Source organism: Salinibacterium sp. UTAS2018 (genome assembly GCF_004118935.1).
GTDB lineage: Bacteria > Actinomycetota > Actinomycetes > Actinomycetales > Microbacteriaceae > Rhodoglobus.
In genome coordinates, this window is sequence record NZ_CP035375.1 from 2,176,625 (window position 1) to 2,233,467 (window position 56,843).

At 62.7% G+C, this 56,843-nt stretch carries 56 protein-coding genes (1 of these 56 cut by a window edge); 25 read left to right on the top strand and 31 right to left on the bottom strand.

Annotated elements, in window-relative coordinates:
* The 4 genes from ESZ53_RS10360 to ESZ53_RS10375 are packed head-to-tail and all read right to left on the bottom strand — an operon-like array spanning position 1 to position 3,427.
* Entirely contained in the window at positions 1-831 is an 831-nt protein-coding gene (locus tag ESZ53_RS10360) for a transporter substrate-binding domain-containing protein (RefSeq protein WP_129072755.1), read from the bottom strand.
* 60 nt (positions 832-891) lie between these two features.
* Positions 892-1,665: an amino acid ABC transporter permease gene (locus ESZ53_RS10365; RefSeq protein WP_129072756.1), complete on the bottom strand. Its 774-nt coding sequence runs from the start codon at positions 1,663-1,665 to the stop codon at positions 892-894.
* Positions 1,665-2,453 carry an amino acid ABC transporter ATP-binding protein gene (locus ESZ53_RS10370; protein WP_129072757.1) on the bottom strand — a complete coding sequence of 263 codons (789 nt, stop codon included), beginning with the start codon at positions 2,451-2,453 and terminating at the stop codon, positions 1,665-1,667. The genes ESZ53_RS10365 and ESZ53_RS10370 overlap by 1 nt, the downstream gene beginning before the upstream one ends.
* A gap of 8 nt (positions 2,454-2,461) precedes the next feature.
* A complete protein-coding gene (locus ESZ53_RS10375; RefSeq protein ID WP_168187229.1) occupies positions 2,462-3,427 on the bottom strand; it encodes a VOC family protein in 966 nt (321 codons plus the stop codon).
* 311 nt (positions 3,428-3,738) lie between these two features.
* On the opposite strand from ESZ53_RS10375, the gene ESZ53_RS10380 reads away from it, so the two are divergent.
* The 3 genes from ESZ53_RS10380 to ESZ53_RS10390 are packed head-to-tail and all read left to right on the top strand — an operon-like array spanning position 3,739 to position 6,358.
* Entirely contained in the window at positions 3,739-4,521 is a 783-nt protein-coding gene (locus tag ESZ53_RS10380; protein ID WP_129072759.1) for an SDR family NAD(P)-dependent oxidoreductase, read from the top strand.
* Positions 4,522-5,301 carry an SDR family NAD(P)-dependent oxidoreductase gene (locus ESZ53_RS10385; RefSeq protein WP_129072760.1) on the top strand — a complete coding sequence of 260 codons (780 nt, stop codon included), beginning with the start codon at positions 4,522-4,524 and terminating at the stop codon, positions 5,299-5,301.
* Positions 5,302-5,356: 55 nt separating this feature from the next.
* Positions 5,357-6,358 carry a 3-hydroxyacyl-CoA dehydrogenase gene (locus ESZ53_RS10390; RefSeq protein WP_129072761.1) on the top strand — a complete coding sequence of 334 codons (1,002 nt, stop codon included), beginning with the start codon at positions 5,357-5,359 and terminating at the stop codon, positions 6,356-6,358.
* A 90-nt stretch (positions 6,359-6,448) separates the two neighbouring features.
* Here ESZ53_RS10390 and ESZ53_RS10395 read toward each other — a convergent pair whose 3' ends face one another.
* The gene (locus tag ESZ53_RS10395) at positions 6,449-9,463 is read right to left on the bottom strand and encodes a cell wall-binding repeat-containing protein (RefSeq protein ID WP_129072762.1); all 3,015 of its coding nucleotides are present in this window, start codon (positions 9,461-9,463) and stop codon (positions 6,449-6,451) included.
* Positions 9,464-10,211: 748 nt separating this feature from the next.
* Here ESZ53_RS10395 and ESZ53_RS10400 point away from each other — a divergent pair.
* From ESZ53_RS10400 to ESZ53_RS10415, 4 genes are all read left to right on the top strand, one after another.
* Entirely contained in the window at positions 10,212-10,412 is a 201-nt protein-coding gene (locus ESZ53_RS10400) for a hypothetical protein (RefSeq protein WP_129072763.1), read from the top strand.
* An 11-nt stretch (positions 10,413-10,423) separates the two neighbouring features.
* Entirely contained in the window at positions 10,424-10,879 is a 456-nt protein-coding gene (locus ESZ53_RS10405; protein WP_246837293.1) for a luciferase family protein, read from the top strand.
* A 193-nt stretch (positions 10,880-11,072) separates the two neighbouring features.
* A complete protein-coding gene (locus tag ESZ53_RS10410) occupies positions 11,073-11,534 on the top strand; it encodes a hypothetical protein (protein ID WP_129072764.1) in 462 nt (153 codons plus the stop codon).
* Between the two features lie 80 nt (positions 11,535-11,614).
* Positions 11,615-12,808 carry an MFS transporter gene (locus ESZ53_RS10415; protein WP_129072765.1) on the top strand — a complete coding sequence of 398 codons (1,194 nt, stop codon included), beginning with the start codon at positions 11,615-11,617 and terminating at the stop codon, positions 12,806-12,808.
* Positions 12,809-12,865: 57 nt separating this feature from the next.
* Here the strand turns inward: ESZ53_RS10415 and ESZ53_RS10420 are convergent, their stop codons facing one another.
* From ESZ53_RS10420 to ESZ53_RS10475, 12 genes are all read right to left on the bottom strand, one after another.
* Entirely contained in the window at positions 12,866-13,228 is a 363-nt protein-coding gene (locus tag ESZ53_RS10420; protein ID WP_129072766.1) for a hypothetical protein, read from the bottom strand.
* 54 nt (positions 13,229-13,282) lie between these two features.
* Entirely contained in the window at positions 13,283-13,639 is a 357-nt protein-coding gene (locus ESZ53_RS10425) for a cupin domain-containing protein (protein WP_129072767.1), read from the bottom strand.
* A gap of 4 nt (positions 13,640-13,643) precedes the next feature.
* The gene (locus tag ESZ53_RS10430; RefSeq protein ID WP_129072768.1) at positions 13,644-15,503 is read right to left on the bottom strand and encodes a YhgE/Pip domain-containing protein; all 1,860 of its coding nucleotides are present in this window, start codon (positions 15,501-15,503) and stop codon (positions 13,644-13,646) included.
* Complete coding sequence (locus ESZ53_RS10435) at positions 15,500-16,207, bottom strand: hypothetical protein (RefSeq protein ID WP_246837294.1); 708 nt, start codon at positions 16,205-16,207, stop codon at positions 15,500-15,502. Before ESZ53_RS10435 ends, ESZ53_RS10430 begins: the two co-directional genes overlap by 4 nt.
* Positions 16,207-16,845 (bottom strand): TetR/AcrR family transcriptional regulator, encoded by a 639-nt coding sequence (locus ESZ53_RS10440; protein WP_129072769.1) that lies wholly within the window; start codon positions 16,843-16,845, stop codon positions 16,207-16,209. Before ESZ53_RS10440 ends, ESZ53_RS10435 begins: the two co-directional genes overlap by 1 nt.
* Positions 16,846-16,935: 90 nt before the next feature.
* Complete coding sequence (locus tag ESZ53_RS10445) at positions 16,936-18,363, bottom strand: FAD-binding oxidoreductase (RefSeq protein WP_129072770.1); 1,428 nt, start codon at positions 18,361-18,363, stop codon at positions 16,936-16,938.
* A 33-nt stretch (positions 18,364-18,396) separates the two neighbouring features.
* Entirely contained in the window at positions 18,397-20,058 is a 1,662-nt protein-coding gene (locus ESZ53_RS10450) for an amidohydrolase (protein WP_129072771.1), read from the bottom strand.
* A 56-nt stretch (positions 20,059-20,114) separates the two neighbouring features.
* Positions 20,115-20,957: an ABC transporter permease gene (locus ESZ53_RS10455; RefSeq protein ID WP_129072772.1), complete on the bottom strand. Its 843-nt coding sequence runs from the start codon at positions 20,955-20,957 to the stop codon at positions 20,115-20,117.
* Positions 20,954-21,904 (bottom strand): ABC transporter permease, encoded by a 951-nt coding sequence (locus tag ESZ53_RS10460; RefSeq protein WP_371683533.1) that lies wholly within the window; start codon positions 21,902-21,904, stop codon positions 20,954-20,956. Before ESZ53_RS10460 ends, ESZ53_RS10455 begins: the two co-directional genes overlap by 4 nt.
* A 23-nt stretch (positions 21,905-21,927) precedes the next feature.
* Positions 21,928-23,109 carry a spermidine/putrescine ABC transporter substrate-binding protein gene (locus ESZ53_RS10465; protein WP_129072773.1) on the bottom strand — a complete coding sequence of 394 codons (1,182 nt, stop codon included), beginning with the start codon at positions 23,107-23,109 and terminating at the stop codon, positions 21,928-21,930.
* A gap of 12 nt (positions 23,110-23,121) precedes the next feature.
* On the bottom strand, positions 23,122-24,339 hold the full coding sequence (locus tag ESZ53_RS10470) for an ABC transporter ATP-binding protein (protein ID WP_129073588.1): 1,218 nt from the start codon (positions 24,337-24,339) through the stop codon (positions 23,122-23,124).
* Positions 24,340-24,544: 205 nt separating this feature from the next.
* Positions 24,545-24,982, bottom strand: coding sequence for an Lrp/AsnC family transcriptional regulator (locus ESZ53_RS10475; RefSeq protein ID WP_129072774.1), 438 nt, complete (start codon positions 24,980-24,982; stop codon positions 24,545-24,547).
* Positions 24,983-25,085: 103 nt separating this feature from the next.
* Here ESZ53_RS10475 and ddaH point away from each other — a divergent pair, with 103 nt between their 5' ends.
* Positions 25,086-25,922, top strand: coding sequence for a dimethylargininase (gene ddaH / locus ESZ53_RS10480; protein ID WP_129072775.1), 837 nt, complete (start codon positions 25,086-25,088; stop codon positions 25,920-25,922).
* Between the two features lie 206 nt (positions 25,923-26,128).
* Here ddaH and ESZ53_RS10485 read toward each other — a convergent pair whose 3' ends face one another.
* The gene (locus ESZ53_RS10485; RefSeq protein ID WP_129072776.1) at positions 26,129-26,569 is read right to left on the bottom strand and encodes a nitroreductase family deazaflavin-dependent oxidoreductase; all 441 of its coding nucleotides are present in this window, start codon (positions 26,567-26,569) and stop codon (positions 26,129-26,131) included.
* Positions 26,566-27,828: an MFS transporter gene (locus tag ESZ53_RS10490; protein WP_246837295.1), complete on the bottom strand. Its 1,263-nt coding sequence runs from the start codon at positions 27,826-27,828 to the stop codon at positions 26,566-26,568. Before ESZ53_RS10490 ends, ESZ53_RS10485 begins: the two co-directional genes overlap by 4 nt.
* A gap of 139 nt (positions 27,829-27,967) precedes the next feature.
* Here ESZ53_RS10490 and ESZ53_RS10495 point away from each other — a divergent pair, with 139 nt between their 5' ends.
* Together ESZ53_RS10495 and ESZ53_RS10500 are read left to right on the top strand one after the other, a co-directional pair.
* Positions 27,968-29,155 carry a low temperature requirement protein A gene (locus ESZ53_RS10495; protein ID WP_129072778.1) on the top strand — a complete coding sequence of 396 codons (1,188 nt, stop codon included), beginning with the start codon at positions 27,968-27,970 and terminating at the stop codon, positions 29,153-29,155.
* Positions 29,156-29,175: 20 nt separating this feature from the next.
* The gene (locus ESZ53_RS10500) at positions 29,176-29,565 is read left to right on the top strand and encodes a VOC family protein (RefSeq protein ID WP_129072779.1); all 390 of its coding nucleotides are present in this window, start codon (positions 29,176-29,178) and stop codon (positions 29,563-29,565) included.
* 6 nt (positions 29,566-29,571) lie between these two features.
* On the opposite strand, the gene ESZ53_RS10505 is transcribed toward ESZ53_RS10500, so the two are convergent.
* From ESZ53_RS10505 to ESZ53_RS14355, 4 genes are all read right to left on the bottom strand, one after another.
* Positions 29,572-30,096, bottom strand: coding sequence for a hypothetical protein (locus ESZ53_RS10505; RefSeq protein WP_129072780.1), 525 nt, complete (start codon positions 30,094-30,096; stop codon positions 29,572-29,574).
* Between the two features lie 120 nt (positions 30,097-30,216).
* Positions 30,217-31,272: a TM2 domain-containing protein gene (locus tag ESZ53_RS10510; protein ID WP_129072781.1), complete on the bottom strand. Its 1,056-nt coding sequence runs from the start codon at positions 31,270-31,272 to the stop codon at positions 30,217-30,219.
* Positions 31,273-31,320: 48 nt separating this feature from the next.
* Positions 31,321-31,845 (bottom strand): hypothetical protein, encoded by a 525-nt coding sequence (locus tag ESZ53_RS10515; protein WP_129072782.1) that lies wholly within the window; start codon positions 31,843-31,845, stop codon positions 31,321-31,323.
* A 24-nt stretch (positions 31,846-31,869) separates the two neighbouring features.
* A complete protein-coding gene (locus ESZ53_RS14355; RefSeq protein ID WP_168187230.1) occupies positions 31,870-32,157 on the bottom strand; it encodes a DUF3892 domain-containing protein in 288 nt (95 codons plus the stop codon).
* 181 nt (positions 32,158-32,338) lie between these two features.
* Between ESZ53_RS14355 and ESZ53_RS10525 the strand changes: the two genes are divergently transcribed.
* From ESZ53_RS10525 to ESZ53_RS10575, 11 genes are all read left to right on the top strand, one after another.
* Positions 32,339-34,441 carry a hypothetical protein gene (locus ESZ53_RS10525; protein ID WP_168187231.1) on the top strand — a complete coding sequence of 701 codons (2,103 nt, stop codon included), beginning with the start codon at positions 32,339-32,341 and terminating at the stop codon, positions 34,439-34,441.
* Positions 34,441-36,063: a class I SAM-dependent DNA methyltransferase gene (locus ESZ53_RS10530; protein WP_129072785.1), complete on the top strand. Its 1,623-nt coding sequence runs from the start codon at positions 34,441-34,443 to the stop codon at positions 36,061-36,063. Before ESZ53_RS10525 ends, ESZ53_RS10530 begins: the two co-directional genes overlap by 1 nt.
* Entirely contained in the window at positions 36,060-37,274 is a 1,215-nt protein-coding gene (locus ESZ53_RS10535) for a restriction endonuclease subunit S (RefSeq protein WP_129072786.1), read from the top strand. Before ESZ53_RS10530 ends, ESZ53_RS10535 begins: the two co-directional genes overlap by 4 nt.
* Positions 37,274-40,459: a type I restriction endonuclease subunit R gene (locus ESZ53_RS10540; protein WP_129072787.1), complete on the top strand. Its 3,186-nt coding sequence runs from the start codon at positions 37,274-37,276 to the stop codon at positions 40,457-40,459. The genes ESZ53_RS10535 and ESZ53_RS10540 overlap by 1 nt, the downstream gene beginning before the upstream one ends.
* Positions 40,460-40,580: 121 nt before the next feature.
* Entirely contained in the window at positions 40,581-40,907 is a 327-nt protein-coding gene (locus ESZ53_RS10545) for a hypothetical protein (RefSeq protein ID WP_129072788.1), read from the top strand.
* 173 nt (positions 40,908-41,080) lie between these two features.
* Complete coding sequence (locus ESZ53_RS10550; RefSeq protein ID WP_129072789.1) at positions 41,081-41,767, top strand: GAF domain-containing protein; 687 nt, start codon at positions 41,081-41,083, stop codon at positions 41,765-41,767.
* A 5-nt stretch (positions 41,768-41,772) separates the two neighbouring features.
* A complete protein-coding gene (locus ESZ53_RS10555; RefSeq protein WP_129072790.1) occupies positions 41,773-42,051 on the top strand; it encodes a HigA family addiction module antitoxin in 279 nt (92 codons plus the stop codon).
* A gap of 25 nt (positions 42,052-42,076) precedes the next feature.
* On the top strand, positions 42,077-42,274 hold the full coding sequence (locus ESZ53_RS10560) for a hypothetical protein (RefSeq protein WP_129072791.1): 198 nt from the start codon (positions 42,077-42,079) through the stop codon (positions 42,272-42,274).
* Between the two features lie 158 nt (positions 42,275-42,432).
* Positions 42,433-42,690: a type II toxin-antitoxin system Phd/YefM family antitoxin gene (locus ESZ53_RS10565; RefSeq protein WP_129072792.1), complete on the top strand. Its 258-nt coding sequence runs from the start codon at positions 42,433-42,435 to the stop codon at positions 42,688-42,690.
* Positions 42,687-43,091, top strand: coding sequence for a type II toxin-antitoxin system VapC family toxin (locus ESZ53_RS10570; RefSeq protein WP_168187232.1), 405 nt, complete (start codon positions 42,687-42,689; stop codon positions 43,089-43,091). The genes ESZ53_RS10565 and ESZ53_RS10570 overlap by 4 nt, the downstream gene beginning before the upstream one ends.
* Before the next feature lie 39 nt (positions 43,092-43,130).
* Positions 43,131-44,234: an acyl-CoA dehydrogenase family protein gene (locus ESZ53_RS10575; RefSeq protein WP_129072794.1), complete on the top strand. Its 1,104-nt coding sequence runs from the start codon at positions 43,131-43,133 to the stop codon at positions 44,232-44,234.
* Positions 44,235-44,498: 264 nt separating this feature from the next.
* Here ESZ53_RS10575 and ESZ53_RS10580 read toward each other — a convergent pair whose 3' ends face one another.
* The 7 genes from ESZ53_RS10580 to ESZ53_RS10610 form a co-directional block, all read right to left on the bottom strand.
* Positions 44,499-44,690: a hypothetical protein gene (locus tag ESZ53_RS10580; protein WP_129072795.1), complete on the bottom strand. Its 192-nt coding sequence runs from the start codon at positions 44,688-44,690 to the stop codon at positions 44,499-44,501.
* Between the two features lie 30 nt (positions 44,691-44,720).
* On the bottom strand, positions 44,721-45,692 hold the full coding sequence (locus ESZ53_RS10585; protein ID WP_129072796.1) for a hypothetical protein: 972 nt from the start codon (positions 45,690-45,692) through the stop codon (positions 44,721-44,723).
* A 272-nt stretch (positions 45,693-45,964) separates the two neighbouring features.
* Positions 45,965-46,312: a hypothetical protein gene (locus tag ESZ53_RS14600; protein ID WP_210403790.1), complete on the bottom strand. Its 348-nt coding sequence runs from the start codon at positions 46,310-46,312 to the stop codon at positions 45,965-45,967.
* A 102-nt stretch (positions 46,313-46,414) separates the two neighbouring features.
* The gene (locus ESZ53_RS10595; RefSeq protein WP_129072797.1) at positions 46,415-46,966 is read right to left on the bottom strand and encodes a hypothetical protein; all 552 of its coding nucleotides are present in this window, start codon (positions 46,964-46,966) and stop codon (positions 46,415-46,417) included.
* Positions 46,967-47,018: 52 nt separating this feature from the next.
* The gene (gene cydD, locus ESZ53_RS10600; RefSeq protein WP_129072798.1) at positions 47,019-50,366 is read right to left on the bottom strand and encodes a thiol reductant ABC exporter subunit CydD; all 3,348 of its coding nucleotides are present in this window, start codon (positions 50,364-50,366) and stop codon (positions 47,019-47,021) included.
* Between the two features lie 15 nt (positions 50,367-50,381).
* Positions 50,382-51,443: a cytochrome d ubiquinol oxidase subunit II gene (cydB, locus tag ESZ53_RS10605; protein WP_129072799.1), complete on the bottom strand. Its 1,062-nt coding sequence runs from the start codon at positions 51,441-51,443 to the stop codon at positions 50,382-50,384.
* Positions 51,444-51,461: 18 nt separating this feature from the next.
* Positions 51,462-53,051 carry a cytochrome ubiquinol oxidase subunit I gene (locus tag ESZ53_RS10610; protein ID WP_129072800.1) on the bottom strand — a complete coding sequence of 530 codons (1,590 nt, stop codon included), beginning with the start codon at positions 53,049-53,051 and terminating at the stop codon, positions 51,462-51,464.
* 113 nt (positions 53,052-53,164) lie between these two features.
* Between ESZ53_RS10610 and ESZ53_RS10615 the strand changes: the two genes are divergently transcribed.
* The 4 genes from ESZ53_RS10615 (at position 53,165) to ESZ53_RS10630 (ending at position 55,633) form a co-directional block, all read left to right on the top strand.
* The gene (locus ESZ53_RS10615; RefSeq protein ID WP_129072801.1) at positions 53,165-53,527 is read left to right on the top strand and encodes a BlaI/MecI/CopY family transcriptional regulator; all 363 of its coding nucleotides are present in this window, start codon (positions 53,165-53,167) and stop codon (positions 53,525-53,527) included.
* Between the two features lie 2 nt (positions 53,528-53,529).
* On the top strand, positions 53,530-54,366 hold the full coding sequence (locus tag ESZ53_RS10620; protein ID WP_129072802.1) for a M56 family metallopeptidase: 837 nt from the start codon (positions 53,530-53,532) through the stop codon (positions 54,364-54,366).
* A gap of 141 nt (positions 54,367-54,507) precedes the next feature.
* On the top strand, positions 54,508-54,765 hold the full coding sequence (locus tag ESZ53_RS10625; RefSeq protein ID WP_129072803.1) for a hypothetical protein: 258 nt from the start codon (positions 54,508-54,510) through the stop codon (positions 54,763-54,765).
* Positions 54,766-54,775: 10 nt separating this feature from the next.
* Positions 54,776-55,633, top strand: coding sequence for an endo alpha-1,4 polygalactosaminidase (locus ESZ53_RS10630; protein WP_129072804.1), 858 nt, complete (start codon positions 54,776-54,778; stop codon positions 55,631-55,633).
* Positions 55,634-55,700: 67 nt separating this feature from the next.
* Here ESZ53_RS10630 and ESZ53_RS10635 read toward each other — a convergent pair whose 3' ends face one another.
* On the bottom strand, positions 55,701-56,843 hold the 3' portion of the coding sequence (locus tag ESZ53_RS10635) for an MFS transporter (protein ID WP_246837296.1). 84 nt of this gene lie beyond the right edge of the window; the window shows 1,143 of its 1,227 coding nt (coding positions 85-1,227); its start codon lies beyond the right edge, outside the window; the stop codon is at positions 55,701-55,703.

Genomic DNA, 56,843 nt, shown 5'->3' on the forward strand with positions numbered 1-56,843 from the left:
TTAGCAGCCAGCTGGCATTTCGGGCATGGTCGGCGCCATGATCGACGTGTAGAGGTCGGCCATCGTTCCGTCGTTCTGTACGGTGCAGAGGAACTCGTCGAGCTGCTCTACGAGAGCGCTGTTGCCCTTCTGTACTCCCCAGGCGCCGTAGTAGAGGCTCAGCGGCCCATCGACCTCGGCCTGAGCAAGCTGGCCGGGGTTGGCGGTGTCGAACTGAGCGAGGATGTAGTCCTCGACGACGACTGCCGCGGCACGACCGGTAGCAACCTCAAGGAGCGCTGCGTTCTGGTCGGGGAATCCCTGCACCGTGGCGTTCGGGAAGTTGTCGCGGATCAGCTGTTCGTTACTCGACCCCTGAAGGGCAGTGATGATCACGCCCTCCTGGTTGAGTTCGTCGATCGTGAGGCTCGTGCTTTCCCCCTCTGGAACAGCAAGGATGCTGCTGTAAGGAACGTAGCCACGCGAGAAGTCGATGACTTCCTTGCGCTCATCCGTTGCACTCAGGCCAACGGAGACCATGTCGAACTGCTGTGCTTGCAGTCCAGGAATGAGGCCGGCGAAGTCAAGGTTCTTGATCTCCAACTCGACGCCCATGTCGTCGGCGAGCGCATTGAGTAGCTCGACGTCGTACCCGGTCGGCTCATCGCCCTCGAGGTACATTTGGGGCTTGTACTGCAAGTTCATGCCGACGACGAGTACGCCGGGGGTCATGAGCGCGCTGTCTTCTTCGGTCATGGTCTCTTCAGTAGTGCTGCCACTGGCGCAGGCGGACAGCACCATCGCTGCCGCTGCCATTGCCGCGACGAGCGGCATACGGAGTGATTTCTTCATTGCATTCTCCTTCTAGTGTCAATCGTTGGGTGCGAACTAGGTACCGGGTCGGTCGGGGAGTTACTTCACAAACAGTTGTGCGGTCGCGAGTGAGTTGGCTTTCGTACTCGCGACAATTTTTTCTATTGTGCGGCGCTGGCGTGCCCGAATAGCACGACCGATCAAGGCCTTGGGCGGGCGCACGTACACCCCTTCGATGAGGCGGAAGATGAGGTCGATTGCGAATGCCGCGATCACGTAGATGATGGCTGCGGCGGTGTAGAGAACGAACGGTTGGAAGGTTGTCGCGACCAGGTTCTGGGTTACGCGAACTACCTCAAGCAGCCCGATCACGGTGAAGGTCGACGTGTCCTTGACCATGCCGATGTACATGCTGCCGATGTTGGGCAACGCAATTTTGATGGCCTGGGGGAGCGTTACCGAGAAGAAGATCTGACTGGTGCGCATTCCGAGTGCCCAGCCGGCTTCGGTGTGGCCGTGCGGCACGGCAGCCAGTGCTGAGCGAAAGATTTCCGCCAAGAACGCGCTGTAGAGCATCGAGAGCGCAATGACGCCGGCTTGGAAGACGCTAAAGCTAATGCCGAGTACCAGAGAGAGCCCGAAGTACACCCAAATAACACTGACTAGTGCGGGTACACCTCGAAAGACGTTGATGTACACGACGGCGATCCAGCTCACCGATTTGGGGCCGTTTCGTAGGACTGCCAACAGCAGCCCGACGACCGTGGAGATGAGCAGTGCCACTGTCGAGACGGAAAGGGCCGTCCACATCCCGTTGATGAGTGCTTCCCGGTTTTCCCAGATCAGCCCCCAGTCGAAGTCTGCCAAGTTCATTACTTCACCGCTTTCAAAAACTCTTTGGCACGATCGGTGGTGCAGTCGTCGTAGAACCCCCGTGGGCCCGACTCGATAATTCGTCCGTCTTCCATGAAGACGTTGAGGTCGCCGATTTCACGGGCGAAGCCGAATTCGTGGGTGACAACCACGATCGTCATTCCTGTTTCTGCCACTTCGCGCATGCTCTTGAGCACCTCACCCACCAGTTCAGGGTCGAGGGCGGATGTCGGCTCATCGAACAGGATGACGTCAGGGTCGAGCGCCAGCGCGCGGGCAATCGCGACCCGCTGCTGCTGGCCGCCAGAAAGTTCGGAGGGGTAGTGGCCTGCGCGTTCCAGCAGCCCTACCTTGCGCAAGGCCTCGGCTGCATGTTCGCGAGCGTCGCTCTTGCTTTTGCCCTGCGCTTTGCGCTGCGGGAGTGCGACGTTATCAAGAGCGCACAAGTGGGGGAAAAGGTTGAACTGTTGAAAGACCATGCCGACCTTGCGGCGAAGTTGCAGCTTGGTACCGCGCTTGATTTTGGCGTCGCGCTCTAGGCCGGGGCCGTATTCGACGCCATCGATCTTGAGTGAACCCTTCGTGGGTTCTTCGAGGAGGTTGATACTGCGAAGCACCGTCGACTTTCCCGATCCTGACGGGCCAAAGAGTACGACGTGCTCGCCGCGGTGGATGTCGAGGTCGATGCCGTGCAGAACCTCGGTCTCGCCAAAGGACTTATGAATCCCACGCAGTTGCACGATGGGTGTGCGGTCGGGATTCTGCTGTTGGTGCGGGGTGTCAAACATATTCTCACTCACGCTCGGACTTCGGTAATGGAGACGTACAGGCCTGCGGGGTCTTGGAAGTAGGCGTAACGCCACACTTGGCCGTCGGGCATGGCGATTTCGACGGGCTCTCCGACGAGCGGAACATCAATCGACTTGAGGTACGCCAGTGCGAGGTCAAGGTTGCGGGCGCCGATTGCAAATTCGAAGGTGCCGAGGTGCCCCCACTCGCCGCGCATGTCCGCTCCGGGAGGGTCTTGTTGCACAGGCTCGAGCGCGCCACCGTGAGGACTGGTGAGCAGCATCATCCGCTGCACGGGAGGTACGCGACCGACCGATTCGAACCAGGGGTTCATCGGCTCATTGACTCCACTGGCATCAAATAATTTGCCGGTGAATCCGAGGGCGCGGTAAAAAGCTTCGGTGCGGTCGATGTCGTGCACGCCGAAGGCAACGTGGTTGACCCCTTGAGGGCCAGTGGGATGCGGCCATCCGGCTTCGAGGCTCGACCATTCGATGAGTTCGATCTTCGCGCCGTCGGGGTCGGACACATAAGAGAGGCCGCAGTGCGTCTGGTAGGGCTCGAGTACCTGATCGTCGGGTGCCATGAGGCTGGTGTGGCCGGCGCTCACGAGCGACTCGTAAAACTCGGCTTGACCCTTCACATGAAGGCACACTTCACAGATGCCGGGCTCGCCGTAGGCGAAGCCTTCGGGAATGGGTGCTGCCGGTCGGTTCGTTAGTTGTACAAGCTTCACGCCCGACCGTCCGAGAACAGTGGGGTTGATGCTGCGGAGATAGACGACGCGGGCCTCGGTGGCAGCGTGCCCGGTGGCCTGTTCAAGACCGCCGAGGGGGCCGCTGTAGTCGAAGACCACGTCGGAGAAGCCGAGCTGAGCATAGAAATCGAGCGACGCCTGCATGTCTGAGACGCCGACTCCGATGTGATCGAGGCCGATCAAGGAGCCGAAACCGTACGTGGAATGACTGGACATTCGAATCCTCCGGTGCTCGAAATAGTGGCGACTGAGGTGCCGAGAGGGCTTGCTGTGCTGATCACGGCACGGGATGACTGCTGTGTCGCCCGTGCAGAAATGTTTGCACACCGAACGTTTGAGCGCAATACGAACATAAAAGTTCGTATTGCGTTCAAAGGTTCGCATATCGTACTGTTTTGTACAGCGACCCCCCGATTTCTCGGGAAACCACCAAATTTTGGGGTCGGACCGCCGTCGCCACGATCTTGCGAGGATGCGCAACAGAACGCCGCACCACACTCGTCAGCCGAAGAAGCACTGGAGGGGAAATGGACGAAACAGCACACACGCCCCGATCGATTTTCGCATCAACCGAATTCGCATCGCGCCGCTTTCTCGTATCCGGTGGAGCGCAAGGTCTCGGGCTCGCCATCGTGAACCGCTTAGCGGCAGCTGGTGCCTCAGGACTCATCCTTGACCTCGGCGCGAACTCCGCGTCACCAGCCCCCTGGCCTTCCGTTGCCGTCGATGTCACCGATGAATCAGCGGTGCGGCACGCGATCGAAAGCGACGTCGCCGCCCACGGTCCTTTTAATGGACTCGTAGCAGCAGCCGGAATCGTTCCGGCGTGGCACAGCCCGACGGATATCGATCTCGAACTCCTTGATCGCACAATGGCCGTGAACGTCACGGGTTTCGTTTCGGTCATGAAGTACGCGGCGCACGAGATGCCTCCCGGGTCCACGATTGTCGCAATCGGATCGCTCAACTCGTGGCGCGGAGACCCCAACGTCATGGCGTATGCCGCGAGCAAGCATGCGGTACTGGGCATTGTGCGTTCGGCGGCTCAATCGCTTGGACCTCGCGGCATCCGAGTCAATGCTGTCGCCCCAGGCCCCGTCGCCACCGACGCATTGCTCGGTCGGATGAAGTCGCGCAGTACTAGTACTGGGCTGCAACCCGCCGACGCGATCCGCGCCGCGGAGCAACTCACCGTGCTGGGGGCGCTCGCCACCCCCGACGACATCGCGAACGCTGTGGCCTTTCTTTCGGGGCCACAGTCTGCGGCAATCACCGGCCAGATTCTTCCCGTTGACGGGGGGCTGCTCTAAATGGTCGATCACACGAACACACTCGATCTCTCGAACCGCACCGCGCTTGTAACGGGCGTCTCGGGAGCGATCGGATCACAGATCGGCTCCACGTTCCTAGCCCGCGGCGCCCGGGTGGCGGGCACGTTCCGCAGTCGCGAAGCAGCGGGGCGGGCCGCGCTCGCCGCAGCGAGCCCCGGGCAATCCACTCTCTTGCCGGCAGAGATCGACTCACCGGAATCGGCGCGTGACCTGTGGAAACGTGCCGAAGAGTGGAACGCACTCGACACTCTGGTGGTGAACGCTGCGGCGATGGCATCCGCCCCTCTCAGCGGTCATGACAACGACGCGTGGGACCGCAGCTGGGAAAGCCTTCTCCAAGTCAACGTGCTGGGGGCGGCAACGCTCATGCGTGAAGCGGCACTCTCCTTCGCGGAACGTGGCTATGGCAGCATCATCGCAATCTCAAGCTGGGCAGCGGAGCAGGGGTCACGAATCCCCGACGCGAACGCGTACGCAGCGTCGAAGGCAGCACTCCGCAATTTCGCTCAAACTCTCGCCCGGTCCTATGCCCGCGAGGGGGTGCGCGTCTACATCGTCGCCCCCGGCGTCGTCGGCGGAGGCATGGGCACTTCCGGTCTTCAGCCCGCCGAGATTCAGGCCACCGCCGAGGGACTCGCGATGGGGCAGCACGTTGATCCGTGCGAGGTCGCTGAGCTTGCCGCCTTCTTGGCTACCGATCGGTGTCCGAGTCTTACCGGGTCAACGATCGACCTCAATGGGGCGTCGTACATCCGTTAGCCCCTCTCACTTCTTCCTGCCTCGCGCACTCACACTTTCTAGTTAGGGCCAACCCATGACACACCATTCGAATCCCGCCGAAGTCACGGAGGATGCCGATATTCATTCGGTTGCCATCATCGGTGCCGGCAGTATCGGCATTGCCTGGTCAATTGTGTTCGCGTGTGCCGGAATCAACGTACGTATTTTTGAACTCGACGATGCGCGACGGGCGTCAGCGCTGGATGCGGCCGAATCTCTGCTGTTGGAGATGCACGAAGCCGGCCTATTCACCGAGTCGACCGCGGGCATCCTCGCCCGCATGAGCGTGTGGGAAGAGCTGGCGGATGCCGTTGACGGCGTCGGATATGTGCAGGAGTGCATCGTAGAAGACGTCGAGGTGAAACGAGTTCTGTTCGGTCGGCTCGACGAGTTGACCCCGCCACACGTGGTGCTGGCAAGCTCCACCTCCGCAATTCCGTCTTCTAAGTTCGCCAGCCACCTCGAGGGCCGCGCTCGCTGTCTCGTCGTCCATCCCGCTAACCCTCCGTACTTCTTGCGCGTGGCGGAGATCGTGCCAGCCGACTTCACCTCGTCAAGAGCCGTAGATATTGCCGCTGCACTGCTCACGAGGGTGGATATCTCGCCGGTGCTCTTGAACACCGAGATCGAGGGTTTTGCCCTCAACCGTTTGCAGGGGGCGCTGTTACGAGAGGCCTACTGCCTCGTTCGGGATGGCGTGGTGTCGGCGGTCGACGTCGATACTCTCGTGCGGGAGGGGCTCGGTCGTCGCTGGTCCGTTATCGGTCCGTTCACGACCAGCGAGCTGAACACGCGCGGTGGACTCCGCAAGCACTCCGAAGTGCTGGGATCGGTGTACGCGCGCTTTGGGCTCGAGCGCGGTCAAGACAACCCGTGGACCAACGAGACGATCGACACTGTCGCGAACGCGATTGAGAACCACCTTCCGTATCCGCGGTGGGAAGAGAACGTTCGGGAACGCGACCACGCGATGATTCAGGTTGCGTCGCTCCTTCGCGGCTTCGACAACCCGCTCAAACCCCGCGGGCCTGTCTAAACGCGCTGATCTTTGATCCGCTAGGCGCGGACGACAAAGAAGAGCGTGGCCGGCACAATCGCCGACCACGCTCTTCTGCGTTGTGCTCTGTTAGCTGCAGACCTTCAGGCTGGCGACCGAGGAGCTCAGCACTCCGGTGCCACCGAGCAGAACAACCTTCGGGTTATTCAGGCTGCTGATGGCGGTCAATACCGACTGCGGAACGCACTTCGCGTCGCTGATGAAGAGCGGGGCGCCTTCCGAACCGGCGAGAGCGGCACCGGCGAGAGCGTCAGCGAATCCTGCTCCCGTAGCGAGGTACACCGTGGTTGCGGAACTGAACTGATCCGCGTTGATCGCTACTGCCGTGGCGTAGCGGTCACCGCCACTGAGGCGCTTCACGGTGGTGAACTTCGTCTTCAGGTGCGTCGAGATTGCAGTTGTGACTGCGCCCGTGCCGCCAGCGACCTTGATCGAGGTCACGCCCAGCGACTTGAGCAGTGTCACGGTTGCGGTATCCACTGTGCTGGCCTTGCCGGGGATCAGCACGACGGGGCCACCAAAGTTGGCAGCCGCCGGGCTTGCCGTCAACGCGTCCGGAAAGTTGCTTCCATCGGCGAGGTAGGCGGTGGTGACAGACGAGGCGGGGAAGGTCGCTTTCGCGATCATCCGGGATGTCTCGTAGCGGTCTCCGCCACCAATGCGGCTCACCGTTGGCTTAAACGAGAGCGCTTGAATGCTCGACTTCACGCTGTTCGATACTGCGCCGGTGCCGCCCACGATGATGACCTTGCTCGGCTTCAAACGAAGAAGCTCTGCCTTGGCTGCGGCGGACAACGAGTTGGGATCGGTGAGCAGAAGCGGTGCATCCTTGAAGGCGGCAGCTGAGCTTGCGCTGAGGGCATCAGCAAATCCGGTTCCGGTGGCGATGTAGACAACGGAGGCGCTGTCCCACTCCTGCGCAATCGTGGCCGCGGTCGCATAGCGGTCCGAGCCGGAGAGGCGCGAGACAACAATGTGGTCGTTGGTCACCGAGGCTGTCGACGGTGAGGTCGCGGCCGCGCCGGTGTAGCCCGAGAGGGCGCCCGTCACCGTTACCGTGATCTTCTTGCCGAGCTGGGCTGCAGCAACCGTGTAGGTTGCGCTGGTGGCGCCGGCGATGGCGACTCCGTTTGCTTTCCACTGGTAGCTGAACGCGACTCCGGTATCCGGGGTCCACGTGGTTGCCTTGGGCTGGGCGGTCAGTGTCTCGCCGACCTGGGGTGTCCCGTTGATCGCGGGAGTCGCGGCGGTGATGACGGCGTGGAAGCTGTATTCCGTGTTGCCCCACGTGAGGCTAGATACCTGCGCGGCATGGTCAGCCTGAATTCCGAAGGCAGTGGCCCTAGCGTCGCCCGCAGCGTTCAGGGCATCGAGGATGTCGCCGAGGGGGTACTCAGTGTTAGCAACGATCGTGTTACCGATGGCCTTGCTCGACTTCCACGGGTCAGTGAGGGAGAAGGTGTTCTCGCCGGCGGGCAGGCTGGCGGAACGCAATGTTCCCCATCCAATCGTTCCGCCGTGCTTGAACGCTACCTGGTACGTCACCGTTCCGCTGTCGACCGTCACAGCGGCGTGGCGGGTGAGTTGCGTGTAAAGGTCGCTTCCGTCGATCGGTGTGGTGAGTCCCTTGAGAATCTGAGAGTGAGCGGGATCTCCGAACGAGAGAACACCATTGGCTACCGAGAACGAGACGTCTGTGTTGTCGTATCCCTCGTGCCACTGCGTGTAATTTGCCGAGGTTTCGCTTGGCTGAATCTGCGCGGAAGTCACGACGACCTGTTGCGTTGCAGCCTGAAGTGAGCTGGGGCCGAAGTGGTACGTGGTGTCGTCGAAGGCGATGTCTTGAACGATGGCCGCGTTATCTGCCTGAACGCCAAAGCCCAAGAGAGTGATATTCCCTTGTGCCTCAAGGAAGGCGACGAGGTCGGCGATCGTCGGAGCATTCGCGGGCGTGTACGTCGCGCCACTGTTGAGCTTGAGTGGTTTAGACGACACCCACGTGTCGGTTACATCGAAGTGATGTTCGGTGCCGGCAAGCAGCGCGGTGGAACGCAGCGTCGTGAAGCTGCTCGCGTCGCCGTACAGAATCGGGATCTGGAAAGTCACTTTGCCGTCGACAGTAGTGACGCTCGCGCTTGTGATTAGTTCTTCGAGCTGAGCCGCACTGACGGTACCTGGTGTTCCCAACATGATTTGCGAGGTAGCACCGGTGCCCAAGTGGAGGCCATCGGCCGCAGTCGAATAAGCGCGGTGGGCGTTGTTGTAGCCCTCATGCCAGCTCGTGTAGTTGTAGGTGGCGGATGCTGTGTTGCCGTCCTCGAAGGAAGCAATCTGGGAGTCATCGACGTTGACGGTGCTGGAGGTCGAATAGGCGTCGTCGCGACCGAATCCGTAACTCACACAGCCAACTTCGATCGACTCGATCACGGCATCGCCCAGTACGCCGGAGCCAAGGCTGTAGCCGAACTGGAGAACGCGAGCGGTAGGGAATTCCTCAAGCCACTCATCGAGGGTGCCGTGGTACTGGCTGCCGGCAGAACCGGTGCTGTCGGGGGAACCGTCTTTCACGAACTGCGCTGTGCTGGAGTGGTCAGGAACCCAAAAATCAGCTCCGTAGTGCAAGGGTTCGCCAACGAGAATCCCGTCGGCGGTGCCGTTAGCGTCGAAGTCGGTCACAAGCTGGAGACTGGGAACGCCACCGGAGTTGGACACAAAGTTGACGAGGGGTTCACCGACATCCTGGAGTGCGATGTCGGTCGCTTTGTAGGCCGCGGCCTTGTCAGTGGAGGTCGTACCGTCGGTCCACACGCGGAGGCCGGTGGCGGTGAACTCGTTGTGACCGGTCGCACGAGTGTCGGCGAAGGTCCAGCCCTTAGCATTCTGGTTAGTGGCGGTCGGGCCTGCGGTGATGGCCGTGCACGCTTCAGTGGTGGGTGCTGAGGCTGCAGCGTTGGCGGGCAGCGCTGCGGTAACCGAAACACCGACAACCAGAAGCGCGGTTGAGCCGATGGCCGCGATGCGACGTGAGCGTTTCGCCGCAAGTGGCGGCTTTTTCTGGGCAGAAGGGTCTTTAAGGGTCGACAAAGCAACACTCTCCGAATTCGGGTTTGGAGGCGAGATGAAGAAGCGGCTCGGGTGAACCTTGCCGCGTGGCACATCGGGTGTGAAGGGTCACGCGGGTGACGCAGGGTAGATCGGGTAAGGCACATCGGGGCGCGGTGATCGGCCACGCACGATACGACGAAACCCTAGCGGCGCGGCTATCACGGGCAACAGGGGTGCCAAAAGTGGTACCGAGCGCAACTCCGGAAATCCGGGGGTATTTGCGAAGTGGTTTTTTCTCAGGAGCCTTTTTGGTGCCGAAAGTGGTCTACGTCGTTCGGCGGGGCAAACGGACCTTCTCAGCGCTCGATCCAGCGGCGCCCACCATTTACGCCATTTCTTGAGGCCGTGAAGCAACAGAAAGGGCGATGAGGCTCGGCATCGGTGGACTAACTGGTCTACCCCGATGGTCCTCACCGAGGGGTGAAGGGGTAGACACAACGGTCAACCGGGCCCCGGGGTCGCGGTTTTCAGAAGATCCAACTGATCGCCGCAATCGAATACACCGCAGAGAAGAACAGGCGAAGAGGGGAATGGTGCACGTTCGACATTGCAGAAATTAATTGCCGCTCGACTCATGAATCGCTCGACATTTTCTCGACTCTGGGCCTTGCCAGGGTGTGGGAGCACCCGGGAGTTCGGGGAGTGTTCGATTCCTATGCTTCTCGGATTCGTCGCTGGGGTGTGAACGGGCCTGTCGCCGGCACCCTCGCGCGCATAACATGAGCACATGTCTGATTTAACGAGAACAGAATTGATCGTTGTCAAAGTTCCGGGTGCCGATATGGAGGTCGCCGCGGCCGCGCTTCGCGAGAAGCTGGCCGAGTACCCCCACGCTCGCGTCACGGCGCTGACGCAACGCTCAACCGGGGCGTGGGATGGCGGTTTTCGGAACATTCAGCTGATCGCCGCGATCGAATACACCGAGTAGCGCGGCTGCCCGTGCTAGCCGTTGCGCGCGTTGGAGAGCGCCCTTCAGTATCTAGCGTCGGCCCGCAAACCCAGCTCACTCAGTGTTCGACGCCGGAACTCTGGGGGCTGCTGGCTCAGCGGACCTTCGCGCTGCCTCACGTCGTCGAGGGGCATAGCCAGGTCTCTCCGGCATCCTCGCGTGCGGTATTTCTCAACGATCAGCGCCTCGAGCGCGCACCTGAGACCTCGCTGGCACCCGGCCAGCGCCTCGAGCCTGTCCACCTCCATGGGGTCTCTGACACGAGTCTTCACTTGTGCCTCCCCGCTGAGAGGGGCCGCGAGCTTGCTGGATTGGGGTGGGGTGAGCCGCACCAGTACGAAGAATTCGGCACTGAGTTTCTGATTTACGGGCCGCGATCAATTGATGAGCTGGATGCCGTGGTGTCGATCATCGAGGAGAGTATCAACTTCGCTCGCGTCGAGTAGTTCTGTTATTCGGTCCATCATGCTTTCCACTTCGTAGGGCCGCTCCTACTCAGTACATGTCCGACTGCACTATCGCTGTCCACGTTCGCGGCGATTAATTGTCACTTGCCCATCAATCGCTCGACATTTTCTCGACTCTGGGCCTAGCCTATGAGTGGGGAAGGGGCTTACGTTCGATCGCGAGGATTTTCTCATGTCACAGGACTCGATGACCAAGCTGGTGGAGTCGGCCGACCTGTCGCAGGCGAAAGTGATCGTGGCACGTACCCAGCGACTGATTGTGACGGCGGCGCTCGCAACGGTCGGCTACGGCGCTTTTCTTCTGACGGGCAAGGGCATTTGTGCTGGCCTGTTAACCAGCGAAGGCGGCTTTATCGACGCGGACCGCAACGTCATCGTCAGCGTGCCGCAGTGCGTGTCTCTGGCTCAGGCGCCCAGCGGCGTCATCTACGTCGCGATCGCTGTCACCACGATTTTTGCGATCGGTACAGCGCGGCGCCGGGCAAGCACGGTTGCGGAGGCGATGCGCTATCTCGACCGTGCCGCCGTCGGCATCGTCATCCTGACGGTCGCAGCCCTCATCCTCAGTTATGCCTGGTTCTCGCTGCTTCCAAGCACGGGTGCGGACGGCGGCGGCACGTTCCTCTACCCGTGAACTTCGGCGCTGTAAATCCCGACATCCCGCTGCGGCCGTTGCCGTAATTAGCAGGGGCGGGTTGCTGCGAGAATTAGCGCATGACCGCCACCGCCGCCGCTACTCCGGCTCGCCTTCGCGCTGCCACGATTGCGACCTTCGTCGTCTTTGGAATCAACGGTTTGGTGTTCGCTAGTTGGGCGGCTCGCATCCCGGCGGTCACCGAAACGCTGGGCCTCACTCCCGGCCAGATGGGCGGCCTGTTGCTGTGCCTCGCGGTGGGTTCTCTCGTCGCGCTCCCGACCGCCGGCTACATCACCGAACGAATCGGCGCCGCCAACACAGTGCGTGCCGGGGGGCTGCTCGCTGCCCTCGCCGGAGTAGGAATCGCGCTATCGCTATCCGCTGCGACCACCGTCGGCACCGCGATTTCCCTCTTCGTTTTTGGTATCGGCATTGGGCTCTGGGATGTCGCCATCAACATTGAAGGCGCCGACGTCGAACATCGACTGGGGCGCACCATCATGCCGCAGCTGCACGCGGCCTTCAGCGGGGGAGCATTCCTCGGTGCCATCATCGGTGCGGGCCTCGCCAACCTCGGCGTCGGGCTGCCGGCTCACCTCTTCGTCATCGCCCTCGTTGTAGCGGTGGCGACGCAATGGCTTCCGCGCTACTTCGTGCCGCGCATCCCGGAGCCAGCGCAGCCCGAGAGCGACGTTGCTTCGCCGAAGGTGCGCAGCGCCTGGAGCGACCGCCGCACCCTACTGATCGGTGTTGTAGTGCTCGGCGCGACCCTCACGGAGGGCGCCGGAAACGACTGGATTGCCAAGGCCGCTGTCGACGGACTCGAGGTGACCGAAGCCAACGGGGCCTTCATGTTCGCCACCTTCGTGCTGGCAATGACCGCCATGCGCTTATTCGGTGGCCGGGCGATCGATGCCTTCGGTCGCGTTCCTGTATTACGGGGCAGCATGGTCGCGGCTGCCGTCGGACTCACCGTCTTCGTCTTCGCTCCGACCCTGTGGCTCGCTCTGATCGGGGTAGCCCTCTGGGGAGTCGGCGCTGCACTCGCTTTCCCCATGGGGATGTCGGCTGCCGCTGACGACCCCAAGCACGCTGCGGCCAGAGTCTCTGTCGTTGCCACTATCGGTTATGTGGCATTTCTGGCGGGCCCGCCATTGCTGGGGTTCCTCGGCGACGCTGTCGGAATCAGGGTCGCGCTGCTCGCTATCGGGGTGCCGATTCTGGTGGCGCTCGTGCTGGCAGGTGCGGCAAAGCCGCTGCCCAAGAACTAGCTCGCCGGAGATTAGCGGAAGCGCGGCGGTTGTGGCGCGTGCTGCGGTTGCGGCGCGTTAAACCTTTTCGTCGACGATGCCCACGAAACGGCTGCCAATGCCGTCGACCTCTGAGCGGTACACGCCCTCAGCGGGAGCGGGAAGCTCATCGGCGTCATGCCAATCGCACGTCAGGTACGTGAACGCCGGCCACCACTTCTTGGGGCGCGATGCCTCCGTGAAGCCGCAGACCGTGCAGGTCAGCTGCATCCACACGGGGCGCTTGCCGGTGCGGTTGGCGCGCGACTGAACCAGCCACGCTGGCGGGTTGGATTCAAGTTCTTCGAACTCGGCATCAGACATCCGCGACGGAATGCCGTGCCTCGTGGCCATCTCCAGAGGGATGTCGAGGCGAAGCGCAGCTTCCCGTTTCGTAATCATGCTTCTACGGTACGCGACCCGGGCGGCGGCAACAGCCCCCGTTAGGTCGGCACGCTAGCTGATGTAGACCTTGCGCAGGGTTTCAGTGATGGTCCACGTGGTCTGCATGCCCTCGGTGAGCCGCACAACATCACCGGGGCCGACAGCGATCGTGCGATCATCCGCAGCGAAGTGGATGCTGGCGCGCCCGCTAATCACAACAAAGACCTCATCGACCTCGGTGTCTGTCGCGGTGCCCACGCTCATCTCCCAGACGCCGATCTCGCTGTCGCCGAGGGTATCGAGCACGGCGTAGCCCGCGGTGGGAGTGCCCTCCACCACTTCGTCGGCCCCGAGGGCTTCGTGGGTGATGGGAACGGCGCTCGCCGCAAGGGGCGTGGCGGGCGTGAGAAGGGCTGCGGGTTCGGTCATGGGCTCAGCCTATGAGACTGGGCTGCAGATCGCGCAGGGTGCGGCGGTGGGTCATCCGTGTCACTCCGATCGCGGCGAGAATCAGTGCACCAGCGAGCCACGCGCCGAGCACGATGGCGTCGGTGCCGACCCTGGCAAGGTCACCGCCGTACATGAGCTGACGCATGGCATCCACGACGTACCCCATCGGCAGCACGTGATGCAGGGCGGCCAGCGGCGCGGGCAAGGTTTGCCAGGGGAAGGTGCCGCCAGCGGTGACGAGTTGCAGCACCATCAGCACGAGCCCGAGGAACTGCCCGACGGAGCCGAACCAAATGTTGAGCGCGAGAATGATCGCGGCATAGGTGAAGCTCGCGGCCACCATCACGCCGAGCGTACCGAGCGGATGAGTGAACGTGAAACCCAGAGCAATGGCGAGGACGCCGAAGAGGGCAACCATCTGAATTGCTCCCAGCACGGCGGGAGTAAGCCAGCCGGCGAGGGTAATTCGAATGGGCGAGCGCAGCGCGGTGACGGCACGCTTGGAGACAGGCTTCACGATGAGGAAGAGAGCGTAAATGCCGATCCAGCCCGCGAGAGCAGCGAAGAACGGCGCCAGACCGGCACCGTAGTTGCTCGCCTTCGTAACGGCGCTCGATTCGACAGCAACCGGGTCGGCGATGGCTTCAGCCTGAAGAGCGCGCAGCTCGGAGCTCGAATCGGGCAGCGCCGTGACGCCGCTCGCCAAGCCATCCCGCAGCTCGGCGGTGCCATCGGCAAGGGTCGAAAGGCCGCCTTCGAGAGTGCTGACACCGTCGCTGAGCTGCGATGCTCCGGATGTTGCAGCGTCTGTCGCCGTCGCAATCTTCTCTGCCCCGGAGGCAAGAGTGGCGGCGCTGCTTGCGAGGGTGTTCGCACCCGCGGCAAGTTCATCAACCTGCGAGACGGCGGACTGAACGGTGCCGTTGCCCTCGGCGATGCGATCGCTCAGCGGATCGAGGGCCGTAAGCACGTCCTCGATCTCTGTCGTGTCGAGACCCTGCTCGGTGAGCGCGGTGATGAGATCGGCGCGAGCGGTGGGCAGAGCATCCGCGATGGTCTGGGCGGCGGTGCCCGCACGATCGGCGTAGCCGGCGAGCACGGTGTTGCCGTCGGCAACCTGCGCGGCTCCCGCTGAAAGCTTGTCGGCGCCGCTGGCGAGGCTCTCGGTGGCGGAGCTCAGCTCGGTCAATCCCGAGGTCAGCGTGCTCGCGCCATCCGCTAGCTCGCCAGCCCCCGAGGTGGCATCGCGAGAGCCATCGAGAAGCTGGCTAGCGCCGTCAGCGGCATCCGATAGTTCACCGCGGATGTCGGAGATAGCCGTCAGCAGAGTGCCGGCCGCTTCTTCTCCCACGAGTTCCGCTACCGAGCGCCGAATCTGCTCGACGGCTTGCTTGCCGATCGTGGACGCCAAGTAGTTGTTGGCGTCATTGGTTTCGAGATCGATTTCTGCCTGGTGCGGATCGGTGCCCGCGATCGAGCGCAGAGCATCCGAAAAATCGCTGGGGATAGTGACGGTGAAGTCGACGTTGCCCTCAGCGAGAGCTGTTTGCGCGTCGGCGGGGGAGAGCACGTGCCAGTCGAAGTCGTTACCCGCGAGAAGGTCTTTGGCTACCTCTTCACCGTAATTGACGGCGGCGTCATCTCCGTCGGCGGCAACACCGTCATCAGCGACGACCAAGCCGACCGGCACTTCGGTGAAACTGCCGTAGGGATCTTGATTAGCCCAGAGGTACACGCCGCCGTACAACACCGGCACGAGCATGAGGGCAAGCAGTGCCAGCACGCCCATGCGGGAGGACGTCAGCCGCCGCAGTTCAGCAGCGATCATCGAGGGAACCTTCATGCGTTGTCTACTCCTACGCCGCCGCCACTTTGGGCCCAGGCAGCGGTACGTTCGTCAAATGCTCCGAGGCTGCCACGCAACGTGGCTTCGGCGGCTTCAGCACGCTCGATGACGTCGGCGTGGGTGATGGCCCATTCAGAGGCGCGACCGGCGACCGCCAAGACCGCGAGGCCGCGCTCCGCAAATTCACCGAAGAGTTGCCACCAGTCGAGGGGCTGGCCACCATGACGGTCAGGCGCCACGATGACGAGCGCTTCGACGTGAGGTCGCAGCACCGCGAGTTCGCACAGCACGCGCAATCGCGTCGTGGGCTCAATGTCAGCGATCGCGGTGGAGGCGAGAGGGCGGAGGCCCAGCTCATCCAGCCAGCGGCGCGCGGCGAGCGGGTCGGAGCGACGGCCAGCAAACATCAACTCTTCGGCCACGACGCCCACGAGCGGCACTCCGGCATCCGGATCAGAAACTCCCGGAGCGTCGACGAGGGCGACGCGACGACGGAGGGCGCGGGCATCGGGCTTTCCCTCGATCGTGACGCTGCCCGAATCGGGGCGCATGCGGCCGGAGGCGATGAGCCCCAGCACGGTGGGGCGCTGCTCGGTTTCGGCCACCGCCAGGGTCACGCTGCCGCTGGTAAAGGTGGTGGATGTCGCGGGCAAGTCTTCGGCGTCGCGACCTTTCGTCACTCCGCTCAGTTCGACGCGCATCAGCGGTCGCCGCCAGACGCGGGAGCGCCCAGAATCTCGGGATGCTCTTCAAGTAGGGCGACGGTTTCGCGCCACGACAGCCCGGCCATGCTGAGCGTCGTGCGTACGGCGAGCGAGCGCGCTTCGGGCAGGGACGCGTCAACGCGAGTGATGGCGGCGCGGGCGGCCTCTTCGACGAGGCGAGCGAGGGTCGCGACATCCACATCGGTGCGCAGAGTGTTGTCGTTTTGGCCGCGCTGCAGAATGGCGGCGACGGCCGCACGCAGCGGCGCGAGAGCCTTGCCGGTGGAGGCCAGGTGTGCGTCGTCGAGGGCAATGGATGCCGCGACCTGCACGTGGGCGGCCTCTTGCCAGAGCAACGAGGTGAGCCGCGCGAGAGCGAGGGGCGCAGCGGTGTCAGAAACGCTCAGGGCGATGCGGTTGAAGCGTTCGGCGCCGGTGTCGATGATCTCGCCGACGAGAGTATTGCGGTCGGCGAAATGGCCGTAGAGGGCGCGGCGCGAGAGGCCGGCACTGCGGGCGATCGTGTCGATCGACGCGTGCGGGTCGTGCGCAATAGCGGCGGTGGCGGCGCTCAGGATGCCGGCACGGTTGTCGACGGCATCCTGCCGCGGGCGACGGGGAGCGGGGGTGGTCATTCCCTCACTGTAATAACTTGCACACTGCTGTGCAAGTTATTACAGGTGACGTTCAGGTGCCGAACGACACCCCCGCTTCACCGTCAGAGACTACGAATCGAAACCGAGCCCCAGAGCATCCAGCGTCTTCAGAATCACGTTGCGGCGACCCTGATTGTGGTCGGCCTGATTGAGAGACCAGCGCGTGCCCTGAACGCCCATTGACGCGATCGGCTCGGGAGGGAACGGCAACGGCATTTTCTTCACCATCTCGAGCTCGGTGCGCTCAGTCGTGAGACCGTCGAGTTTGTCGAGCATCACCTGAGCGGCGAAGCGAGTTGCGCCAACACCCAAGCCGGTGAAGCCGGCCGAGTACGCGACGCGACCCTTGCGAGCCAGCCCGAAGAACGCACTGAACTGCGTCGACGCGTCAATGGCGCCGGCCCAGCGGTGGCTGAACTTGAGACCTTCAAGCTGCGGGAACGTCGTAAAGAAGTGACTCGCGAGCTTCTCAAAGCTCTCGGGACGGTTCTCATACTCATCGCGAACCTTGCGGCCATAGTGGTAAATGGCGTCATATCCGCCGAACAGAATGCGGTTATCGGCGCTCAAGCGGTAGTAGTGGAACTGATTGGCCATGTCGGCAAGACCTTGGCGGTTCGACCAGCCGATCGAGGCGAGCTGCTCCGGGCTCAAGGGCTCCGTCATGAGCACATAGTCGTAAACGGGCACCGTGTGCAGGCGCGTGCGCTTGAGCAACGACGGAAAGGCGTTAGTCGCGAGTGCAACCTTGGCGGCGTGAACGCGACCATGCTTGCTGTGCACGATGGCGGCATCCGTGGGACCGCCGGATGTTGCGACCTCCCGCACAGGCGAGTGCTCAAAGATCTCGACCCCGAGTTCGGTCGCGATGCGCGCCAGCTCATGAACGAGCTTGGCGGGGTGAATGATCGCGTTGATGCGCTTGTTCCAGATGGCGGCAAGGTACGTGGGCGAGTTCACTTCGGCGCGGGTCGCGGCTTCGTCGAGAAAGACGGTGTCGGCGTCGGTCGTAGTCTCTTTGAGCCACGCGATCTCGTGCTCTTCGATCGCGAGGTCAAGCGAACCGGTGCGCTCGAAATCGACATCAAGTTTCAAGGACTTGACCGTCTCTTCGATCTCGTCGAGGTTCTGCAGGCCGAGGCGTTCGAGCTGGTCGTATTCGGTCGGCCAGCGGCTCAGACCGTTTTCTTCACCGTGGGTGAGGCTGGCTTCACAGAAACCACCGTTGCGGCCCGAGGCGGCCCAGCCGAGTTCGCGGGCTTCGAGAAGTACTACGCGAGCGTCGGGGTTGCGCTGCTTCGCGAGCACCGCCGTCCAGAGGCCGAGATATCCTCCTCCCACAATGGCAAGGTCGGCGGTGACGTCTGACTTCAGCGCGCTAAAGGTGCGGGCTCCGGCGACGTCATCGATCCAGAACGGCTTCTGCATCGAACCCTCAAGGGAGTGGCTGATGACGGATGCGGCTGGTGCATTTCTTTCGAACACTACTTTGCCCATGGGGCACTTTCCTCTCTCGCCTGGCGGCGAGCTTTATGGTTGCGCGGGCGCGCGGTACACGCGCTCGCCTTCGACGAACGTTTGCTCAGTGCGGGTGCGGCCGATGTCGGCTTTGGCTCCCGCGAAGGGATTGCGATCGAGAACAACCAGGTCGGCAAGTTTGCCTACCTCAATTGTGCCCGTCTCATCGAGGTGGTTGGTAAACGCGCTGCCGGCGGTATAGGCGGTCATGGCGGTCAACAGATCGATGCTTTGTTCGGGCAAGAACGCGTCGTACTCGCCCTCTTCGTGGCCGGGGGCCGCGAGGCGATTGACGGCAACGTGGATGGCCGCCATCGGGTCTGGGCTCGACACCGACCAGTCGCTGCCGGAGGCCAGGTGCGTTCCCGCGCGGTGCAGATCGCCCCACGGATACTGCCACGAGCTGCGCGGGTCGCCCAAGAACGGCAACGTGAGGTCGACCATTTGCGGCTCGAGCGCCGCCCAGTACGACTGCAGGTTGGCGGTGACGCCTATCTCAGCGAAGCGGTGAATGTCATCCGGATGCACGACCTGAAGATGCGCAATGTGGTGACGGTTGTCGTTGGGCCCGTTGATCGCTCGCGCGGCCTCCACGGCGTCGAGGCACTCGCGCACGGCGCGGTCGCCGATGGCGTGGAAGTGCACTTGGAAGCCCAACGCATCGAGCTCGGTCACGTTCGAGATCAGTTGGGCGGCATCCACGAAGGAGATGCCGGAGTTGTCAGTGTGGTGACCGCAGCCGTCGAGGTAGGGCTCCAGCATGGCGGCGGTGAAGTTCTCGGCAACGCCGTCTTGCATGATCTTCACGCTCGTTGCGGCGAAGCGGCCGGCAGCGTTCTTCTCGCGGCGCATCACGAGTTCGGGAATCTGCTCGGGGCCGCGCGTGCGGTCCCACCACAGGGCTCCGACCACGCGAGCCGTGAGGTCGCCCGATTCAGCCGCGGCCATGTACGCGGGAGTGGCATCGCCGGCATCCCCGTAACCACCGAGGATGGCGTCTTGCCACGAAGTCACGCCGAGCGAGTGCAGATACTCCTGCCCGATCATGAGGGCGCGCGTGTAGTCCTCGGGCGAGGTTTCGGGCAGCAGAGTGTTGACGAGCGCCATCGCGCCCTCGTGCAGCGTTCCTGTGGGATTGCCGTCGGCGTCGCGTTCGATGCGGCCATCGGTGGGGTCGGGCGTCTCAACCGTAATGCCGGCAAGTTCGAGCGCGCGCGAGTTCACCCACGCGCCGTGGCCGTCGCGGTTCGGGATGAACGCGGGGCGGTCGGCAATAGCCAGGTCGAGATCGGATGCCGTGGGCGTGCCCCCGGGGAAGGCCGACATGTTCCAGCCACCGCCCAAAATCCACTCGAGCTCAGGGTTCGCCGCGGCATAGTTCTTCAGCCGCGCTACATACTCATCGCGCGTCGAGTCCTGCGAGAGATCGCAGCGGATGAGGTCGAGCCCGCCCCACACAGCGTGCACGTGGGCATCCTGAAAACCGGGAATCAGCAGCTTGCCGTCGAGGTCGACGACCTCGGTTTCGGGGCCGACAAAGGGTTGGATGTCGGCATCGACACTGCTGAGCGCGATGATGCGGCCGTCGCGCACAGCAACACTGCCGTGCTGGGGTTCTTCACCGGTTGCTGTGAAGACGGGGCCGCCGGTAAAAACGAGGTCAGCGAACGTCATAGTTTCGGACACTTTCTGGTCAGGACTAATTGCTGCAGCGAGGAGGCGCGAGCGGTTTAGCCGCCACCGACGGTCTTGGCGATGTCGGTCGCGGAGTCACCGGCGCGACGCAAGACATAGGCCACAAGCCCCAACGCCACGAGCGTCAGCAGCAGCATGATCGTCGAGACAGCAGCGATTTCGGGGCGGAGTCCGGTGCGCACCGCGCTCAGCACGTAGACGGGCCACGGCGTTGATCCGGAGACCTGCACGAACGCAGAAACGATCGTGTTGTCGAGGCTCAGGGTGAACGAGAGAAGTCCACCCGCGAGAACGGCGGGCATTACCAGCGGAAGAGTGATCTGCGTGAAGCGCTTGAATGGGGGCGCGTAGAGGTCGGCCGCGGCCTCCTCCAAGCTCTCGTCGATTCCGACAAGGCGCGAGCGCACGATGTATGCCACCACGGCGGTCGCGAAGAGCGAGTGGCCAACGACAAGGCGAACGAGTCCATTGTCGAAGATGCTGAGGCCCAGGTCTTGCCCGAGGAAAACCATCCAGGGCAGGAGGGAGACAGCATCCACGATCTCAGGTGTCACGGTCACGAGAACCAGCAGGATCAAAAACGGAGCGGCCCACTTGCCGGCGCGACGAGCAAGCGCAACACCCGCCATCGTGCCGAGCGCGGTAGCGATGAGAGCGGCAACGAAACCGGTCTGAATCGACACCAGCACGGCATCCGTGATCGCGGGTTTGGTGACGATTGCTGCGAACGAGCCGAAACCGAATTGGTCCCACGAGACGAGCAGGCGCCCCTCGTTGAAGGAGTAGGCGATGATGACGGCGATCGGCATGAACAGGAAGACGAAGACAATGACTGCCCAGATCTTGAGCGAAATATCGGTGAGAGCTACGCGCTTCATTTCTTGTCTCCCAACACGAGTTTCTGGCTAGCGCGCAGCGGCCAGCCCGCCAGCCACGTTACGAGCGCGGCGATGCCGACCGTGGTGAGAATGGTGAGCACGAGCACGACAGCCATTGCTGAACCGAGAGCCCAGTTTTGGGCGGTCTGGAACTGGTTGGCAACCATTTGGCCGGCCATGTTTCCCTTGGCTCCGCCCAGAACCGTTGCGGTGATGTAGTCACCCATGAGCGGGATGTACACGAGCAGGATGCCGACGACGATGCCGGGCTTGGCCAGCGGTAACGTGACGTTGAAGAAGGTCGAGAAGCGGCCAGCACCGAGGTCCTTGCTTGCTTCGCGCATGGGAAGTGACACGCGGTCGAAGGCCACAAACATCGGCAAGATCATCAGTGGCAGGTAGTTGTAGACCACACCGATGAGCACCGCGGTGCGGGTATACAGGATTTCGAGGGGCTCGTTGAGAAGCCCGATCGATTGCAGAGCATCCGAAAGAATTCCACTCGGGGCGAGGATGATTTGCCAGCCGATCGTGCGAACCAAGAAGTTGGTCCAGAACGGGATCATGACCATCGCGAGCAGGATGCCGCGACGGGCGACGGGCGCTTTGAACGCGAGCCAATACGCGAAGGGGATGGAGATGGCCAGGCAGATAAGCGTGCCGACTACCCCCACCCACAGCGTGTTTTGAAATGTCGTAAAGAACGTCGGAGACAGCGCCTCGGCGTAGCGGTCAAAAGACAGCACATCGTTGGCGTGGGTTCCGAAGATGCCCGGCTTGTAGCCAAAGCTGAACCACACCACGAGCGCCACTGGCGCCACGAAGAATGCAAACAGCCAGGCCCACGCCGGGATGGCGAGGGCAAAGCTGGGCATCTTCAACCAGCGAGGGCGCTTGGAGGGCGCCTTTCGCGGCGGTGCCGTGGGGCGCTCGAGGGTAGTGGTCATAGTGGATTCCGGATGGTCGCGGGTTAGGCGCCGGCCGACGCCTTCGTCTTGTCCCAGATTTCTACGATGCGCTGTTGCGCGTCGCCAATGGTTTGCGTGTGCATCGTGTCGACCTGGTCGCTGTCGAAGAAGACGAGGTCGAGCATTTCGAGGCCCTCGGCACGAGCGGTCTCTTCGATGTCTGCACCACCGGTGTGGTAACCGATGTAGTCGAGTTCGCGAAGTGACGCCTCGGGGGTGAGCACGTAGTTGATGAAGGCGTGAGCTGCTTCAGGGTTGGGTGCGCCCTCGGCGATAGCCCAGTTGTCCATCCACAGTTCGGTGTCGGGCGAACCGAGAACCCACTGCCAGCGGTCGGGGTCTTCGCTCTCCATGATGCCAATGCGGGCGTCGCCGTTCCACGACTGCATGAGCATGTGCTGCGCCTGCGGGATGGCGGCGCCGCCGGGGTAGGAGTCGAACGCGGAGATGTGCGGTGCGAGCTGCGTGGTGAGAAACTCTTCTGCCGCAGCGAGGTCAGCTTCGTCGGTGGTGTTCCAGTCGATGCCGTTGGCCCAGTAGTAAATGCCGAGTAGGGGAGCGGGGTCATCAAGAACGGACGTCTTGCCGCTGGCCTCGTTCTGGGCCGCGTCGATGAAGTCAGCCCAGTCGGTGAGCTCTCGCGTGATCTTGGTCTTGTCGTAGACGAAGCCCGTCGTGCCCCACGCCTTGCAGATCGAGTACTCGTTCTTCGGGTCCCAATCGCGCGCCAAGAAAGCCGGGTCCATGTCGGCAATGTTCGGGATGAGGTCGAGGTTCAGCTTGCTGAGCAGGCCGTTCTCGATCATCTGCGGGATGAAGGGTCCGGTCGGTACGACGATGTCGTAGCCACTCGTGCCGCGCGCGGCAACCAGCTTAGAGATGAGCTCTTCGTTGGAGTTGAAGGCATCGAAGGTGACCGTGGGGCCAAGCTCATCGCTGAACTCGCTGACCAGATCGGGGTCGTCATAGTCGCCCCAACTGTAGACCGAGAGCGAACTTTCAAGGTCTCCTCCGGTGGCCTGCGTCGCCGAGTCAGTGCCGCCATCGGTGCTGCACGCGGCGAGAGCAGCAGCGCTCGCGGCTGCTCCGGAGAGTGCGAGGAAGCGACGACGGTTCAGCTCGCTCTTCATGATCTTTGTTGCCGAGGTTGAGGCAAGAATTCGAATGGAATTGTCGTGTGACATCAGGGTGCTCCCTTAAAGCGAGATCGAGCTGGTCGGTGGTGCGGGGTTGAAAACAGCGCGAGCAATGTCGGCCTGAGCCTGGGTTGCTTGCTCGCTGGGGAAGAGGTGAACGGACGACGCATCCCACGTGCAGATGACAGCGTCGCCGATAGCGAGTCGCGGCGCGTTCGGGCGCGGAACGCGCGACAGCAGGGTCTGATCGTTGCCGATTGACACTAAGAACTGCAGCGTCTCACCCTGGTGGGAGACTCCGAGCACCTCGCCCGCGATGCGGTTTTCGGTGGTGGGAGCGGCGGTGCTGGTGCCGGCGGTCGCTGTGACCGTAACGGCCTCCGGGCGAACAGCGGCTTGAGCATCCACCCCGGCGTCGAGTTCGGGGTGAGTGGTCATCGACCGCAGCACTCCGAATCGGGATTCCATGACGCTGAGATCGTTCGTCATCGTGCCCGGGATGAAGTTCTGCTGGCCGATGAAGCCCGCGACGTAGGCGCTCGCGGGGGAGTCGTAAATAGAGTCAGCGTCATCCAGCTGCTCAATGCGACCCTTGCGCATGATCGCGATGCGGTCGCTCATCGAGAGCGCCTCGCCCTGGTCGTGCGTCACGAAAATGAAGGTGATGCCGAGGCGAGACTGCAGAAGCTTGAGCTCGATCTGCATTTCTTCGCGCAGCTGGCGGTCGAGCGCACCGAGCGGCTCGTCGAGAAGAAGAACGGCGGGGCGATTGATGAGAGCCCGGGCGAGCGCAATGCGCTGCTGCTGGCCACCCGATAGCTGAGTGGGCTTGCGGTCGGCGAACGAGTGCATCTGCACAAGGTCGAGCGACTCTGTGACGCGTTGGCGGATCTCTGACTTGGGCGTGCCCTTTTGACGAAGGCCGTAGGCCACGTTCTCGGCAACACTCATGTGCGGGAAGAGAGCGTAGGCCTGGAACACCGTGTTGACGTTGCGCTTGTGGGGAGGAATGCCCACGACATCCTGCCCAGAAATGCGGATACTGCCCGAGGTGGGCTCTTCAAAGCCGGCGAGCATGCGCAGTGTTGTCGTCTTGCCGCAGCCCGAAGGGCCGAGCAGAGAGAGGAACTCACCGGGGCGCACGTGCAAGCTGATGTTGTCGACAGCAACGGCGCCACCGAACTTCTTGGTCACGCCCTCAATGACAACAGAACCTTCAGGTTCACTGGTGTTCGCCGCGTCGGCGTTCGCATGATCCGCGGCTGAGCCTGCGGGCATGGTGTTCTGGGCTGAAACCGTCACGTTCTTGCGCACCTCCGAATTCGCGAAAACTGATTCGCGAGTGACACGTAGTCAAGCGGAAATTGGGGGGAAGCGCAACGGTTTGCATGGTTAAGTTCGTGTTACGGAACGGATTTCGTTGTTTTTGGGGGAATCCACGGTGCAAATCTAAGAATTCGCCAAGAAGCCCGCGGCGGAGTTGCTATTCGTAGCGGCGGTGGATCAGGCGCGACAGCACAATAGAACTGCGGGTGTTGTCGATGTTGGTGGCGGTGCGCAGTCGCTCGAGGGCAATTTCAAGCGAGTGGATGTCGCGCGAGCGCATATGAACGACAGCGTCAGCAGACCCGCTGACGGTTCCGGCATCCACTACTTCGGGGATGGCGCTCAGGATTCGCTTGAGTTCATGCGGAGCCACATTGCCGCGACAAAAGAGCTCAACGTACGCCTCGGTGCCCATGCCATCGACCGCGGGATCGACCTGCACGGTGAAGCCGCGGATGGTGCCGTTGGCCACCAGCCGATCGACGCGCCGTTTAACGGCGGAGGCCGAAAGCCCCACGGCTTCTCCTATATCTCCATAGCCAGCGCGGGCATTGAGGCGGAGCATGTCGATGATTCCTGCGTCCAGCTTGTCCATCTCTTCAGCGTACGGCGGATTGTTGTGCGCTGGCTAGGGTATGCGCGTAAATAGTGCGCAGATTGCGGAGACATTGCGGATAGGTGCGTGGAACACTAGGGGTATGACGATCACTGACACCGAATCGACCATGCCTGCACGCCAGGCCACCGCGAAGACCGTGCTGATGTGCCGTCCCGACTTCTTTACGGTCAACTACAGCATCAATCCGTGGATGAACCCCAACGACCCTACCGACACCAGCCTTGCCGTGAAGCAATGGCAGACGCTGTACGACACGTACATCGACCTCGGCTTCACCGTCGAGCTCATCGACCCCATCGATGGTCTGCCCGACATGGTCTACGCCGCTAACGGCGGATTTGTCATTGATGGCAAGGCGTACGGCGCCCTCTTCACCTACGACGAGCGCAAGGCTGAAGGCCCCGCGTACATGGACTGGTTTGGAGCCAACGGCCTCGAGGTCGCCTCCCCCCAGAACGTTAACGAGGGTGAAGGAGACTTCCTCCTCGTCGGCGACAACATCCTGGCCGGCATGGGCTTCCGCACTTCCATTGAAAGCCACCGCGAGCTTGCCGAGATCTCGGGCCGCAACGTTGTGTCGCTCAACCTCATCAACCCGAGTTTCTACCACGTCGACACCGCCATCGCGAAGCTCGACGAAACCAACATCGCCTACCTCGAGAGCGCCTTCGACGAGCCCTCGCTCGAAAAACTCCGTGCGCTGTATCCCGACGCCATCCTCGCTAGTGAAGAGGATGCGGCAGTGCTCGGACTCAACTCCTACAGCGACGGCTACAACGTTGTCATCGCCTCACGCGCGAAAGACTTCGAGCGTCAACTCAAAGAACGCGGCTACAACCCCATCGGCGTCGACCTCTCCGAGCTCCTGCTCGGTGGTGGCGGCGTGAAGTGCTGCACCTTGGAACTTCGCCGCTAAGCGCGGCACGGTACCTCAAACTTCGGCGCGAGACGCGTCGGACTGCGCTTGGCGCACTGAACAGAACGAATGGCCTGCGACTCGAACGCGGGCCATTCGTGTTTTCTCTAGCGGCCAGCGGCCAGCGGCCAGCGGCCAGCGGCCGAGGGGTGTTGAGCCTTGCGGGGCAGAGGGGCAGCGCGGCAGCGCGTCGCGTGGGCCGCGCGTTAGCGCTCTTCGCAAATAACGACGGGGATGTCGCGCGTGGTCTTGGCCTGGTAGCCAGCGTAGCGGGCGTTGGCGGCCACGATTCGCGGCCACAGTTCCGCTTTCTCGGCGGGGCTGGCGGTGTGAGTGCGCACGGGGAAGGTGCGACCGCGAATGGTGAGCTCAGCATCCGGAGCGGCCTGCAGGTTGCGATACCAGAGGGGATCGCGGTCGTCGCCGCCCTTGGACGCCACAATGACCCAGCGGCCGTCGCCATGCACCGGTGCCGTCAGCAGCGTGGAGCGGCGGATGCCCGACACTCGGCCTGTCGTGTGAAGCTCCAGCGAGGGCATGCCCCCAAGGTTCCAGCCGAGGCGACCGCCGGAGACGGCGAGGATCGTGCGGTGCACGCCGTTCATCAGTTTCATGCCGAGGTCGCTGAGGCGGTTGCTGGTACTCATGCCTCTATTGTCGCGCGACGCTGCGGCGGACGCACGAAGAGCGCGAGCACCGCGACGGTGAGGGGGAGGCTCGCGAACCAGAACGCTGGCTCGGTGAAGTTGCCGCTGGCGTCGACGGCGAGCGAGAGCGCGATGGGGCCGAGGGCCGTCGAGCCCAGAGCAATGGCGGTCGTGACGCCGCGAATGGAGCCAATGTGAGCGGTGCCGTAGTAGCGCACGTAGGCGGCCGCCTCCATCCCGCGCAGAGTGCCGCCGGCAGCGCCGAGCACGAGCCCGTAGAGCACGGCGGTGCCGTTGGGCCCGACGACGGAGAGCATCAGCAGTGAACCGGCGAGCGTGAGCATCGAGAAGATCACGAAGAGTTTGGGGCTCACGCGGTCGACGAACGCCCCGACGACCAGTGTCGCGGCAATGCCGGTGATGGTTTGTGGCAGAAAGTTTGCGGCCGCTTCGAACGGGGTCAGGCCGCGCTCGCCAAGGATCGCAATCTGGTGGAACGCGAGGGCGGTGCTCAGCATGCCCGAGACAGCGAGGGAAGCGGCGATGACCCAGAACATGCCGGTGCGGGCTGCTTCGCCGAGCATCCACGATTCCTTCTGGATGACGATCTGCGCCGTCGAGAGATCGTCGTCGCTGGCAACAGCCCGGCTGCGCTTCGGCAAGATGAACGCGAGAGGCACGACAACGGCGAGCACAATCGCGGCTTCCCAGCGCCAGGCGGCGTGGATGCCGACGGCGGAGATGAGCCGTTCGAGGCCGACGGGCGCGAGAGAGATTCCGGCCGATCCGATCGCGGCGGTGATGCCCAGCGCGAGCCCGCGGCGATGGGTGATGGCGCGGGCGACGGCCGTGGTGGCGGCGAGGCTGAGGGCGCCCTGGCCGAGCATCCGCACGCCGACAAAGCCAGCGGTCAATCCGGCGATGCCGTCCACGAAACTGAGGGCAAGCAGCACGCTCGCAAAGAGGGCGCCGATGACGATGGTGACGTACCGGGCGCCGAAGCGGTCAAGCGCGCGGCCGATGAAGGGTTGAGCCGAGGCGCCGGCGAGCGTGCCAAAGAAGTAGCTGACGGAGATGCCGGTGCGGGAGACGTCGAGCTCAGAAATGAGAGGGTCGGTGAAGACGGAAATGCCGGCGGTTTGGCCCGGAGCGGTCATCACCGAGATCACGCCCGCGGCAGCGACGACGCTCGCCCACGGCAACCACCGTGCTGGAGAACGACGACCCGTCTGAACCACGTTTACGTCAGAGGAAACCACAACCACTCAACCCTTCGAAGCCACCGTCGGGCTAGCGCGTGACGTTGCTGCTTCTGCCGCAACGCCTAGCCAAAATCGTACTCGCCTCTGGCGTGCTGAAATTCAGGCGCGTGGGGCTGCGGGTGCGTAAAGTTGTTGCATGAACGCACTGCGCTCGCGGGTAGTGGCTCGGGATATTGATGAGCCTCACCGCAAAACGACTCCACTTGAACTGCTCTTCGACCTGACCTTCGTGGTCGCGGTCGCCTCGGTGGTGCGGCAGCTGACGCACGCCGTCGAAGTGGGGCACGCTTTCGAAGCTATCGCGCCATTCCTTATGGTCTTCTTCTCCATCTGGTGGGCGTGGAACCAGTTCACCTGGCTGGCGTCGGCCTACGACACGGATGACGTTCCTTACCGTCTGTTCACGATGCTGCAGATGGGTGGCATCCTCGTTCTCGCCGCCGGAGTTCCCATGGCCTTTGACAGCGGCAACTTTGCGGCCGTCACTGTGGGGTACTTGATTTTGCGAATCGGGCTGATCGCGACCTTGCTGCGGGCGGTAAAAGATGATCCCGAAACGCGCGCCACCGCCGGGCGCTACGCCCTCGGTATCGGGATCGTGCAGGTTGGCTGGTTGTTGCGGCTGCTCCTACCCGCCGAGCTGGCCATGGTGTCGTTCGTGATCATCGTGCTCGCCGAACTGGCGGTGCCGCTCTGGGCTGACCGTGCGAAACGACTCTCCTGGCATCCGCACCACATCGCGGAGCGCTACGGAAAGTTCACCATCCTGGTACTCGGCGAAAGCGTTCTGGCGTCGACGTTCGCGGTGCAGGAGGCGCTCGAAGAGGGGCTGACGCCCTCGCTCGTAGTCGCCTCGGTGGCAGGACTCGTGCTGCTCTTCGCTCTGTGGTGGCTCTATTTCTCGGAGCCTGCCGCCGAGGGCCTCGAGAACAAACGAGAACGCTACCTGTACTGGAACTACGGCCACTACTTCCTGTTCGCGGCGCTCGCCGCCGTCGGAACCGGCATCGAAGTGTCGGTGCGTTCGGTCACGACGGACCTCGAGTCGAGCGAGCTCGTGGTCGGCTACTCTCTGGCATTGCCTGTCGCGCTCTTCATTCTGCTGCTGTGGCTGCTGCACGCGCCCATGGTGGAGCGGGTGTCGATTCCGCGATCGGCGACAGTCGTTGCGGTGCTCGTGATGCTGGCGTTGCCGTTCACGGCATCCGCCATTGGCACTATTGGGGTGGCCGTGGCTATTGCTGCGGTCTCGATAATTCTGCTCGCGGTTGCGCTGTTGACGGGGCGGATGCGCGCCGCGAAGCTTAAGGCCAAGCAGGGTTAACGAAGAAGGAGTGGTGCACGATGTTTGCTCCGAAGAACGCATTTTCTGGATTCAGTGTCAACGATCTCGATGCCGCTGCGGCCTTCTACCGCGACAGCCTCGGCCTCGCGGTCGCCGATGGCGGGATGGGCACGCTGCGCCTCACGCTGCCTGGCGGAGCCGAGGTGACCATTTACCCGAAAGAGAACCACGAACCGGCGAGCTTCACCATCCTGAACTTTGCAGTCGAGGACGTCGAAGCTGCCGTCGATGCGCTCAACGAGCGTGGCGTGGTCACCAAGATCTACAGCGACGGCGACCTTATGGGCGGCATGGGCACTGACGCGAAGGGCATCATGCGCGGGCACGGGTCTGAGATTGCGTGGTTCAAGGATCCCGCTGGCAACGTGCTTTCGGTTATTGCGGCGTAGCCCGGTTTAGCTCTCGCGTCGCTCGGCGGCAATGTCCCGTTTCCAGCGGGCCGCACGGCAGGCTTCGACGACCTGCGGGTTGGCGTCCCAGAAACCTTGGGGGTTCGGGGCTGCCGCTAGTCGTTCGAGAAATTCGATCGGCAGCAGCCACTTCGCGTGGAGATCTTCGAGTTCGTCTTGGAAGACCAACTCGCCCATATTCTCCCAAGCCCATTCCACGACATGGTCATCGTGGGGGCTAGTCGAATCCCATTCCTCTCGGGTAGAGGCCAATTCGTCTGCGGGCCAGGGAACTCCATCCAGCGCAATTTCTTCGGCTTGACGCTGCAGCGCGGCGTAGTGCCCGGCACGAGCGGCTTCATCGCCTGTCTGGGTGGTCAGCGCGTCCGTGTGCCTGAGCGCTTGTTTCACTTCTGCCTGAAGTGCCTTGCCGAGTTCGGAGAAGAACTCTTCTTGGTTCTCGAGTGTGGCGAAATTGGTGGGGGCGAGTGCTCTCCAGCGTTCGCGAACTAGTTCACCGAGCGGGTTCATTGTTTCCCTTTCGTGGGCGAGGCGGATAAATGGATTATTTCTCAGGCGTCTGACATCGCGCGAGAGTCAGAGAGGGGTGAGGCCGTGTGGCCTCACCCCTCTGGCGTTAGTTGTGGCGAGCTATTCGGCGGCGAGAGTCCAGCTGCCGTCGGCCCGCACGCTGATCACGGAGGGCCCTGAGCTGAGCGGCACGGTGCCGGAGTAGTCGCCGATGTCGTTGATGAGCAGCCCGAGCGAGAACGCCTTGTCGGTTTCTTCTTGCACGATGAAGTTCATGGTTCCGTCGTGGGTGGCGGTGAGCTTTCCGGCTGAGCCATCGAAGAGAAAGACTCCGTCGCCAGTTCCGGATGCCGCAAGGGCGGGAGCGGTAGAGAGCGGCGCGACGGTAATAGTCCAGTTTCCGTCAGCGGTGATCTGCAGTGAGGTTGCATCCGTGAACGCGTTGAAGCCGTAGACGGTGGTGCCCGTGTAGGACCCGATGGTGTTGACGAGCAGGTCGCCGGTGGGTTCGTTGTCGGCATCGAGGGCGTTGACCACGAAGTTCATTCCGCCGTCGTGGGTCGCCGTCACCATCGCGGCACTGACACCGGCGGGCAAGGTGATCAGATTATCGCCAGCACCAGATTCGGTGATGGTGTCGAACGTGCCGAAGCTGTCATCCGCCCAGCTCTGAGCGGTATTTGTCTCTTCGGCGGGTTCTTCGGCGACGGGCTCTTCGGCGGCAGGCTCAACGTCGGGTTCTGTGCCCGCTGATTGTTCGGTGCTCGTGCTTGGCGCATCGACGGCGGGAGCGTCGTCGCTGCCACCACTGAGCGCACTGCTGATGAGCGAGAGCACGATGATGGCACCCATCACGATCCACGCGATCTTCTTGTGTTGGGCGTACCCGGCAAGGATGAGGCCCTGTTTGTCTTTCTGGGCTCCGGTGAGCACGAGGATGAGATCGATCAGGTACCAGATGCCGAACCCACCAAAGGTGATGAGCTTCAGGATGCCGGTGCCGACCTTGCCGAGGTAGAAGCGGTCGACGGCAATGAAGCCGAGCAGCAGCGAGAGAACGAAGGTGACGAGAAACGACTTCTCGGATTCTGGGGCAGCTGCGACGTCCGGCACGGCCGGGGCAACGGGTGCGGGTGGTGGGGTTTCTGCGGTGGGGTGCTGTGTATCAGTGGTCATGATGCTCCTTCGATGGTGGTGCGGATGATGGGGTGGTTGCGCGACTGGTTAGTCGCGCGTGAAGTCGATGATGATGTTGGCGCCGCTATTGGGGTGGTAACCCCAGGAGGCGGAGAAGTTGCCCCAATCGGCGGACTGTCGACCGTCGAGGGCGCGGGTGCTGTTGATGCGGTTCAGCACGCTGTCGGGGGTATCGAGTTCGTCGAGCACGCAGAGGATGTCGGAGTAGGGGGCACCCTTCGACTCCTCGCCGGTGCTGTCCATCGACAGGCTCGCGCCATCGTCGCCGACGACGATGTAGAGACTGTCCTCTACTCCGCAGGTTTCCGTGGCGGCGATGATGGGGCTCGGTTGTGCAGCGTCAACGACTCCGCCGGCGACGCTCCCGGCGACGCTCCCGACGGCGGGAATCACAGCGAGGCCGATGACGAGTCCGAGTACGAGGCCGATTCCGAGGCCAACGCCCCCGAAAGCTACTGCCCGATTCGAGGATGCGGGGGCGGCGGGTGACTGGCCAGCGGTGGTGGCTTCTGCCGATGTTTCAGCCGGGGCGTTCGTCGGATCGATGCTCATGGTTTGTCTCCTTGTGGGTGGGGCCTAAACGAACCGGGGTAGTTCGAGCAGGTTGTTGGTTTCGCGGTTGTCGGCGATGGTCGTGATGTACGTGGAGCCGCTGGCTCCGGCGCGGGTGACGACAGTGGCTTCAGCGCCGGTGACGTCGTTGCGGGTGCGGAAGTCGTGCCCGCCGGCGTCGATGACGGCGGCGATTACGTCCCGGCTCACACTGACGAGGGGCCCGGTGATCGTCGTCGAGTACTTGACGTCGGTGATGTGCAGATTGGTGGTGCCCGGCGCTTGAACGCGGGCCTGTCGGATGTACAGCACGGTGGCTCCTCGGGTTGTTGCCAGGGCCTCGTGCCGTGACATAAGGAATCGTGGCGGACTTGCTGAACCTGCAAGCGGTATTGCTTGATAAGGGGGATTATCAGCGGATTCGTCGCGATGTCGCCCGGTCGAGCTAAACTCATCCCGTGCCCAACCGAGCACCCCAAGGGAAGGAGGAGTGATGACCGCAACGAAGCCGGCCCTGTTCATTTCCCTTTCCGGCATTGCGCGTTTGGCGCAGGTGCAGCGTCCGGTGGTGTCGATGTGGCGCTCGCGGGCTGCAGCATCCGATTCACCGTTTCCGGCTCCTGTTGCGCAGGATCGCGGCAGCGAGATCTTCGATGCGCGGCAGGTGGCCGACTGGCTCGTCGCAACCGGCCGGGGCAATAACCCCGATGTCGTCGACGATGCTCCGGCTTTCGCCCGCTTCGATGCGACGAGTCGGGGCGACTCCGAATCTTTCGACGCGCTCACCGCGTTGGTGGCGTTGCGCGCTACCGCCGATGAACCCATAGGCTCGCTCGACCGCGCGCAACTGCTCGATCTGGCCGATGAGGTCGACCCGGATGACACGAGTCTCCAAACCGAGGTTGTCGCCCTGGGCGATGAACTGGTCGCTATGGCCCGCTTCGTCGACGTTCTGGTCGATGGTGCTTACGGCGCGGCCGCCGCGTTCGAGTCGCTGCTGGGGGAGCGCTTTCGTGACGGCCACCGCGCGCTCTCCCGCACTGCCCTGGAGCCGGAGGCCACGGCCTTAGTCAGCGAGCTCGCCGTCGAGTTGGCGCGCAGCAACCCAGCCGCTCACCCCAACCAGCCACTCTTTGTCGATCCCACGGGTGCCTGTGGCGACCTTCTCCTTGCGGTGCTCAAGTCGGTCGACGAGAGTCTCGACCCGGCTGCGGTCACCGCGAACACGAACGGGGCGGGCGCACGTCTGCTGCGTCGTCGTCTCGTCGCGCACCAACTCCCGCACGCTTCTTTGGCAGTAGCGCGCACGGGGGAGTTCGCCGCGTCGGGGGCCCCGGTGCATGTGGTTCAGTTCCCGCATCCTGAGTCTCCGGTGATGTCACCCGAGCAGGTCCTCGCGGAGATCGACAACATCGTTCTGCAGATGGATGACGCCCAGCGGGCTGTCATCCTCGCGCCGGCCTCTGTGCTCACTGATGCGAAACTCGATGCCGAGGCTGACCAGTTGCGTTCGCAGATTCTGCGTTCGGGCAAGCTGCGGGCGATCATCCGGTTGCCTCGTGGTTTGGTGACGAGTACACCACGGCAGGCTCTTGCGCTGTGGGTGTGTGGTCCGGCCCATGCGTCGGTGGCGCGTGCCGACAAGTGGACGATGGTTGCCGACTTGGGTGATGAGTCGCTGTCGGCGGGGATGCGCACCGATCTGGTGAGCGACCTGACGGCAGCAATGGGTAGTGAGCAGTCGATCCGTGCCCATGCGTTCCGTTTCGCTCGCCCCGTGTCGACGGGTGCGCTTCTTGCCAGCTCGGGTTCGCTCGTCGCCTCGACGAAGCCGGTGGTGACGGTTCCGCGGGTTATCTCAACGCAGCACCGCCGGCCCGAGGGCGCAGAGTTCCCGGCCCGGCTGGATGCGCTCATCGCAGCCCTCGGCGACCATGCCCCCGAACCGCTCCGCCACGTTGCTCCCACCAGTTCTCCGCTGTCCTTGCCGGCGGCCACGCTGGGTTCGCTTGCTGGTTCCCGCCACGTTCGGTGCTTGCCCGGCGCCCGCCTCACATCAGCGGATCTGCAGGCCGAGACCGGCTACCCCGTAATCGGCGTTGACGAGCTGACCGGTCAGGCCGAGGTCGGCGCTCGCCGCATCGACCGCCTCGCGTTGGCGGCAGAGTATCCGGCCGCTCGGCTGACGGAGCCGGGTGATGTCGTGTTCTGCACGAGCCCGCATCCGAAAGCCCTCGTCGACACCGCAGGGTTCTCTGTCGTGAGTTACCCGGCACGCATCTTGCGTATCAACCCGTCAGACCCGGCGGGCCTTGTCCCGGCGCTGCTGGCATCAGATATAACCGCTCAGCAGTCGCGGGAGTGGAAGCGTTGGCGTGTGCGCCGTGTGGTCCCCGCCGAGCGTGCCGGTCTCACTCAGGCGCTGCAGAGCGTTGCGACCGAGCGGGCCACGTTGGCGGAGCAACTGCGCACGCTCGACGATCTCACCAGTGTTCTCGTCGGCGGCGTTGTCGCCGGCACCCTGACTACCCAGAACAACCCCATAACTACCGGCACTGATGCCGCCATAATTGCCCTACCGGAAGGAACTAACTGATGCCCCCTCGCACCAAAACGAAGTCGGATGCTGCGCCGTCGACCATGAAGGAACTGAAAGACACCCTGTGGAAGGCCGCCGATAAATTGCGCGGTTCGATGGATGCTTCGCAATATAAGGACATCATCCTGGGACTGGTTTTTCTGAAGTATGTGTCGGATGCCTTCGAGGAGCGTCGCGCCCAGATCGCGTCTGAGCTTGAGGCTGATGGTCTCGCCGAGGACCAGATCGCGCAACTCATCGATGACGTCGATGAGTACACAGGTCATGGGGTGTTCTGGGTTCTGGCGAATGCGCGCTGGGGTTTTCTGTCGGAGAACGCAAAGGGTATTGCGGCGTCGACGGCAGAGCCGACGAAGTCGATTGGTCTTCTGATTGATGAGGCGATGGATGCCATCATGGCGTCGAACCCTGCGCTCGCCGCGACGCTCCCACGCCTCTATAACAAGGACAATATCGACCAGCGCCGTCTGGGCGAACTGGTAGACCTGTTCAACTCAGCACGGTTCACCGGTCAAGGGTCGACGCGCGCGCGGGACCTTTTGGGTGAGGTGTACGAGTACTTCTTGGAGAAGTTCGCGGCCGCTGAGGGTAAGCGTGGCGGCGAGTTCTATACGCCCGCAGGTGTGGTGCGGGTGTTGGTGGAGATTCTGGAGCCGACGCACGGTCGTGTGTACGACCCGTGCTGTGGCTCGGGTGGCATGTTCGTGCAGGCGGAGAAGTTTTTGGAGTCGCACAAGAAAGAGGGAAGCGACATCTCTGTGTATGGCCAGGAGCTGAACGAGCGCACCTGGCGTTTGGCGAAGATGAACCTCGCCATTCATGGTCTGAACGGTAATTTGGCGAGTCGCTGGGGTGACACGTTTGCCCGCGATCAGCACCCGGATATGCAGGCCGATTTTGTGATGGCGAATCCGCCGTTCAATATCAAGGATTGGGCGCGCAGTGAGAGCGATCCGCGCTGGCGTTACGGGGTTCCGCCGGTAGGTAACGCGAACTATGCGTGGATTCAGCACATCATTTCGAAGCTCGCCCCCGGCGGTAGTGCGGGTGTGGTGATGGCGAATGGTTCGATGTCGTCGAACTCGGGCGGTGAGGGCGACATTCGCGCCCAGCTCGTCGAGGCCGATCTGGTGTCGTGCATGGTCGCGCTGCCGACGCAGTTGTTCCGCAGCACGGGTATTCCGGTGTGTACGTGGTTCTTCGCGAAAGACAAGACCGCGGGCGCGGGCGGGAGCATTGACCGCACTGGTCAGGTGTTGTTCATCGATGCCCGCAATCTCGGCCACATGGTTGACCGCGCCGAGCGTGCGTTCAGCGACGACGACATCGCCAAGATCGCAAACACGTTCCGTGCGTGGCGCGGCACGAAGTCGGCGACGGATGCGGGGCTCACATATGAGGACGAAGCTGGGTTCAGCTACTCGGCGACTCTGGCGGAGGTCAAGGCTGCCGACTACTCACTTACGCCTGGCCGATTCGTGGGTGCACCGGAAGCGTCTAGAGACGAAGAGCCTCCAGAGGACAAAATCACGAGACTGAGCGCTGATCTCCTCGCGCAGTTAGGCGATTCCGAGCGACTCGCAGCGATCGTTCGTGAGCAGCTCGGTCGAGTCTCATGACGTTCCGAACGACGACGATTGCGGAAATTGCCAATCCGGCACCGCGGTCCATTGCAATAGGCCCATTTGGGTCATCGCTCAAAGCAGACATGTATACGAGCACAGGGGTTCCTCTAGTCCGGGGACAAAATCTGACTAGCGCCAGTGAGATTGATCTTTCGGATGTGGTTTACGTCGCCCCGGAAACCGCGTCCAAGTTCCCTGCCTGCATGTTGGAAGAAGGAGATCTTGTTTTCCCTCACCGAGGGGCGATCGGCCGGGTTGGTATCGTGGGCGAAACACCCGCACTCCTTTCATCCAGCATGATGAAGTTGAAGTGCGATCGGAGCAAGGCTGATCCGCGGTTTGTCTTCTACTACTTTCGCGGGCCAGGACGCAGAGAGCTGATGATGCGCGCGTCGACAGTTGGGACACCGGGCATAGGTCAGCCCCTTACCTCGTTAAGAGAGATACCAATTCAACTGCCCTCGATTGAGGAACAAAGGAACATTGCAGGAGTTCTCGGATCAATCGATGAGAAGATCGCTGCCAATATCCGTCTTTCTGCAATCTCCGAGCAACTCCTTGCTACTGAGGTGCAACAACGCTGGCTCACTCAACCATCTGGTTCCGCCGTTTCTATTCTGACGATTTTCGAAGTCGGACGTTCATTGCCCGCGCCCATCGGAGCGGAACCGGTCTACTTGGGGATGAAGAACATTCCCGAGTCAGGTGTTGGCATCACGAACTGGGAACACCGTTCTGCACGAGGAGGTGCACGCTTCACGAATGGCGACACTCTTCTGGCGCGAATCACACCCTGTCTCGAAAATGGGAAGACGGGCTATGTTGATTTCCTTAAGAGCGGTGAAATCGGAATTGGTTCTACTGAGTTCATCGTCTTGCGATCTCGGGAGGGAATTCCAAGTGCTCTGTCATACTTCCTCGCTATAGATTCGAAATTCCGAGATTTCGCGATCCGCCACATGGTGGGCACCTCTGGTCGGCAACGAGTGTCCGCGTCCAGCATTTCGACCTACATGTTGCCTTCTCCGGACAAAGGCTGGATGAACGACTTTGGAGCGCGAGCTGCTCAGCAGTTCGCGCTCATGAAGTCGCTGAGAGGTGAGAATCGAGTTCTTGCGGCTCTCCGCGACGCCCTCCTCCCCGAACTCATGTCGGGCAGGCTTCGCGTGAAAGATGCCGAGAAGCAGATTGAAGAGGTGCTGTGATGGTCGGAATGTCAGAAGCGGACTGGGAACAACTCACCCTCGACACCCTCGGAGAGCTGGGGTGGCTCCCCACCGCGGGCGAGAAAATCGCGCCCGGCTCAGGTGAGCGCGACAGTTGGGATGAGCTCCTCATCCGCCCCCGCCTGCTCGCCGCACTCCAAAAATTCAACCCCGACGTGCCCGCCCAATACCTGGCGCAGGCCGTCGCCGAGATTGCGGCACCGAAGTCGAAAGATGCGATTGCCGAGAACCTTCGCATCCACCAATACCTAGTCGACGGGTTCCGCCTCAGCTACATCGACACCGACGGGGTCGAAGCGAACCCCACCATCAGTCTGCTCTCCGCCGACCCCGACCAGAACGACTGGCTCGCCGTCAACCAAGTCACCCTCATCCAAGGCGACCACAAACGACGCTTCGACCTCGTGCTCTACTGCAACGGCATGCCCGTCAGCATCATCGAACTCAAAAAAGCCGGCAGCAAAACCGCGGATGTCGCCTCTGCCCACGCCCAACTCGGCACCTACCTGCGCGAATTTCCCCTCGCCTTCCGCTTCTGCGTCTTCACCCTCGCCAGCGACGGCCTCGACGCCAAATACGGTACCCCCTTCACACCCCTCAACCACTTCGCTCCCTGGAATGTGGATGACGACGGCACCCCCGTCGCCCCCAACCGCAGCATCGACGGCGAAACCGTCACCGGCCTCGAAGACGCCATCGACGGCCTCTACAACCAAGACCGCTTCCTGCAACTACTGCGCAACTACACCGCCTTCGACGAAAACGCCGACGGCCTCACCAAACGCATCGCCAAACCCCACCAATACTTCGCCGTCTCCAAAGCCATCGGCAGCACTGTACAAGCCGTCGAATCCAACGGAAAAGCGGGCGTCGTCTGGCACACCCAAGGCTCCGGCAAATCCATGGAAATGGAGCTCTACGCCAACCTCGTCACCCGCCACCCCAAACTCAAAAACCCCACCATCGTCGTCATCACCGACCGCACCGAACTCGACGGCCAACTCTTCCAAACCTTCAACCAGAGCATGCTGCTCGCCGAAAAGCCCCAACAAATCAAGAGCCGCACCGGGCTGCGCGACGAAATAGGCAACCGCACCACCGGCGGCATCTACTTCACCACCCTCCAAAAATTTGGTCGCACCGACGCCGAACGTGCCACCGGCGCCGACCACCCCCTCCTCTCCGACCGCCGCAACGTCATCGTCATCGTCGACGAAGCCCACCGCAGCCACTACGACGACCTCGACGGCTACGCCCGCCACCTGCGCGACGCCCTCCCCAACGCCACCCTCATCGCGTTCACCGGCACCCCCATCTCCTTCGACGACCGCAACACCCGCGACGTCTTCGGCGACTACATCGACATCTACGACCTCACCCGCGCCGTCGACGACAAAGCCACCGTGCCCGTCTACTTCGAACCCCGCCTCATCAAAGTCAGCCTCGCCGACAGCATCACCCAAGAAGAACTGGATGCCGCAGCCGACGACGCCACCACCAGCCTCGACGACACCGAACGGGCCCGCATCGAAGCATCCGTCGCCGTCGTCAACGCCATCTATGGCGCCCCCGAACGCCTCGAAGCCCTCGCCGCCGACCTCGTCACCCACTGGGAAGAACGCCGCACCCGCATGCTTCCCTTCATCGAAGCTCCCGGCAAAGCCCTCATCGTGGGAGCGACCCGCGAAATCTGCGCCCGCCTCTACGACCAAATCATCGCCCTCCGCCCCGACTGGCACTCCGACGATATCAACGGCGGCACAATCAAAGTCGTCTACTCCGGCACCCCCTCCGACCCGTCGCCCATTGTCGAACACGTGCGCCGCCCCTCCCAAAACGACGCCATCAAAACACGCCTCAAAGATGTGGATGACGAACTCGAGTTGGTCATCGTGCAAAACATGATGCTCACCGGCTTCGACGCGCCACCCCTGCACACCCTGTATTTGGACCGCCCCCTCAAGGGCGCCCTGCTCATGCAAACCCTCGCCCGCGTCAACCGCACCTTCCGCGGAAAACAAGACGGACTGCTCGTTGCCTACGCACCCCTCGTCGACAACCTCAAAGAAGCTCTCGCCGAGTACACAACAAGCGATCAAGAGAAGAAACCCATCGGCCGTTCGGTTGATGAAGCCGTCACGCTCGCCACCGAACTCGTCAACAGGCTGCGCGAACTGCTCGCCGGCTACGACTGGCGTGCTGTGCTGGCCAAGGGTGGCCCGAAGGCGTACCTCAACGCCGCCAGCGGTGCTGCCAACTATCTGCGCGACGCGTCGACACCGGGCAACGACCCCTCGCTGGGTGACGACACTCTGGCCGCCCGCTACCGCAAGTTCTCCGGCCAACTCGCTCGCGCTTGGGCGCTCGCCAGTGGACGCACCAACCTCGCCGACCTGCACCCCGAAATCTCCTTTTACGAAGAGGTGCGCGTCTGGATGGCCAAGTTCGACGCCATGGCCCGCCAGGATCGCGACGAACCCATCCCCGAAGACATCCAACGCCTTCTCGGCAAACTCATCGCTCAAGCCACGGATGCCGGCGAGGTCTACGACATCTATGACGCTGCCGGGATGCCCAAGCCCTCCTTGAGCGACCTCACCCCCGAGTTTGTTGCCTCGACCCAGAACGCGCGCAACCCGCAGCTCGCCATCGAAGCACTGCGCACGATGCTCACCGAAGAGTCGACGGCGGTCACCCGCAACAACATGGTTCGCCAGCGCGCCTTCTCAGAACGCATCACCGAGTTGATGAACAAGTACACCAACCAGCAACTGACCTCTGCCGAGGTCATCGCGGAACTCGTGGCGCTGGCCCGCGAAGTTGCCCTCGAAGGCAAGCGCGGCGAAACCTTCACGCCGTCGCTGTCCTCCGACGAACTTGCTTTCTACGACGCTGTCGCCCAGAACGAATCCGCCGTCGAAGTACAAGGCGACGGCAAGCTCGCCGAAATCGCCCGTGGCCTCGTTAAGGTGATGCGCCGCGACGTACGCACCGACTGGACCGTGCGCGACGATGTGCGCGCCAAACTGCGCTCCTCGATCAAACGGCTGCTCGTGCTCAACGGCTACCCGCCAGACAAGCAACCCGAAGCCATCAAGCTCGTCATGGAACAGATGGAGACGATGGCGCCCCGGTATGCGGATGAGCGCGAGGCGGGTGCCTAACCCGACCGCTTGTTTCCAGCCGCAACCGTGTTTGACGACCGGCTCCCTAACAGGTGAAGGTACTTCGCCAGATTGACAGTCTTACGCGATATGCTGAAAGACACGGTGACAAGGGGCCACAATGTCAGACATGCAAAAGCGCTATGAACTTAAAGTCTCACTGAGTTTCGCAGGCAGCCCTCTCGTGCAGATTGATCAGGTCGTGCCGCAACTCGAAACGGCCTTGGCTGCGGTCCTCAAGGACTACCCAGCCGTCACGGCATATTTCGTCAGCGGGGAAGAGGCTGAGGTCGAGATCGTGGTCGGGCTTCGGTTCGAAGGAATGATCTCCAAGCACATACGATCAACCGCTGACGAGATTCTCCAGACGAGTCTTGAATCGATTTCAATTGGTGGAGACAGAGCTATCGAGGCGATTCGCGAGGAATCAACCCTCATCCCCGCGTGATTTCAGAAGGCTCGGAGCGAGCCGCCGTTTTTCGGGTAGCTAATGTTCTGCTTTGGGTGTGGCGTGCGTGTAAAGGGTGGGCGCCGCAAGCGGCTGCTTCGCTTGGTGCAGTCTTCTCTTTGATCTGGGCTGGATACGGGAGTGCGATTTGGTCCGCAGGAACATGGGCCTTTGTGGTTGCAGTGAGTTTGGGACTGCTGTCGTTGATCCTGCAAATCACGCTACAACGCCCCACATATATGGAGCTATCGCGGCGGGAAGAGCAAGCGGTAATCGAATCTGCTGTGAAGTCGGGAGCGATAGAACGGTCGCTCACCGTGTTGATTCGCTACCTGGCTGAACACTGTTCGATGGCAGGAAACAACGATCGTGTATCCGTCTATTACCACCATGATCAAAAGTTCGTGATGCTTGCTCGTTGGTCGCAGAACCCCGGCTTCGCAACCTCTGGGCGTGGAACATATCCAATTGGTCAAGGCGCGATCGGTGAGGCTTGGGAATCACGATCCGCCGTCGTGGAGTTGCCCGCCACCCGAGCGCGTTGGAACCAACGACTTGAGAGACACCATGGCTTCCCAAAAGGCACCGCTGCCAACCTAACGATGCACAGCTTGAGCATCGCAGCGCTCAGAATCGCGGCTAACGGTGAGTCGGTAGGAGTGGTCGTCTTCGAATCCACGGTAAAGGAGCGGGCGACTCAGGACACTTTAGATACGTTGGAAGGATCGATGCTTTACGCGACGCTCCGTGAGCTGGTCGCGACCGTCGCTACCCTCACCCCTAGAGTGCAAGAGGCCTCGAAAACGAAACCGCCTTCTGCCCCCGAGCCCGAAGCCTGGCGAGAAATGGGAACCGAGTAGGAGAGATGAGTATGCAGAACCCTCCCCACCCTGGCCTGTTGCTGGAGGATTACCTCGGCGACGTCAGCCTCGCTGAAGCTGCCCGCCGACTCGGCGTCACGCGGGCGACGCTGTCGCGCATCCGTAATGGTCATGCGTCCGTGACCGCTGATATGGCGGTGCGCCTCGGAATTCTGCTCGGTACCAGCGCTGAGCTGTGGCTCGGCATGCAGACCGCGTATGACCTGTGGGTCGAGCGCCAGAAGCCTCGCCCCGAAATATTGTCGCTAGCGAGCTGGGCGTAGCGCCAAGCGCAATAGGAGAAAATCGATGACGCTCACTAAACAGTCCTACGTAGCAACGACTCGCAAGGACGGCGATTGGTGGCTCATCGAGGTGCCCGAACTCGACGCCGTCGGTCAAGCGCGGAGCGTCACAGAGTGCACAACGGTAGCCCGCGAAATTATCGGGCTTTGGCTCGACATCGAGCCAGAAATGATTGATGTCACGGTGACAGTCGAAAAATAGGGGTGCATCGTGACATTCCTCAGGCACTCGACCGCTCGAGCGACGCCTTGTCTGCAGAATGGAAGCGGCAAACGACGTTGCGCCTTGGGGCTATTGAGCCCGAGTCCACATCAGCGTATTATGGCTAGGAAAGCTAGCCATAATGGTGGAGGCGTTAAGTGAGACTTGTGAACATCCTTGAAGCGCGCAATACGCTGTCCCGGCTGGTGGCGGCGGTGAGCGACGGTGACGAAGTGGTTATCGCCAAGCGAGGCAAGCCGGTCGCGCGGCTGGTCCCTGCTGTCGAGATCGTCTCCGAGCACACTGCGGCGCAAGCTGCAGAATGGCTTACCCGTAACCCAGTTCCTAGCCACCCGGCGCGCTCCGCAGATGAACTTGACCGTCAGATTGCGGCCGAGCGTGAGGGCTGGGAGTGATCTATCTCGACTCCTGCATTGTGATTTACGCTGTGGAAGATGACGGACCTCGTGGCAACGCAGTGCGTCAGAGGCTTACTGACGCTGCCGATGCGGTTGTCGCAGTGAGTGCCCTTGTCACTCTCGAATGTCTCGTCGGACCACTTCGCGACGAAAACTTCGGTCTCCACGACCACTACCTCCGAGCGCTCAGCAACTTCAAGGCGCTTCCGCTGGAGGCCGAGCACTACATGCGAGCGGCTGAGCTTCGAGCCCGCTATGGTCTTAAAACGCCAGATGCGCTTCACCTCGCCGCCGCCCAAATGCATGGGTGTGACGAGTTGTGGACTAACGACGATCGCCTTGCTTCGGCGGCAAAAAATTTGGCGATGAACGTGACTTCGCCTTCCGCAAATTCGTAAACCTCGTTGTTGCTCCGGCTCGCGCGGTAGCGTGAACCCATGACGGTACTCACCCCAGCACTGCTAGGCCGCATCCGCTCGCGGGCCGCGCGCTATGACCGCGAGAACATCTTCTTCACCGAAGACCTGCAAGAGCTGCGTGCCGTCGGCTACCTGAAGCCACGCAGTCTGCGCGAGCTGTCGGATGACCAGCGCCTGCTCGCCGCCTACGCTCCGGCCACGGCGCTCGCCATCAACATGCACCTCGTGTGGATCGGCGTCGCCTGGGCCCTGCGCGAACGCGGCGACTCGAGCCTCGACTGGCTGTTGGCGGATGCCGAAGCTGGCGAAGTCTTCGCCTTCGGCTTGAGTGAACCCGGCAACGATCTCGTCATGTGGGACTCGCACACCACCGCCGAAACCGTCGAGGGCGGTTACGCGTTCACGGGCACCAAGATCTTCACTTCGCTCTCTCCCGCGTGGACCCAACTGGGCCTCTTCGGCAAGCACACCGCCGACGATGGCACCGAAACCCTCGTGCATGGTTTCATCTCTCGCGACGAGCCCGGCTGGCGCTCCCTCGGCGACTGGGACACTCTCGGCATGCGCGCCACCCAAAGCCACACGACGGTGCTGGATGGCGCCTTCGTTCCCGCAAATCGGGTCGCCCGCGTGCTGCCCGTCGGCCCCAACGCCGATCCTTTCATCTTCGCGGTGTTCGCCAACTTCTTGCCGCTCATCGCCTCTGTGTACGCAGGGCTCGCGGACCGCGCCCTCGAACTCGGGGTCGAAGCACTGCAGCAGCGCAGCTCGGCCATCAGTGGAGAGGCGTACTCCGAGCATCCGGATCTGCGCTGGCGCATGGCGGATGCCGCCCTCGCGCTCGATGCGATCGAACCCCAGCTGCACAGCATCGTCGATGACGTTGATGGACTCGTGGATCACGGGGCAGGCTGGTTCCGCAAACTGACCGGTGTGAAGCACCGCAGCATCGAAACCGCACGCCACGTCGTCGATCAGGTCATGCGCTCAGCCGGGGGAGGAGCCTTCCGCAGCACGAGCGAACTCGCGCGCCTGCAACGCGATGTGCTCGCCGGCATCTACCACCCCTCGAACCCGGAGTCGGTGTACAAAACGGTCGCGAGCGACCTGTTCGGGAGTTAGGTGGGCACGCGTTTGATGGTTCAAGAACTTCACTTACCGCGGGCGAGTATGGCCTGATGTGGTGGCGGGAAACTTCGACCAAAGGTATGCAGGCGCATGGCACAAGCCGATGCATTCTGCACAAAAGATCGCCGCGGAGAATCCGCCTGCGAAGTGGGGGCCACGATGTTGGCTGCATTGTGGAAATCGATGCCCGCAGCATCTGTGGTCGGAACAAGGTCTCTAAGCTGCGGGCACCGATAGATATAGGTTCCTGAACGGGTGCTAGTTTTCGCCGTGGCGGCGAGGTTCCGCCGACCGCCGACGACGAATTGCGGTAGCGAGCATCGCAACGGTGAAGAAGCCGACACCGGTGAGGATCGCCATGTATGTGGTCGCACCGAGCAGATGAATAGCCAATCCGAGTACGACCGCACCGGCTAACCAGCTTGCGACGATATAAGACCAAGTGCGCATTTCTTGCCTACTTTCTTGTGTATTGGACTGTTAGCAGGTCACTGTGTGCAGCGACCATGTTAGGGGCCCGCCGATAACCACACCAGCGTATGGCATGTTGATTTGGATGCACTTTCCAGCAGCTGCGGCGGACTTGAACTGGTTCCCGAAGGCAAGGATTAGAGCACCTGAGACCACGCCGCAGGTCACCGCACCGGGCCCGCTAGCAATTAGGCCACAGAATGCGCTTAGTAGCGACGCGTAACCAGCGTTAGCTGCATTGGCAACCTGTTTGGTCTCCGACTTTGAAAACTTCATGGCCTGTCCCCACCAGAAGTACAGCGTTTGGGGGTCCGCGACGACAGGGTATGTGACAGGCTGGGCGTCTAGATCAACGACCTGGGTGAGTGTCCCCCCGGAGATTTCGTAGGATGTTGCCACATCCCTCCCCTCAGCGTCGACGGCCCATGGCGCGGCTACCTGCGCGATGGGAACTCCAGATTGGTCGGTAACTATCACCGCACCGGTCTGTGGGTCGGCTATCAGTTGCGCCTCGCCCTCGACGTCAAAAGTGTATTCGTACCGCTGAGGTGCGTTCTTATTAGAAATAACTGTTGCAACCTGCACCGCGCCCGCTGATTTCCCCACCACCACGGTTTGGGAACCATTCTCGTTGTCGAATGAGACAGCGCCTGAAGGGTCAACGGTTGCCTCGCTACTCTCGGAGGCAAAGGGGAGAGTTAGGCCGACTTGAGGATTTCCCTCCGCACCCAAGCGGATGCTATCGGAGCTCAGCGCAGGCAACGTGATTGCGACGCCATTCTGCGCGAGAGCTGTCCTCTGCCCAGACGCTGTGGCCTCCATTGGGGAAGTGACGGCATCGCGCAGCACATCCATTTCGGCCGCGCTAGTTTGCTCCGCCACATTCTTTACTGCCGCTATCGGATCGTTGACGACCTGCGCAAAAGCCGGGCCGGGAGCCACGCCTACAGCAGCGATGCCGACAACGATGGACGCCGCCATGCTCAGGGCGCTCTTAGGTAGAAAACGCACAATTTCTCCTTCGATCGTTCTGTGCGCAGTTCGGTAACCACACAACGAAAATTGATATATATTCATTCAGCATAACAAGGGTAGAAGAAGGTGTCTATGGTTGATCCATGTTCCGAAGAACGCTCCAAGAATGGTGGCAATGCGCACCTCGTATGGACCGGCGTCGCGGAGGCTCTGAGCGAACCCGGCAACGATCTCGTCATGCGGGACTCGCTCACCACCGCCGAAACCGTCGAGGGCGGTTACGCGTTCACGGGCACCAAGATCTTCACCTCGCTCTCCCCGGCAAGCACACCGAGGGCGATGGCAGCGAAACCCTCGTGCATGGTTTCGTCTCTCGCGATGAACCCGGCTGGCGCTCGCTCGGCGACTGGGACACCCTCGGCATGCGCGCCACCCAAAGCCACACGACAGTGTTGGATGGCGCCTTCGTTCCCGCGAACAGGGTCGCCCGCGTGCTGCCCGTCGGGCCCAACGCCGATCCGTTCATCTTCGCGGTGTTCGCGAACTTCTTGCCGCTCATCGCCTCCGTCTATGCGGGCCTCGCAGACCGCGCCCTCGAACTCGGGGTCGAAGAACTGCAGCAGCACGAGCGAACTCGCGCGCCTGCAACGCGATGTGCTCGCCGGCATCTACCACCCCTCGAACCCGGAGTCGATGTACAAGGCGGTCGCGAGCAACCTGTTCGGGAGTTAGCCGCCGTTGATTGCGATGCTCACCCAGCCCAACAGCGCGAAAACAAGAGCGACGCCGCCGAGCGAGATTGCGATACGCGGTCGCTTGCCCAGAACTAGGTAGTACAGCGCGGTCGTGATGGGTGCGGTCCACGCTCCAGCCGCGATCATGAACATGCCCAGGAACACGGGAGTGTCTAGGTGGGTAATGAGCCCCGTAACTAAGACGGCGAGACCCGGCACGATCCCGAAGAGTGGACTCAGCGCGATGAAAAGTGCGATGGGGAGTGCGCGAGCGGGAACCCGTGTGCTCAGCCACAACCATATCGGCACACCGAATAGGGCTGCTACCGGGAGGCCCACTGCGGTGACGCGGGCGAAAGCGTGCAGCAGCTCCGAGCCGGTCGAGCCGTAATAGGGAGTTCCCAGCACTACGAGCGCTGTGCCCAGAGCCAATGCCACCGCGACGCAGCCGAGAACGGCGGCGATGTCCTTGGCGTTTCGGCGCGGGTGCGCGCTCGCTGGGATCGGAACACTATCGATGCGCTGTTCTGGTGCCGATGTCGTCACTGGTCCACATCCCCTCGAGCCACCTCGAAATGTGACTCGTCCTCACTCGAGGTTACAGCGAAGCAACTTGCTCGCGCACCCCGAGTCGCAAGCTCACGTCGTCGTCGCGACGCTCGTCGTCGTGGTGGCTCACGAGCACCACGATCTTGTCGGCGAGAGCCGTGCGCAGGTCGGTGATGAGTTGCTCGGCGCTCGCGGCATCCAAGTGGGCGGTCGGCTCGTCGAGAAGTACGACATCCGCCCGCGTCAGTAGAGTGCGGGCAACCGCCAACCGCTGACGCTCGCCGCCCGAGAGGCTTTCGCCCGCCGAGCCGACACGAGTGTCGAGGCCGCGGTCGAGCGAATCGAAGAGCGGACCAAGACCTACCTGACGCAGCACCGCGACGAGCTCCTGCTCGGTCGGCTGATCGTCGTGCGCGCGGCCCAACAGCAGGTTCGCGCGGATCGTTGAATCGAAGAGGTGCGACTCTTGCGGACACCACGTGACCGCCGCGCGCAATTGCGCTGGCGAGAGCTCCTGCGCATCCACCCCATTGAGGCTCCAGGAGCCAGCGGCCGCCGGAAGATACCCGAGCAGCGCCGCCAACAGCGTCGACTTACCTGCGCCTGACGGACCCTCCACGACAAGCCACTCGCTGCGCTCCACCCGAGCGGTCGCGCCCGAGAACGCCAACGTTGGGCTCGAAGGCCAGCGGATGCCGAGCTCGCTCAGTTCGAGAACAGTCACGTCACCAAGGGGTTGGTCTGCGTTCGCGGCTTCCGCCTGCGCGCGGTGGCCGGCGCGCTTACCTGCAGCACCATCCGCACGCTCAACCCCCGCCGTAACCCCGCGCACCTTTGCCAGCGCGGCGCTGAGCGCCGGCCACTGCTGCACCGAGTCGACGAACGCGATCAGCGAGTCCACGAGCCCGATGGGGATAAGCACGAGCACCGCGACGATACCGATCGGAAGGGTGCCGGCGATGACGGCGGGCGCGGCGACGGGCAACATCGCGACGGCCGTGACGGAGCAGGCGAGTACGACGACGGCGTTGCCGATTCCCAGGGCGCGAGCGCTGCGGCGGGAGAGTGCACCGGCTTCGGCGTCGATGTGATCGAGGCGGGCGAGCATCCGCCCACCAACACCGTTGGCGCGCAAGTCGGTCGCGGCACCGGTCATGGCGGCGAAGGCGCGCACGACGCGGGATTGCACTTCGGCGATGCCGTTGGCGGCCGAGCGGTCCACGATCACGGCGATGATGGGCGCCGCCACAAGCCCAACGGCGAGACCCGCGAGCAATACTGGCACAGCGGGCGCGTGCAGCAGGCCGACCGCGATGAGGGCGGCAAGAGAAGTGCCGAGAGCAACAGCGGGAGGCAGCACCACGCGGGGAACAAGATCGCGCACGCGGTCAGACGCCGCAACGAGGTAGTCGAGGGCGACCCCGCCATTGGCGAGAGCACGCGAGCCGAGAGCGCGAGCACCCAGACCGTTCCACAGGGCAACCCGCAACTCGATGACCGACCCGAGCACAGCGCGGTGCGTGGCGAGGCGTTCGGCATAGCGCAGTGCCGCGCGACCGATTCCGAAGAACCGCACGCCCACAATGGCGACGAGCAAGAACATGATCGGCGGCTGCTCGCTGGCTCGCACGATCAACCAGCCGGAGAGGGCGGTGAGGGAGAGGGCGAAGAGGCTTGCGCCGGTGCCGAGAGCGATCGCTCCCACGAGGGTTCCGAGAGCGGGGCGCACAAACTCGAGCAGGCTGGCGAGAGTCGCGCGGGTGGTGCGCGGCGCGTCGAGAGCGTCAACATCCACGTCACCGTCGACGGTGAGCGGGTCGACGCGCGCTTCAACGGCACGGGTTCCGCCCGAAGTGCCCACCGCCACAACCTGATCGGCCAGCGCCGCGATTCCCGTTTCGTGAGAAGCAACGATCACTGTGACGGGACGACCACGAAGCTCAGCAAGCGCTGCTTCCACACGCGCAGCGGATGCCGGATCCAAGTGTGCGGTCGGCTCATCGAGCAGCAACAGGGTGGCGCCCGCTTCGACGCGCAGCAGCCCGCGCGCGACGGCGATGCGGCGCAACTCGCCGGGACTCACCTGGCGCGGATCGGCATCCGCGACACCGGTGAGACCGAGGTCGAGCAGCACCGAACGAATGGCTTTCTCATCGTTGCTGTACAGGCGAAGCTCGTCGAGCACGGTGTCAGCAACGGTGTGCGGATGCTGCGGAACCCACGCCACGCGGGAAACGTCGATGCCCCACACGCTGCCGCCGCTGGGCTCGCGATTGCCCGCAAGAACCTCAAGGACACTGGATTTTCCGCTACCGCTTGGCCCATCAAGAGCCGTGATGGTGCCGGGCGCGGCACGGAAGTTGAGCTTGTCCACAGCGGGCCGCGCACGACCCTCATAAGAGATGCTGAGGTCGACGACCCGGAAGCCGCCGGCACTCTGGCGGTGCTCCCGAGCGCGCGGTGCGTCGATGATGGTGCGGGCGCGGCGCAGAGCAGTGAGCCCATTCTCGGAGGAGTGGAACGCGGCACCCAGATCGCGGAAGGGCGCGAAGCACTCGGGCGCGAGCACGAGAGCGATGAGGCCGACGGTGAGGGAGAGCTGACCATCCACGAGTCGAACGCCGACGAAGACAGCGACGACCGCGACCGAAATGGTGGCGATGAGTTCGAGCACGAGCGCCGAGAGAAACGCGGTACGCAGGGTCTCCATCGTCTTTGTGCGGTTCTCGGCGGAGATCGTGCGCAGTGCCTTCGACTGTTCAGCAACCCGGCCAAGGCCGACGAGAACCGGAAGGCCGCGGGCCAATTCAACCAAGTGATCCGAGAGGCGTTCGAGGCTGGCGCTGGCCGCCTCGGCACGCTCGCGCGTGTGACCGCCCACAAGAATCATGAACACCGGCACAAGCGGAACGGTCAGCACGATGATGAGCGCGCTCACCCAGTCGACCGAGAGGATGCGGGCACCAATCAGCAGCGGAACCGTTGCGGTCGTGACGATCGCCGGCAGCACTACGCGAAAGTAGTTGTCGAGCTCATCGAGCCCCACGGTCGCGATCGCGGTGCTTGCGCCCGAGCGGGCGTCGGAGCCGGTGAGTACTCGCTCCGCGAGTTCGTGGCGCAGAGACTCCTTGGCGCCGAGCGCCGCGCGGGTCGCGAAACTCTCCGTCGCCCAGGCGGTAGCCGCGCGGAGAAGCCCGGCTGCAATACCGAGAATGATCGCGAACTGCCAGGCTGCGGCATCCGCTTCGATAACGCCGACGACACCGCGAGCGACAGCCTCGGCCATAAGCACGAGGGCCAATCCCTTGAGGGAAGCCAGTAAACCCAGCCCGAACAGTGTGTGCACACCGCCCGGGCCGAAGCCTGCTGCAAGTCGTTCTTGGAGTTTGGCTCTCATGCCCTCCATCGTGCCCTAGCTAGCTGAAGACGAGGAGGCGCTAGCTGACGAAGCGGAGGCAACCGCGGGCTTTACATCGTGAGCCTCCGGGAGGTGGTGCACGCTCAGGCGGTTGCGGAACACCCAGTACGTCCAACCCTGGTAGACGAACACCAATGGCAGACCGATCGCCGTCACGATGCTCATTACGCCAAGCGTATATTCACCGCTTGCTGCGTTGGCGATGGTCAGGTCGAACGCGGGGTCGATCGTCGACGGCAGCACTACGGGATAGACCGCGGCGAAGATGGATGATGCACCAGCGACCAAGAACGCCGCGACGCCCACGAAAGCCCAGCCTTCACGCCCGGCACGCGCACTGATCCAGCCGAAGACGACCGCGATCACCGCGACCACAACGAGTGCCCACGTGATGGGGGTGCCGTGCTGGAACTGGATGATCAGCACCCACGCCACGATCGGCAGCAGCGCAACGGGGCTCCAGCGCACGACGAAACTGCGGGCGCGGACGCGCACGTCGCCGTCGGTCTTGAGGCCGAGGAAGACGGAGGCGTGAACGAGCGCGAAGCCGATAACCGCGAGGCCACCGAGGACGGCATACGGGGTGAACCACGCGAAAGCGCCGCCAACGCGGTCACCGTTGGCATCGATCGGGAGGCCGGTGGTGGTCAGCGCGAGCGCCGCACCGATACCGAAAGCCGAACCGAGGGAGCCGAGCCCGAGCGCGCGGTCCCACCACATACGCCATTTGTCAGTGGAACCCTTACCGCGGTACTCGATCGCTACGGCGCGGAAGATCAGGCTCACGAGCACGATCGTCAGCGGGATGTAGAGCGCCGAGAAGAGCGATGCATACCAAAACGGGAATGCAGCGAACGTGGCGGCTCCGGCGGTGATCAGCCAGACCTCGTTACCGTCCCAGACCGGGCCGATGGCATTGAGCATGAGGCGACGTTCGCGGTCCTTGTGGGTACTGAAAAGCAACAGCATCCCGACGCCGAGGTCGAAGCCCTCGAGAAGGAGGTAGCCGATCCACAAAGCGGCGATCGCGATAAACCAGATTGTTGGAAGATCCATGAGTAGCTGCCCTTCTGCTTAGTAGGCGAACGCGAGAACGTCGTCGCGCTTGTCTGGTTTGTTGGGATCGTCGGGGTCGCTGCCGTCGTCTTCTGGATGCCCGAGCTCAGGCATTGCCGAGGCGACGCCACCGCGTACGTACTTGACCAGCAGCTTGATCTCGAAGACCATCAGGAAGGCATAGACGAGAGCAAGCGCGGCGAGCGAGAAGATTATCTCTTCGCCGCTGACACCGGGGGAGACGGCGGCGGCGGTGAACATGTAGACACCGTCAATGCCACCGGGCGTCGGGTTGGGCACGACCACGAACGGTTGGCGGCCCATCTCGGTGAAGACCCAGCCGGCGATGTTGGCGCCGAAGGGGGCTGCGATGCTGAGCAGCGCTGTTCCCATGAGGAACTTCGACCGCGGCACGGTGCCCTTGCGAACGATCCAGAGCGTAAGGGCTGCAAACCCTGCCGCGAGCATCCCGAAGCCGATCATGAGGCGGAAGCCCCAGTAGGTGACCTCCATGAGAGGGAGGTAGTCGATCTCCTGGCCGGCACGCTCGCCATACAGCGGGTCATCGGGGAGGTTGGTGCCGTACAACTCTTGGTACTGCGGGATGAGGGTGTTCACACCCTGAATTTCGGTATCGAAGTCGCCGTGAGCGAGAAACGAGAGCAACCCGGGAATTTCAATAATGCCCACGACATCTTCACAGTCTTGGCCTCCGAGCGGGCCAATCGAAAGCACTGAGAAGCTCGTGCCGTCGTGGCACGCGGCTTCAGCGGCTGCCATCTTCAGGGGCTGCTGTTCAAACATGAGCTTGGCCTGAAGGTCACCGGTAATGGAGAGCGCACCGAACCCGAGGATCGCGATGACGGCACCGATGCGGATGCTCTTGATCCAGACGCTGTGGTCCTTGCGGTCGCGGCCGGGGATGCTGAGGTTTTCGCCGACGACGACGCGTCCGGTGGCATCCACCGTGTCGATTCCGTCGCGACGGCGCTGCCAGAGCTGGTACCAGGAGATGCCGACGACGAAGCCAGCACCGACGGCGATAGCACCGGTGACCGTGTGAGAGAAAGCGGAGAGGGCGGTGTTATTGGTGAGCACGGCCCAAATGTCGGTCATGACGGGGCGGCCATCGATGAGTTCAACACCAACCGGGTGCTGCATCCACGAGTTCGCCACGATGATGAAGAAGGCGGAAACGATCGAGCCGGCAACAGCGATCCAGAGGGTTGCAAGGTGAAGCTTCTTGGGGAGGCGGCTCCAGCCAAAAATCCAGAGGCCAAGGAAGACGGACTCGAAGAAGAACGCGAGCAGGCCTTCCATCGCGAGCGGTGCGCCGAAGACGTCACCAACGTAACGGGAATACTCGCTCCACGCCATGCCGAACTGGAACTCCTGAACGAGGCCCGTGGCCACACCCATGATGAAGTTGATGAGGTACAACTTGCCCCAGAACTTGGTCATGCGCAGCCACTTTTCATCGCCGGTGCGCACCCACTGGGTTTGCATGAGCGCAACGATAGGGCCGAGACCCAACGTGAGCGGAACCATGATGAAGTGGTAAACGGTGGTAATTCCGAATTGCCATCTGGCGATCTCTAGGGGGTCCACTCCTGGCCTCTCTCTGGCGAACTGTCGCGCTAGTTCTACATCCCGTAGAACCTCTATGTATACATTTCTACACCTTCGTAGAAACTATTTCTACTTAGGGTAGAATTGCTTGCATGAACTCCCTTGGTGAACTCGAGCGCAGCGTCATGGACCTGCTGTGGGCGAGCGCTGAAGGCCTCTCGGCTTACGATCTGCAGGCCGAGCTGGCTGGTCCAGACGGTACTGGGCGTGAGCTCGCAGCGACGACCATCCTGACTGTGCTCTCGCGGCTCGAAAAGAAGAACTTCGTCGTGCGGGAGCGTGACCTGCGGCCGCACCGTTACCGTGCAGCCTCCGGTCGTGAATCTCACATGGCCGACCTCATGCACGAAGTGCTGGGTGGGGCGAATGACCGTACCGCTGTGCTTGAACGCTTTGTGGGCCAGGTGTCCAACGAAGAAGCCGAGACCCTCCGCCGCATTCTCGCCGGTCGCTAAGAGTGGTCGCCGCCGCGATCATTCTCGGAGTCATTGCCATTCTCTTGGCGTGGCCCGTGCCGGCGATCCTGCCCGGCGCACGGTGGGCCTATCGTCGCCCGACTCTCGGATTACTGGTGTGGCAACTCGTGGCCCTCATCGGTGGCTTCAGCATGATCGGTTCTCTCGTGCTGCTCGGGGCGGCGACCTTCGCCACCGACCTTCCGGATACCGCAACCGGCATGTGGCGTTTCGTCACCCACAATGAGCTCCCCGAGGGCTCCTCGGTGTGGTCGTTGCTCGCTCTCTCAGGAGCGCTCTTTCTCACCGCGCACTTGCTGCTCAACCTGCTCGTCACTGTCGTCTACGCCGAACGCGAGCGCGCCCGCCACTCGCAGTTGATCACGCTCCTCAGCGAACCAATGACTGACCGCCCCGGCACGCGCGTGATCAACACTCCGGCCCCCGTCGCCTACTGCCTGCCCGGCGCGCTCACCTCCATCACCGTGCTGAGCGCCGGCCTGCTGCAGCTGCTCGATGAAGAAGAGCTGCAGGCCGTGATCGAACACGAACGTGCGCACGTGCGGTTACGGCACGACATCGTGTTGATCTTCTTCACCGCGTGGAAGCTGTCACTGCCCTGGCTTCCCACCGCCCGAAACGCCTCGCGAGAAGTGGCCCTTCTTCTTGAAATGCACGCGGACGACAACGCCCTCGCGCGCGTCACGCGCGGCAGCCTCGCCCGCGCCATCACCGTTGTCTCCGAAGGCGGAGCTCTTCCCCAGCGCAGCGAACTCTCCGCCGCCCTGCCGGAATCGACGCCCAAGGAACTGCGCGCTCGGCTTCTTCGGCTCGCTTAGCGTCTCCGCTCCAGTCCGCCTTAATGACGACTAGAAAGACCCCCGTTTGGGGTCTAGCGTTCAAGTAGAGAGAAAGTTTCAGACTTTTTCTCACGCTACACAGTCGCACTAACCAGCAGAACTGAAAGCAAGGGGGCAGTCATGAACAGAAAAATAATCGGGTGGGTGGTCGTTCTTCTCGCGAGCCTCACCGCCGCTGCGGGCGCTGCCGTCTGGCTGATCGTGGCCGGCGCTGGGCTTGAGCTGGCTGCGGGCATCCCTCCACTCCCGACCCTGTCGTTGGCTGTTTCGGCTCTGCTGGCAATCGTTTCGAGCATTGTGCTCATCCGGGCAGAGCTGCCTCCTCACCGCTCTCATATGCGTGCGACCTACATCTCGCATCGCACCGGAGCAGCCTAAACTCAACGGCATGACAGTGCGCGCGCCACGATTCTCGTCGCCAGCGATCTGTGTCACTGCGGTGCTCGCGGTTCTTCTCGTGCTGGCCGGATGCTCGGCTGCAGTTCCCCGTGCGACCGAGACAGACGCCACTCCCACCGCTACCGCCTCACCGACTCTCTTCGCCGCAGGCGCCGTCGCGGACTACCAACTCGGCGGAGCGTACGAGCCCGACGCTGCCGTCACCGTCGTCGTGCGTGACGCGAGCGAGGAGCCTCTCGCCGGTGCCTATTCCATCTGTTACCTCAACGGGTTCCAGTCGCAACCGGGGGAGTCGTGGCCAAGCGAGCTGCTGCTGCGCGATGCCGAAGGCGACCCGGTCATTGACGCGAACTGGCCAGACGAGACGCTGCTCGACATCCGTACCGCCGGCAATCGCGATGCTATCGCCGCACGCTTCGCGCCACTGATTGAGGGCTGCGCGAGCGCGGGGTTCGCGGCCGTGGAGTTCGATAACCTCGACAGCTACGCGCGCTCCGCCGGGGTTCTTGAGCGGGAGCAGGCGGTGGCCATGGCGATGCTGTTCGTGCAGCTCGGCCACAGTAATGGGCTCGCGGTAGCCCAGAAGAACTCGGCGGAGATGCTCGGGGAGGCGGCATCCGCCATCGGCTTCGACTTTGCGATCGTCGAGGAGTGCGACCAGTACTCAGAGTGCGGCGACTTCACCGACTTTTATGGAGAGGCCGTCATCGACATCGAGTACACCGATGAGCTGCGTCGCCCATTCAGCGAGGTGTGTGCGGATGCTGCGACACCGCGCATCACGATGCTGCGGGATCGCGATCTCACGCCGCCCGGCTCAGCGGAGTACGTGTTCGAGCACTGCTGACCGCATTCTCGCGAAGCCAGCCCGGTTGCTGCGGCGAGCCAATTCGGCCCGCATTCTCGCCGGGTGGCTAGTCGGAGACCTTCGGGCCGCGTAGGAACGCGAGCGGCAGGGTGAGCAACGCGATGGCGGCGGCAGCCAAGACGGCGGGCGGGAACGAGAACGCGGTGGCGAGGGTTCCAATGAGAACTGAGCCGAGCGCGGTACCGAGGTCGAAACCGATGTTCCAGGCGGCGCTGGCGGTGCCGTACTGCTTGCGCTTCACCGCCGCGAGAGAGATCACCAGCGTGAGGTTTTGCAGGCCACCGTAGGCGATACCGAGAAGCGTCATGCCGACGAGGAACAGCAGGATGCCGGTCGCATTGGGGTCTCGAACAGCGGCGGCGATCGCCAACAGGCCGACCACCGAGACCACGACCAGGGGCCAGAGGAACCGTTCGGCGCCGAAGCGGTCAGAAATCCCGCCAATCGACCAGCGCGTGATGGCCGCGCTCAGGGTGAGGAGCGCGAGCGCTCCCGCCGTCGCTGCGGGCGACGAACTCATTTGCGGAGCGAAGGTGAGCAGGGCACCACCGGCGAGGGTGACGCCGCTGAGCAGAATCATGGGGCGCAGAAGGCTGATCGCCAGAGAGCGGCGCTCAGACTTTCCACCATCAACGGAGACGACCGGCGTCGCGTCGGTGGGTGGCAAAAGGTCGCGAGCGGCGGACTGCTCGCGAAGCACTCGAGCGAGACGCGGAGCGGAACTAATGCCCAGTAGGGGAAGGGCTCCGATCACGAAAACCGCCCAGAACCCGACGGTGTCGGCGAGGAACGATGCGGTCGGTACGAGAATGATCTGCGGAACAGCAATCGCTGCGCCGTAGATTCCGACGGCGGCACCGTGCTGGGCGCGATCGACGAGGTTCGCCACGACCGTGGAACCCGTGACGGTGAGGATGCCGAAGCCGATACCGCGGACGGCCGAGATGGCAAGAATCCAGGCCAGCTGATCAGAGATGATGAGCAAGAGCGCGGGAGCGCCGAGAAGGGCGAGCCCTACCGCCAGCACGCGGCCGGTGCCGAAACGATCGAGAAGGCGCGGCACGAACGGCTGTGTCATAACCGTCACGATCAGCAGAAGACCATTGACCAGCCCGGAGCCTGCTTCCGTGGCGCCGCCCTGAACGGCCCACAGGGGGACAACCGGAATCAGGGCGACAAAGCCCCCGAA

Bases quoted from the DNA above. Each gene is read 5' to 3' on its own strand.
- ESZ53_RS10360 (WP_129072755.1), bottom strand. From the start codon at position 831: ATGAAGAAATCACTCCGTATGCCGCTCGTCGCGGCAATGGCAGCGGCA.
- ESZ53_RS10365 (WP_129072756.1), bottom strand. From the start codon at position 1,665: ATGAACTTGGCAGACTTCGACTGGGGGCTGATCTGGGAAAACCGGGAA.
- ESZ53_RS10370 (WP_129072757.1), bottom strand. From the start codon at position 2,453: ATGTTTGACACCCCGCACCAACAGCAGAATCCCGACCGCACACCCATC.
- ESZ53_RS10375 (WP_168187229.1), bottom strand. From the start codon at position 3,427: ATGTCCAGTCATTCCACGTACGGTTTCGGCTCCTTGATCGGCCTCGAT.
- ESZ53_RS10380 (WP_129072759.1), top strand. From the start codon at position 3,739: ATGGACGAAACAGCACACACGCCCCGATCGATTTTCGCATCAACCGAA.
- ESZ53_RS10385 (WP_129072760.1), top strand. From the start codon at position 4,522: ATGGTCGATCACACGAACACACTCGATCTCTCGAACCGCACCGCGCTT.
- ESZ53_RS10390 (WP_129072761.1), top strand. From the start codon at position 5,357: ATGACACACCATTCGAATCCCGCCGAAGTCACGGAGGATGCCGATATT.
- ESZ53_RS10400 (WP_129072763.1), top strand. From the start codon at position 10,212: ATGTCTGATTTAACGAGAACAGAATTGATCGTTGTCAAAGTTCCGGGT.
- ESZ53_RS10410 (WP_129072764.1), top strand. From the start codon at position 11,073: ATGTCACAGGACTCGATGACCAAGCTGGTGGAGTCGGCCGACCTGTCG.
- ESZ53_RS10415 (WP_129072765.1), top strand. From the start codon at position 11,615: ATGACCGCCACCGCCGCCGCTACTCCGGCTCGCCTTCGCGCTGCCACG.
- ESZ53_RS10420 (WP_129072766.1), bottom strand. From the start codon at position 13,228: ATGATTACGAAACGGGAAGCTGCGCTTCGCCTCGACATCCCTCTGGAG.
- ESZ53_RS10425 (WP_129072767.1), bottom strand. From the start codon at position 13,639: ATGACCGAACCCGCAGCCCTTCTCACGCCCGCCACGCCCCTTGCGGCG.
- ESZ53_RS10430 (WP_129072768.1), bottom strand. From the start codon at position 15,503: ATGAAGGTTCCCTCGATGATCGCTGCTGAACTGCGGCGGCTGACGTCC.
- ESZ53_RS10435 (WP_246837294.1), bottom strand. From the start codon at position 16,207: ATGCGCGTCGAACTGAGCGGAGTGACGAAAGGTCGCGACGCCGAAGAC.
- ESZ53_RS10440 (WP_129072769.1), bottom strand. From the start codon at position 16,845: ATGACCACCCCCGCTCCCCGTCGCCCGCGGCAGGATGCCGTCGACAAC.
- ESZ53_RS10445 (WP_129072770.1), bottom strand. From the start codon at position 18,363: ATGGGCAAAGTAGTGTTCGAAAGAAATGCACCAGCCGCATCCGTCATC.
- ESZ53_RS10450 (WP_129072771.1), bottom strand. From the start codon at position 20,058: ATGACGTTCGCTGACCTCGTTTTTACCGGCGGCCCCGTCTTCACAGCA.
- ESZ53_RS10455 (WP_129072772.1), bottom strand. From the start codon at position 20,957: ATGAAGCGCGTAGCTCTCACCGATATTTCGCTCAAGATCTGGGCAGTC.
- ESZ53_RS10460 (WP_371683533.1), bottom strand. From the start codon at position 21,904: ATGACCACTACCCTCGAGCGCCCCACGGCACCGCCGCGAAAGGCGCCC.
- ESZ53_RS10465 (WP_129072773.1), bottom strand. From the start codon at position 23,109: ATGTCACACGACAATTCCATTCGAATTCTTGCCTCAACCTCGGCAACA.
- ESZ53_RS10470 (WP_129073588.1), bottom strand. From the start codon at position 24,339: ATGCCCGCAGGCTCAGCCGCGGATCATGCGAACGCCGACGCGGCGAAC.
- ESZ53_RS10475 (WP_129072774.1), bottom strand. From the start codon at position 24,982: ATGGACAAGCTGGACGCAGGAATCATCGACATGCTCCGCCTCAATGCC.
- ddaH (WP_129072775.1), top strand. From the start codon at position 25,086: ATGACGATCACTGACACCGAATCGACCATGCCTGCACGCCAGGCCACC.
- ESZ53_RS10485 (WP_129072776.1), bottom strand. From the start codon at position 26,569: ATGAGTACCAGCAACCGCCTCAGCGACCTCGGCATGAAACTGATGAAC.
- ESZ53_RS10495 (WP_129072778.1), top strand. From the start codon at position 27,968: ATGAACGCACTGCGCTCGCGGGTAGTGGCTCGGGATATTGATGAGCCT.
- ESZ53_RS10500 (WP_129072779.1), top strand. From the start codon at position 29,176: ATGTTTGCTCCGAAGAACGCATTTTCTGGATTCAGTGTCAACGATCTC.
- ESZ53_RS10505 (WP_129072780.1), bottom strand. From the start codon at position 30,096: ATGAACCCGCTCGGTGAACTAGTTCGCGAACGCTGGAGAGCACTCGCC.
- ESZ53_RS10510 (WP_129072781.1), bottom strand. From the start codon at position 31,272: ATGACCACTGATACACAGCACCCCACCGCAGAAACCCCACCACCCGCA.
- ESZ53_RS10515 (WP_129072782.1), bottom strand. From the start codon at position 31,845: ATGAGCATCGATCCGACGAACGCCCCGGCTGAAACATCGGCAGAAGCC.
- ESZ53_RS10525 (WP_168187231.1), top strand. From the start codon at position 32,339: ATGACCGCAACGAAGCCGGCCCTGTTCATTTCCCTTTCCGGCATTGCG.
- ESZ53_RS10530 (WP_129072785.1), top strand. From the start codon at position 34,441: ATGCCCCCTCGCACCAAAACGAAGTCGGATGCTGCGCCGTCGACCATG.
- ESZ53_RS10535 (WP_129072786.1), top strand. From the start codon at position 36,060: ATGACGTTCCGAACGACGACGATTGCGGAAATTGCCAATCCGGCACCG.
- ESZ53_RS10540 (WP_129072787.1), top strand. From the start codon at position 37,274: ATGGTCGGAATGTCAGAAGCGGACTGGGAACAACTCACCCTCGACACC.
- ESZ53_RS10545 (WP_129072788.1), top strand. From the start codon at position 40,581: ATGTCAGACATGCAAAAGCGCTATGAACTTAAAGTCTCACTGAGTTTC.
- ESZ53_RS10555 (WP_129072790.1), top strand. From the start codon at position 41,773: ATGAGTATGCAGAACCCTCCCCACCCTGGCCTGTTGCTGGAGGATTAC.
- ESZ53_RS10560 (WP_129072791.1), top strand. From the start codon at position 42,077: ATGACGCTCACTAAACAGTCCTACGTAGCAACGACTCGCAAGGACGGC.
- ESZ53_RS10575 (WP_129072794.1), top strand. From the start codon at position 43,131: ATGACGGTACTCACCCCAGCACTGCTAGGCCGCATCCGCTCGCGGGCC.
- ESZ53_RS10580 (WP_129072795.1), bottom strand. From the start codon at position 44,690: ATGCGCACTTGGTCTTATATCGTCGCAAGCTGGTTAGCCGGTGCGGTC.
- ESZ53_RS10585 (WP_129072796.1), bottom strand. From the start codon at position 45,692: ATGGCGGCGTCCATCGTTGTCGGCATCGCTGCTGTAGGCGTGGCTCCC.
- cydD (WP_129072798.1), bottom strand. From the start codon at position 50,366: ATGAGAGCCAAACTCCAAGAACGACTTGCAGCAGGCTTCGGCCCGGGC.
- cydB (WP_129072799.1), bottom strand. From the start codon at position 51,443: ATGGATCTTCCAACAATCTGGTTTATCGCGATCGCCGCTTTGTGGATC.
- ESZ53_RS10615 (WP_129072801.1), top strand. From the start codon at position 53,165: ATGAACTCCCTTGGTGAACTCGAGCGCAGCGTCATGGACCTGCTGTGG.
- ESZ53_RS10625 (WP_129072803.1), top strand. From the start codon at position 54,508: ATGAACAGAAAAATAATCGGGTGGGTGGTCGTTCTTCTCGCGAGCCTC.
- ESZ53_RS10630 (WP_129072804.1), top strand. From the start codon at position 54,776: ATGACAGTGCGCGCGCCACGATTCTCGTCGCCAGCGATCTGTGTCACT.